Source organism: Cupriavidus sp. 2KB_3 (assembly GCF_052115685.1).
Taxonomy (GTDB): Bacteria; Pseudomonadota; Gammaproteobacteria; order Burkholderiales; family Burkholderiaceae; genus Cupriavidus; species Cupriavidus campinensis.
In genome coordinates, this window is the sequence record NZ_JBFRHD010000006.1 from 168,295 (window position 1) to 223,316 (window position 55,022).

General features: G+C 68.7%; 52 protein-coding genes and 1 pseudogene (2 of these 53 only partly in view). 20 read left to right on the forward strand and 33 right to left on the reverse strand.

Annotated elements, in window-relative coordinates:
• Window positions 1–746 carry the 5' portion of a LysR family transcriptional regulator gene (locus tag AB4120_RS08280; protein WP_149138730.1) on the reverse strand. 160 nt of this gene lie to the left of the window's left edge, so the window shows 746 of its 906 coding nt (coding positions 1–746); it begins with the start codon at window positions 744–746; its stop codon lies off the left edge, out of view.
• Window positions 747–861: 115 nt separating this feature from the next.
• Here AB4120_RS08280 and AB4120_RS08285 point away from each other — a divergent pair, with 115 nt between their 5' ends.
• Together AB4120_RS08285 and AB4120_RS08290 are read left to right on the forward strand one after the other, a co-directional pair.
• Complete coding sequence (locus tag AB4120_RS08285) at window positions 862–1,539, forward strand: hydrolase (RefSeq protein WP_149138731.1); 678 nt, start codon at window positions 862–864, stop codon at window positions 1,537–1,539.
• A 35-nt stretch (window positions 1,540–1,574) separates the two neighbouring features.
• Window positions 1,575–2,066, forward strand: coding sequence for a flavodoxin family protein (locus AB4120_RS08290; RefSeq protein ID WP_144199985.1), 492 nt, complete (start codon window positions 1,575–1,577; stop codon window positions 2,064–2,066).
• Window positions 2,067–2,116: 50 nt separating this feature from the next.
• Here the strand turns inward: AB4120_RS08290 and AB4120_RS08295 are convergent, their stop codons facing one another.
• Together AB4120_RS08295 and AB4120_RS08300 are read right to left on the reverse strand one after the other, a co-directional pair.
• Window positions 2,117–4,099 (reverse strand): phosphatase PAP2 family protein, encoded by a 1,983-nt coding sequence (locus AB4120_RS08295; RefSeq protein ID WP_149138732.1) that lies wholly within the window; start codon window positions 4,097–4,099, stop codon window positions 2,117–2,119.
• A 124-nt stretch (window positions 4,100–4,223) separates the two neighbouring features.
• On the reverse strand, window positions 4,224–5,141 hold the full coding sequence (locus AB4120_RS08300) for a LysR family transcriptional regulator (protein ID WP_149138733.1): 918 nt from the start codon (window positions 5,139–5,141) through the stop codon (window positions 4,224–4,226).
• A 105-nt stretch (window positions 5,142–5,246) separates the two neighbouring features.
• On the opposite strand from AB4120_RS08300, the gene AB4120_RS08305 reads away from it, so the two are divergent.
• Window positions 5,247–6,236: a zinc-dependent alcohol dehydrogenase family protein gene (locus AB4120_RS08305; RefSeq protein ID WP_149138734.1), complete on the forward strand. Its 990-nt coding sequence runs from the start codon at window positions 5,247–5,249 to the stop codon at window positions 6,234–6,236.
• On the opposite strand, the gene AB4120_RS08310 is transcribed toward AB4120_RS08305, so the two are convergent.
• Entirely contained in the window at window positions 6,233–7,126 is an 894-nt protein-coding gene (locus AB4120_RS08310; protein ID WP_149138735.1) for a LysR family transcriptional regulator, read from the reverse strand. The genes AB4120_RS08305 and AB4120_RS08310 overlap by 4 nt on opposite strands.
• Before the next feature lie 100 nt (window positions 7,127–7,226).
• Between AB4120_RS08310 and AB4120_RS08315 the strand changes: the two genes are divergently transcribed.
• The 3 genes from AB4120_RS08315 (at window position 7,227) to AB4120_RS08325 (ending at window position 9,664) form a co-directional block, all read left to right on the forward strand.
• On the forward strand, window positions 7,227–7,913 hold the full coding sequence (locus AB4120_RS08315) for an RraA family protein (protein WP_149138736.1): 687 nt from the start codon (window positions 7,227–7,229) through the stop codon (window positions 7,911–7,913).
• A gap of 62 nt (window positions 7,914–7,975) precedes the next feature.
• Window positions 7,976–8,998: a Bug family tripartite tricarboxylate transporter substrate binding protein gene (locus AB4120_RS08320; protein WP_149138737.1), complete on the forward strand. Its 1,023-nt coding sequence runs from the start codon at window positions 7,976–7,978 to the stop codon at window positions 8,996–8,998.
• Window positions 8,999–9,016: 18 nt separating this feature from the next.
• On the forward strand, window positions 9,017–9,664 hold the full coding sequence (locus AB4120_RS08325) for a 4-carboxy-4-hydroxy-2-oxoadipate aldolase/oxaloacetate decarboxylase (protein ID WP_149138738.1): 648 nt from the start codon (window positions 9,017–9,019) through the stop codon (window positions 9,662–9,664).
• Window positions 9,665–9,667: 3 nt separating this feature from the next.
• On the opposite strand, the gene AB4120_RS08330 is transcribed toward AB4120_RS08325, so the two are convergent.
• A complete protein-coding gene (locus tag AB4120_RS08330) occupies window positions 9,668–10,477 on the reverse strand; it encodes an SDR family NAD(P)-dependent oxidoreductase (RefSeq protein WP_441642137.1) in 810 nt (269 codons plus the stop codon).
• Between the two features lie 147 nt (window positions 10,478–10,624).
• Between AB4120_RS08330 and AB4120_RS08335 the strand changes: the two genes are divergently transcribed.
• Window positions 10,625–11,566, forward strand: coding sequence for a GlxA family transcriptional regulator (locus AB4120_RS08335; RefSeq protein WP_149138740.1), 942 nt, complete (start codon window positions 10,625–10,627; stop codon window positions 11,564–11,566).
• A gap of 42 nt (window positions 11,567–11,608) precedes the next feature.
• Here AB4120_RS08335 and AB4120_RS08340 read toward each other — a convergent pair.
• From AB4120_RS08340 to AB4120_RS08350, 3 genes and pseudogenes are all read right to left on the reverse strand, one after another.
• Window positions 11,609–12,406: pseudogene (locus AB4120_RS08340) on the reverse strand (YoaK family protein); the annotation flags it as partial.
• Between the two features lie 132 nt (window positions 12,407–12,538).
• Complete coding sequence (locus tag AB4120_RS08345) at window positions 12,539–12,976, reverse strand: nuclear transport factor 2 family protein (RefSeq protein WP_149138742.1); 438 nt, start codon at window positions 12,974–12,976, stop codon at window positions 12,539–12,541.
• Between the two features lie 104 nt (window positions 12,977–13,080).
• Entirely contained in the window at window positions 13,081–14,286 is a 1,206-nt protein-coding gene (locus AB4120_RS08350; protein ID WP_149138743.1) for an NnrS family protein, read from the reverse strand.
• A 396-nt stretch (window positions 14,287–14,682) separates the two neighbouring features.
• On the opposite strand from AB4120_RS08350, the gene AB4120_RS08355 reads away from it, so the two are divergent.
• Complete coding sequence (locus AB4120_RS08355) at window positions 14,683–16,269, forward strand: methyl-accepting chemotaxis protein (protein ID WP_149138744.1); 1,587 nt, start codon at window positions 14,683–14,685, stop codon at window positions 16,267–16,269.
• Between the two features lie 45 nt (window positions 16,270–16,314).
• On the opposite strand, the gene AB4120_RS08360 is transcribed toward AB4120_RS08355, so the two are convergent.
• Window positions 16,315–17,949: a hypothetical protein gene (locus AB4120_RS08360; RefSeq protein WP_149138745.1), complete on the reverse strand. Its 1,635-nt coding sequence runs from the start codon at window positions 17,947–17,949 to the stop codon at window positions 16,315–16,317.
• Window positions 17,950–18,140: 191 nt separating this feature from the next.
• Here AB4120_RS08360 and blaOXA point away from each other — a divergent pair, with 191 nt between their 5' ends.
• On the forward strand, window positions 18,141–19,028 hold the full coding sequence (gene blaOXA / locus AB4120_RS08365) for an OXA-1206 family carbapenem-hydrolyzing class D beta-lactamase (protein ID WP_149138746.1): 888 nt from the start codon (window positions 18,141–18,143) through the stop codon (window positions 19,026–19,028).
• Between the two features lie 26 nt (window positions 19,029–19,054).
• On the opposite strand, the gene fliR is transcribed toward blaOXA, so the two are convergent.
• The 7 genes from fliR to fliL form a co-directional block, all read right to left on the reverse strand.
• Entirely contained in the window at window positions 19,055–19,840 is a 786-nt protein-coding gene (fliR, locus tag AB4120_RS08370; RefSeq protein WP_144200009.1) for a flagellar biosynthetic protein FliR, read from the reverse strand.
• A 12-nt stretch (window positions 19,841–19,852) separates the two neighbouring features.
• Window positions 19,853–20,122 carry a flagellar biosynthesis protein FliQ gene (gene fliQ / locus AB4120_RS08375; RefSeq protein WP_149138747.1) on the reverse strand — a complete coding sequence of 90 codons (270 nt, stop codon included), beginning with the start codon at window positions 20,120–20,122 and terminating at the stop codon, window positions 19,853–19,855.
• Between the two features lie 13 nt (window positions 20,123–20,135).
• On the reverse strand, window positions 20,136–20,942 hold the full coding sequence (gene fliP / locus AB4120_RS08380) for a flagellar type III secretion system pore protein FliP (protein ID WP_144200011.1): 807 nt from the start codon (window positions 20,940–20,942) through the stop codon (window positions 20,136–20,138).
• The gene (gene fliO, locus AB4120_RS08385; RefSeq protein ID WP_149138748.1) at window positions 20,939–21,466 is read right to left on the reverse strand and encodes a flagellar biosynthetic protein FliO; all 528 of its coding nucleotides are present in this window, start codon (window positions 21,464–21,466) and stop codon (window positions 20,939–20,941) included. The genes fliP and fliO overlap by 4 nt, the downstream gene beginning before the upstream one ends.
• The gene (fliN, locus tag AB4120_RS08390; protein WP_149138749.1) at window positions 21,463–21,951 is read right to left on the reverse strand and encodes a flagellar motor switch protein FliN; all 489 of its coding nucleotides are present in this window, start codon (window positions 21,949–21,951) and stop codon (window positions 21,463–21,465) included. The genes fliO and fliN overlap by 4 nt, the downstream gene beginning before the upstream one ends.
• Window positions 21,944–22,957 (reverse strand): flagellar motor switch protein FliM, encoded by a 1,014-nt coding sequence (fliM, locus tag AB4120_RS08395; protein WP_149138750.1) that lies wholly within the window; start codon window positions 22,955–22,957, stop codon window positions 21,944–21,946. The genes fliN and fliM overlap by 8 nt, the downstream gene beginning before the upstream one ends.
• 147 nt (window positions 22,958–23,104) lie before the next feature.
• A complete protein-coding gene (fliL, locus tag AB4120_RS08400) occupies window positions 23,105–23,593 on the reverse strand; it encodes a flagellar basal body-associated protein FliL (protein ID WP_144200019.1) in 489 nt (162 codons plus the stop codon).
• Window positions 23,594–24,085: 492 nt separating this feature from the next.
• On the opposite strand from fliL, the gene acnB reads away from it, so the two are divergent.
• On the forward strand, window positions 24,086–26,677 hold the full coding sequence (gene acnB / locus AB4120_RS08405) for a bifunctional aconitate hydratase 2/2-methylisocitrate dehydratase (protein WP_149138751.1): 2,592 nt from the start codon (window positions 24,086–24,088) through the stop codon (window positions 26,675–26,677).
• Window positions 26,678–26,795: 118 nt separating this feature from the next.
• Here acnB and AB4120_RS08410 read toward each other — a convergent pair whose 3' ends face one another.
• Together AB4120_RS08410 and AB4120_RS08415 are read right to left on the reverse strand one after the other, a co-directional pair.
• Window positions 26,796–27,467, reverse strand: coding sequence for a GntR family transcriptional regulator (locus AB4120_RS08410; protein ID WP_149138752.1), 672 nt, complete (start codon window positions 27,465–27,467; stop codon window positions 26,796–26,798).
• Between the two features lie 152 nt (window positions 27,468–27,619).
• The gene (locus AB4120_RS08415; protein ID WP_262389741.1) at window positions 27,620–28,648 is read right to left on the reverse strand and encodes a Bug family tripartite tricarboxylate transporter substrate binding protein; all 1,029 of its coding nucleotides are present in this window, start codon (window positions 28,646–28,648) and stop codon (window positions 27,620–27,622) included.
• A 206-nt stretch (window positions 28,649–28,854) separates the two neighbouring features.
• On the opposite strand from AB4120_RS08415, the gene AB4120_RS08420 reads away from it, so the two are divergent.
• The 3 genes from AB4120_RS08420 to AB4120_RS08430 all read left to right on the forward strand — a co-directional run bounded on the left by AB4120_RS08420 (window position 28,855) and on the right by AB4120_RS08430 (window position 31,070).
• Complete coding sequence (locus AB4120_RS08420) at window positions 28,855–29,841, forward strand: NAD(P)-dependent oxidoreductase (protein ID WP_149138753.1); 987 nt, start codon at window positions 28,855–28,857, stop codon at window positions 29,839–29,841.
• Between the two features lie 7 nt (window positions 29,842–29,848).
• Complete coding sequence (locus AB4120_RS08425) at window positions 29,849–30,217, forward strand: RidA family protein (protein WP_149138754.1); 369 nt, start codon at window positions 29,849–29,851, stop codon at window positions 30,215–30,217.
• A 70-nt stretch (window positions 30,218–30,287) separates the two neighbouring features.
• Window positions 30,288–31,070, forward strand: a complete 783-nt coding sequence (locus tag AB4120_RS08430) for a class II aldolase/adducin family protein (protein WP_441642138.1) — start codon at window positions 30,288–30,290, stop codon at window positions 31,068–31,070.
• Window positions 31,071–31,091: 21 nt separating this feature from the next.
• Here the strand turns inward: AB4120_RS08430 and AB4120_RS08435 are convergent, their stop codons facing one another.
• From AB4120_RS08435 to pcaB, 3 genes are all read right to left on the reverse strand, one after another.
• The gene (locus AB4120_RS08435; RefSeq protein WP_149138755.1) at window positions 31,092–32,486 is read right to left on the reverse strand and encodes a class II fumarate hydratase; all 1,395 of its coding nucleotides are present in this window, start codon (window positions 32,484–32,486) and stop codon (window positions 31,092–31,094) included.
• 5 nt (window positions 32,487–32,491) lie between these two features.
• Window positions 32,492–33,478 (reverse strand): tripartite tricarboxylate transporter substrate binding protein BugD, encoded by a 987-nt coding sequence (locus AB4120_RS08440; RefSeq protein WP_149138756.1) that lies wholly within the window; start codon window positions 33,476–33,478, stop codon window positions 32,492–32,494.
• 72 nt (window positions 33,479–33,550) lie between these two features.
• Window positions 33,551–34,924: a 3-carboxy-cis,cis-muconate cycloisomerase gene (gene pcaB / locus AB4120_RS08445; protein ID WP_149138757.1), complete on the reverse strand. Its 1,374-nt coding sequence runs from the start codon at window positions 34,922–34,924 to the stop codon at window positions 33,551–33,553.
• Window positions 34,925–35,087: 163 nt separating this feature from the next.
• Here pcaB and AB4120_RS08450 point away from each other — a divergent pair, with 163 nt between their 5' ends.
• The 3 genes from AB4120_RS08450 (at window position 35,088) to AB4120_RS08460 (ending at window position 37,862) form a co-directional block, all read left to right on the forward strand.
• Window positions 35,088–35,822, forward strand: a complete 735-nt coding sequence (locus AB4120_RS08450; RefSeq protein ID WP_441642139.1) for a GntR family transcriptional regulator — start codon at window positions 35,088–35,090, stop codon at window positions 35,820–35,822.
• A gap of 76 nt (window positions 35,823–35,898) precedes the next feature.
• Window positions 35,899–36,276, forward strand: a complete 378-nt coding sequence (locus tag AB4120_RS08455; protein WP_149138759.1) for a potassium channel family protein — start codon at window positions 35,899–35,901, stop codon at window positions 36,274–36,276.
• A gap of 287 nt (window positions 36,277–36,563) precedes the next feature.
• Entirely contained in the window at window positions 36,564–37,862 is a 1,299-nt protein-coding gene (locus AB4120_RS08460) for a hypothetical protein (RefSeq protein WP_149138760.1), read from the forward strand.
• Here the strand turns inward: AB4120_RS08460 and AB4120_RS08465 are convergent.
• The 4 genes from AB4120_RS08465 to AB4120_RS08480 all read right to left on the reverse strand — a co-directional run bounded on the left by AB4120_RS08465 (window position 37,846) and on the right by AB4120_RS08480 (window position 43,381).
• Window positions 37,846–39,234 carry an ATP-binding protein gene (locus AB4120_RS08465; protein ID WP_187645217.1) on the reverse strand — a complete coding sequence of 463 codons (1,389 nt, stop codon included), beginning with the start codon at window positions 39,232–39,234 and terminating at the stop codon, window positions 37,846–37,848. The two genes, AB4120_RS08460 and AB4120_RS08465, sit on opposite strands and share 17 nt — an antisense overlap.
• Window positions 39,235–39,245: 11 nt before the next feature.
• The gene (locus AB4120_RS08470; protein WP_149138762.1) at window positions 39,246–42,176 is read right to left on the reverse strand and encodes an ATP-binding protein; all 2,931 of its coding nucleotides are present in this window, start codon (window positions 42,174–42,176) and stop codon (window positions 39,246–39,248) included.
• A 202-nt stretch (window positions 42,177–42,378) separates the two neighbouring features.
• Complete coding sequence (locus AB4120_RS08475; protein ID WP_149138763.1) at window positions 42,379–42,696, reverse strand: hypothetical protein; 318 nt, start codon at window positions 42,694–42,696, stop codon at window positions 42,379–42,381.
• Between the two features lie 229 nt (window positions 42,697–42,925).
• Window positions 42,926–43,381 carry a polyhydroxyalkanoate granule-associated phasin gene (locus AB4120_RS08480; protein WP_441642140.1) on the reverse strand — a complete coding sequence of 152 codons (456 nt, stop codon included), beginning with the start codon at window positions 43,379–43,381 and terminating at the stop codon, window positions 42,926–42,928.
• 202 nt (window positions 43,382–43,583) lie between these two features.
• On the opposite strand from AB4120_RS08480, the gene AB4120_RS08485 reads away from it, so the two are divergent.
• Both AB4120_RS08485 and AB4120_RS08490 read left to right on the forward strand, forming a co-directional pair.
• On the forward strand, window positions 43,584–44,519 hold the full coding sequence (locus tag AB4120_RS08485; protein WP_149138765.1) for a LysR family transcriptional regulator: 936 nt from the start codon (window positions 43,584–43,586) through the stop codon (window positions 44,517–44,519).
• Window positions 44,520–44,610: 91 nt separating this feature from the next.
• Window positions 44,611–45,606 carry a tripartite tricarboxylate transporter substrate binding protein gene (locus tag AB4120_RS08490; RefSeq protein ID WP_149138766.1) on the forward strand — a complete coding sequence of 332 codons (996 nt, stop codon included), beginning with the start codon at window positions 44,611–44,613 and terminating at the stop codon, window positions 45,604–45,606.
• Window positions 45,607–45,619: 13 nt separating this feature from the next.
• Here the strand turns inward: AB4120_RS08490 and AB4120_RS08495 are convergent, their stop codons facing one another.
• The 6 genes from AB4120_RS08495 to AB4120_RS08520 form a co-directional block, all read right to left on the reverse strand.
• Window positions 45,620–46,237: a LysE family translocator gene (locus AB4120_RS08495; RefSeq protein ID WP_149138767.1), complete on the reverse strand. Its 618-nt coding sequence runs from the start codon at window positions 46,235–46,237 to the stop codon at window positions 45,620–45,622.
• 49 nt (window positions 46,238–46,286) lie between these two features.
• Window positions 46,287–47,888: an EAL domain-containing protein gene (locus tag AB4120_RS08500; protein WP_149138768.1), complete on the reverse strand. Its 1,602-nt coding sequence runs from the start codon at window positions 47,886–47,888 to the stop codon at window positions 46,287–46,289.
• A gap of 232 nt (window positions 47,889–48,120) precedes the next feature.
• Entirely contained in the window at window positions 48,121–49,032 is a 912-nt protein-coding gene (locus tag AB4120_RS08505) for an intradiol ring-cleavage dioxygenase (protein ID WP_441642141.1), read from the reverse strand.
• 111 nt (window positions 49,033–49,143) lie between these two features.
• Window positions 49,144–50,082 (reverse strand): 2-hydroxyacid dehydrogenase, encoded by a 939-nt coding sequence (locus tag AB4120_RS08510; protein WP_149138769.1) that lies wholly within the window; start codon window positions 50,080–50,082, stop codon window positions 49,144–49,146.
• 98 nt (window positions 50,083–50,180) lie between these two features.
• A complete protein-coding gene (araD, locus tag AB4120_RS08515) occupies window positions 50,181–51,920 on the reverse strand; it encodes an L-arabinonate dehydratase (RefSeq protein WP_149138770.1) in 1,740 nt (579 codons plus the stop codon).
• A gap of 120 nt (window positions 51,921–52,040) precedes the next feature.
• Window positions 52,041–52,421, reverse strand: coding sequence for a VOC family protein (locus tag AB4120_RS08520; protein WP_149138771.1), 381 nt, complete (start codon window positions 52,419–52,421; stop codon window positions 52,041–52,043).
• 110 nt (window positions 52,422–52,531) lie between these two features.
• On the opposite strand from AB4120_RS08520, the gene AB4120_RS08525 reads away from it, so the two are divergent.
• Complete coding sequence (locus AB4120_RS08525; RefSeq protein ID WP_149139374.1) at window positions 52,532–53,473, forward strand: DMT family transporter; 942 nt, start codon at window positions 52,532–52,534, stop codon at window positions 53,471–53,473.
• Here the strand turns inward: AB4120_RS08525 and AB4120_RS08530 are convergent.
• The gene (locus AB4120_RS08530) at window positions 53,470–54,186 is read right to left on the reverse strand and encodes an SDR family NAD(P)-dependent oxidoreductase (RefSeq protein WP_149138772.1); all 717 of its coding nucleotides are present in this window, start codon (window positions 54,184–54,186) and stop codon (window positions 53,470–53,472) included. The genes AB4120_RS08525 and AB4120_RS08530 overlap by 4 nt on opposite strands.
• Window positions 54,187–54,464: 278 nt before the next feature.
• On the opposite strand from AB4120_RS08530, the gene AB4120_RS08535 reads away from it, so the two are divergent.
• On the forward strand, window positions 54,465–54,707 hold the full coding sequence (locus AB4120_RS08535) for a helix-turn-helix domain-containing protein (RefSeq protein WP_392388527.1): 243 nt from the start codon (window positions 54,465–54,467) through the stop codon (window positions 54,705–54,707).
• Between the two features lie 8 nt (window positions 54,708–54,715).
• On the opposite strand, the gene AB4120_RS08540 is transcribed toward AB4120_RS08535, so the two are convergent.
• Window positions 54,716–55,022: the 3' end of a glycosyltransferase gene (locus AB4120_RS08540; protein ID WP_149138773.1), read on the reverse strand. 383 nt of this gene lie beyond the right edge of the window; 307 of the gene's 690 nt are visible here — the last part of the coding sequence; the start codon falls outside the window, past its right edge; the stop codon is at window positions 54,716–54,718.

Sequence of the window (55,022 nt, forward strand, 5' to 3'; positions counted from 1 at the left end):
GCCGACACCATCATCACCGGCAGGTGTCCCACGCCCACCCCCGCCAGCGCGGCGGTGCGCAGCGCGATCATGTCGCCGGTCACGAAGCGTGGCCGATGGCGGATGTCCGCCGCCTCGCCATCGGGGCCGCATAGTCGCCAGACATGCTCGGCCTGTGGCGCGCCCAGGCTCAGGCTCGGCCAGTCGGCCAGGTCCGCCGGGCGTTGCGGCAGGCCACGCTGCCGCACGAGGTCGGCGCTGGCGAACAGGCATTGCGTGCGTTCGGCCAGCACGCGGATGACCAGGTCGCTGTCCTGCAGCGGCGGCGGCCGGACGCGAATGGCCACGTCCACCGCTTCCGCCACCGGGTCCACGCGCCGGTTGGTCGCTTCCAGATGAAGCGTCACATGCGGGTGGCGCACCATGAAGTCCGCCAGCATGGCGCCGACGTGAACCTGCAGCAGCGCCACCGGACACGTCACACGCACAATGCCGCGCGGCGCCGCGCGGGTCATGTCGATGGCGTCCTGCGCCGCCTCCGCCTCCACCAGCATCGCCTTGCAGTGCTCGTAGTAGGTGCGGCCGATCTCCGTCATGGCGAACTGGCGCGTGGAGCGGTGGATCAGCCGCACGCCGAGCCGCTCCTCCAGCAGGCTGATGCGCCGGCTGAGCTTGGACTTCGGCACCCCCAGCGCACGGCCGGCCGGCGCGAAGCCGCCATGTTCCACTGCCTCCACGTAGTAGTAGAGATCGTTCAGATCTTGCATGCGTGCCTGGGTTTGTCGTTCACGAAATAGGACGCTGAGAGCGTGAATCCGAGTCTACAGCCAAAGCCGCGGGCAGCCTATGCTGAGTCCGCACTCACCTCCAAGGAGAACCACCATGAGCAGCCCGGCAAACTTCAACGGCCAGCGTCCTGTTATCGACCCCTCCGATACCGCGATGCTCCTGATCGACCATCAGAGCGGCCTGTTTCAGACCATCGGCGACATGCCGATGCCCGAACTGCGCCAGCGCGCGGCGGCGCTGGCCCGGATGGCCACGCTCTGCAAGCTGCCGGTCATCACCACCGCGTCCGTGCCGCAGGGGCCCAACGGCCCGCTGATTCCCGAAATCCATGAGAATGCGCCGCACGCGCGCTATGTGGCGCGCAGGGGCGAGATCAACGCGTGGGACAACCCCGAGTTCGTCGCCGCCGTGAAGGAGACCGGGCGGAAGACGCTGATCATCGCCGGTACCATCACCAGCGTCTGCATGGCCTTTCCGTCGATCAGCGCGGTGGCCGACGGCTACAAGGTGTTCGCGGTGGTCGATGCGTCCGGCACCTACTCGAAAATGGCCCAGGAGATCACGCTGGCGCGCGTGGTGCAGGCCGGCGTGGTGCCGATGGACACCGCCGCCGTGGCCTCCGAACTCCAGCAGACCTGGCATCGCGACGATGCCCGGCAGTGGGCCGAGGTCTACACGAAGATCTTCCCGGCCTACCAGTTGCTGATCGAGAGCTACACCAAGGCCCAGGCCGTGCAGTCGGCAGGCGAGGTGCTCGACTCTGCGCGCTGAACACGCCCGGTCCCACATGGTAGAGTCGGCGCACCATGAAGACCTTGTTGATCGTCTATCACACGATGACCGGGGGCACGGCGCAGATGGCGGAGGCGGCGGCCCGGGCGGCGCGCGGGCAGGAGGGCGTGGCCGTCCGGCTGCTGCGCGCCACCGAGGCCGGCGCCGCCGATGTGCTCGCGGCCGACGGCTACCTGTTCGCCACGCCGGAGAACCTGGCGGCGATGTCCGGCCTGATGAAGGATTTTTTCGACCGCTGCTACTACCCGGTGCTGGACCGCGTGAACGGCCGCCCCTACGCGGCCATGATCTGCGCCGGCAGTGACGGCCAGAACGCGCAGCGCCAGCTTGAGCGCATCGCCACGGGCTGGCGCCTCAACCGCGTGGCGCCGACGCTGATTGTCTGCACCAGGGCGCAGACGCCGGAAGCCATCCTCGCCACGAAACAGATCGGCCAGGACGACCTGGACCATTGCGCCGAGCTTGGCGCCGGCCTGGCGGCCGGCCTCGCGCTCGGCGTGTTCTAGCCCTTCAGGCTCCCTCAGCTCCCTCAGCTCCCTCAGCTCCCTCAGCTCCCTCAGGCCGTGCCGTCGATGCGGATCGACAGGCCCGTCTCGGTGTAGACCGCCGTGGTCTTGTAGCCCGGCACCGAGATCGTCGTGAAGCGGCCACGCAGGCTGCCGCAGTTCAGCAGCGCGATGGTGTCGCCCACCGACGGACGGAAGCCGCTGCGGAAGTTCACCGCCAGCGTGCCGCCCGCCACCGTGGCGATGCCGCTGACCGCGAGGCGCCCCGCGCCGCCGCTGCCGATGTCGAGTTGCAGCGTGGTGTCGGCCAGTTGCGTGAACGCGCCGGCGATGACCAGTTGCGCGTCCGCGCTCGACGCCAGCGTACCGCCGCCCAGATAGACCTCTCCCTTGCCAAATGCCGTGGCCGAGACCGCCTGCAGCATGCCGGCCGTCACCTGCGTGCCGCCCGTGTAGGTGTTCTGGCCGCCCAGGCGCAGCGTGCCCGTGCCCTGCTTGGTCAGCTTGCCATCACCGCCGATGTCGTTGCGCCACGTGTCCAGCGCGTGGAAACCGCCACGGCTGGCATCCATGTTCACCACCACGTCGCCCCGGAACGCGCCGTAGCCATCGGCAGCGGCGAACAGGTTCAGGCGGCCCCAGCCTTCGGCATCGTCCATCACCGGGTAGCCCGACGCCACGGCCGTGGTCTTCAGCACCACGCGGCGCTGGGCGGCGTCCAGGTACGGCAGGCGCGTCTCCAGCAGCACCTCGGCCCCCTTCGGCACCACCGCCGGCTTCGTCGTATCGGCGATCGGCGCGAAGCCGAATGTCATGCGGCGCAGGTAGTTGGCCTTGTTGGTGGCGTAGTCGGCAAAGCGGTCGGTGGCGGTGCTGCCCGAATGCGCGAAGTCACGGAACGCCGCGTCGGTGGTGACGTTGGCCGCCGCCATCAGCGTGCTGCGGGCCTGGGCGTAGGCCGCGTCCTTGCGGGCGGCATTGTTGCCGGTGGCGATGCTGGCCGCCGCCGTGGCCTGGCCGAGCATGCGGCCGCTCACCACGTCCAGCGGCGAGTGCATGCCGGCGAGGATGCGGTTCTCGCCGAGTTCCAGGCCGCGCGCCACCATCTCCTGGAAGCGCTCGGGCACCACGTAGGCCATGGCGATGGCGTCGCGCACCGCTTCGGCGGTGTGGCCGCTGGTATAGCCGCCATCGGTGGCCGGCGTGGGGCTCTTGGCCGGTTCCAGCGCCGGCACCACCTGCACGCTGGCGCTCCAGCGCCACGGGCGCGCGTACTTGAAGAAGCGTTTGGCCGGTTCGGTGGAGCCGTTCTCGCCGATGTTGTTGACGAAGTCCACCACCGTGCCGAACGCCGTGTTGGCGCTGCCGGCCACGCCGGTGTTGTTGCCGCTGTCGTTGTAGAGCACGGTCGTGGCGTCGGCGGCGATGTCGGTGATCGTGGTGGTCTGCTGGGCGGCGGTGCGCCATGCGGGGGTCAGCGGGCCCATGCCGTCGGTGATGCTGTACGCCTTGCCCCGGCGGTCGTCGAGATAGGCGGCCAGCGTCTGGGCGGCGGTGCGCTGCGCGGTCACCCTGGCCACGTAGTCGATGTTGGCGGCGAGCACGGCGGCGTTGCGGATCGTGCCGTCGGTGGCGTCGCCGGGCAGGCCGGTCCAGTCCGAGGCCACCACGGCCGGGAAGCTGCCGTTGGCCGCTGCGGTGGTGCCGGCATCGACGATCAGCGAGCGGGGCTGCCACAGGTCGAGGAAGCCGCCCAGCACGCGCACGCCGGCGTTGGTGTCCTTCGTGGCGTAGCGCGCATCCCCGCGCTGGTTGGTGTAGGCGAAGTCGACGAACGGCAGCACCGCCGCCTGGTCGGCCACGGGCGCGCTATCGACGAAACCGAGGTCTTTCGGGGCCGCCGGCACGGCGAGCGGCGGGGTCGATGCGCCCGTGTTGTTGGTGTTGTTGTCGTCGCTGCCGCCGCAGGCGGCCAGCAGCATGGCCCCGATCAGGCTGGCGATCAGGGTACGGGAATGGCGGGGAGAGAGCATGGTGGGCAGGCGCGGCGGCCGGGGAGCGAACGGAAGCCCGCCATGCTAGGGAGGGAGCGTGAAGCTGTTATGACGATTGCTGCACTTGAACCTCTAATAAAGTCTGGCCGATGTCATCGTGGTTTCACGCCATCATGCGCGGCAGTTCGGCGGCCAGCGCATCCACGGCGACGCGCACCTTGCGCGGCAGATGGGGCGTGTGCGGCATGTGGGGCCACAGCGCGTAGGCATCGTAGGGAAAGCCGGGGCGCTGAGGCAGCAGGCGGACCAGCGTTCCCGCCTGAATCCGATCCCGCACCAGCCAGTACGGCAGCCACGCCAGGCCGAGGCCCATCGCGGCGGCGTCCGCGAGGGCGTCGAGATCGTCCATCCGCACCGTGTGGGCGGGCAGGACCGGCACCGGCGTGCCATCGTCGCCCGGCAACTGCCACGGGCGGATGCGCCCCGAGCGCCGGTAGACCACGGCGCGATGCTGCGCGAGGTCATCGATCCCGAGCGGCGTGCCGGCCTCCGCCAGATAGCCGGGCGACGCGCACACAATCATGATCTGCCGTGCCACGCGGCGGGCCACCACGCCGGCCTTGTCGTCCGGCTCTCCGGTGCGGATGGCCAGGTCGAAGCCATCTTCGATCAAGTCCGAGAAACGGTCGCTGAAGGACAGGTCGAGTTCGAGCCCGGGATATTGCCGCGTCAGCGCCAGCAGCACCGGCGCCACGCAGCGCCGGCCGAAGTGCACCGGCACGGCCACGCGCAGCCGGCCGCGCGGTGCGGCCTGCTGGTCGGCATGATCGGCGGCCAGGGCGTCAGCGGCCTCCGCCTCCGCCAACACCACGCGACAGCGGTCGTAATACTCGCGGCCGAACTCGGTCAGGCTCTGGCGCCGCGTGGTGCGGGTAATCAGCCGCACGCCCAGGCGTTCCTCAAGAAACCGTACATGCTTGCCGACCATCGGTCCCGATAGCTCGAGCGCATCGGCGGCCGCCGAGAAGGAGCCGAGATCCACCGCCTTCACAAACACGGCCATGCTCGTCAGTCGGTCCATATTGGAAACTCCTGGTTATCAGTGTTCTGGAAAACCGGCCATTTATCGCGGATAGGCGGCCTGTCATAGTGTATTCGTTCCCAATCAAGACGAATGAGGCGAGTGATGGCACGCGTAATCCGTTTCCATGAACGCGGCGGCCCGGAGGTGCTCCGGATCGAGGACATCGAGGTGCCCCCGCCCGCGCGCGGCGAGGTGCAGATCCGGGTCAAGGCGCTCGGGCTGAACCGGGCCGAGGCGCTGATGCGCGCCGGTACCTATATAGAGACGCCGCCGCTGCCGTCCGGGCTGGGGCTTGAGGCGGCGGGGATCATTGCGGCGGCGGGGGAGGGCGTGAGCGAGGTGGCAGTCGGGGACGCGGTCAGCGTGATCCCGCCAATCTCGATGGCGCGCTGGCCGACCTACGGGGAAATCATCACGATGCCGGCCGCAGCAGTGGTCCGCCATCCCGAGACACAGGGCTGGGCCCAAGCCGCCGCCCTGTGGATGCCATACCTCACCGCCTACGGCGCGCTGATCGACATCGCCGGGCTGGGCCGGGGGGACTTCGTCGTGGTGACGGCCGCCTCGAGCAGCGTGGGCCTGGCCGCCATCCAGATCGCCAACCGCGTCGGTGCCACGCCGATTGCCGTCACGCGCCGCGCCGCCAAGGGCGAGGCGCTGCGGGCGCAGGGCGCCGCCCACGTCGTGGCATCGGAGGAAGAGGATCTGGCCGCGCGCATCGACGCCATCACCGGGGGCCAGGGCGCGCGCGTGGTGTTCGATCCGATCGGCGGCCCGCTGTTCACGCCGCTCACCGCCGCCATGGCGCCGGGCGGCATCCTGATCGAATACGGCGGGCTGGACCCCGCGCCCACGCCGTTTCCCCTGCCCGCCGTCCTCGGCAAGCGGCTGACGCTGCGCGGCTACCTCGTTCACGAGGTGACCGGCGACCCCGCAAAGCTGGCGGCGGCCAAGACGTTCATCCTCGACGGCGTACGCGATGGGTCGCTGGCGCCGGTCATCGCGCGCACCTTCGCCTTCGACGACATCGTCGACGCGCACCGCTACCTGGAGTCCAACGCCCAGTTCGGCAAGATTGTCGTGATGGTCTAGGCGGGCCGGCTGGCGGCGAGCGCGGCCACGAAGGCGTCGATCACCGGGCTCGGTGTCCCGGCGCGGGTCACGGCCACCAGCGTGGCGCGCACGCGGAGATCGTCGATCGGCACGAAGGCGACGTCGGTGCGGTTCGGCGCCGCCACCGACGCCCCTACCAGCGTGAAGCCGAGCCCGGCTGCCACCAGCCCCAGCGCGGTATGGATCTCGATGGCCTCATGTCCTGGCGTGGGATGGGCGCCGGCGTCGCGCAGTGCCGTCACCATATGGCTGGCGAACCCGCTCTGCGGGTCTTTCGGGTACTGGATCAGCGGCAGCGCGTCCAGCTCGCGCGCGGCAATGGCGCGGCGCTGCGCCAGCGGGCTCTGCAACGGCACGGCGGCCACGAAGGGGTCTTCGAACAGCGTGGTGTAGTGCAGGTCGGCAGGCCGCTCGAATTCGCCCACATAGCGCGAGATGCCCACGTCGATACGCCCGCGCCGCAGTTGTGCCGGCTGATGCTCGGACAGCAGTTCGAGTGGATCCAAGTGCACATCCGGATGCTGTTCCCGAAAGCGCTGCACCGCTGCCGGCAGGATCGAGAAGATGGCCGAACGCGTAAAGCCGATGCCGAGCCAGCCCAGGTTGCCGGCGGCGATGGCGCGCGCCTCCTCGTCCAGCCGGCGCATCTGCGAGAGCAGGTCCTTGGCGCGCGGATAGAGAAACTGGCCGGTGGCGGTCAGCGTCATCGGGCGGCGGGAGCGGTCGAACACGGGCGCGCCGAGCAGGGATTCCAGCTGCCCCAGCTGCATGCTGATGGCCGTGGGCGCCACGAACAGCCGGTTGGCGGCTTCCGCCGCGCTGCCCGCATCGACCACCTCGCAAAAATAGCGCAGCTGCCGTAAGTTCATTTTTATTGAGGTCGAGTCCATTTTTCGATGTTTGATCTCGATAGGACTTTACTTGAAACTGCGTGCATCCGTAGAGAAAAGCAGCAGGAGACGCAGCACGATGAGCGACACCCCCGACACCTCCCAACCCGGCCAGGCCGACTGGCTGGCCCGTGCCCGCCAGCTCTCGACCGCCGAGATCTCGGATGCCCTCGACTATTTCCGCCTGCCCGGCAGCGCGCTGGGCATCCAGCACATCGCCGGCCAGCCGCAGGTGTTCGGCCCGGCCTTCACCGTGGCCTTCGTGCCGGTGGACCTGGCCACGCCCGGCACCGTGGGCGATTTCCTCGATGACATTCCGCAGGGCGCGGTGGCCGTGCTGGACAACGCGGGCCGCGTGGACTGCACGGTCTGGGGCGGCATCATGAGCCGGCTGGCGGCGCATCGCGGGGTGGGCGGCACGGTGATCCACGGCGTCTGCCGGGACACCTCCGAGGCCGACGCGGCCGGCTATCCGCTCTATGCGCGCGGCCGCTTCATGCGCACCGGCAAGGACCGCGTGCAGGTGCAGGCCGTGGAGCAGCCGGTCAGCCTGGGCGACGTGCGCGTGGCCAGCGGCGACTTCATCGTGGCGGACCCGGACGGCGTGGTGGTGGTGCCGCAGGCCCGCGCGCAGGAGGTGTTCGAACGCGCGCTGCGCACGCGTGACGTGGAGGACCAGATTCTCGGCGCCGCGCTGGAAGGCATGGCGCTGCGCGACGCCCGTCGCCAGTTCGGCTATCACACGCTGCAACGCGCCGGCCACTGAGCCCGGCGTGGCGAAGGGGCTGCCCGGCCCCTCGCTCACTATAAATAGAGATGGAGACAGACATGGCATTCCCCTCCCCGCAGACCAATGGGCGCCGGCGCGCGGCGTACGGATTCGCGCTGGCCGCGACCTTTGCTGCCGCCTTCGCCGGCGTGCAATCCACCGCCCTCGCCGCTGCCGATACCCCCGCCTACCCCTGCACCACGCTGCGCGTCGTCTCGCCCTACCCGCCGGGCGGCACCACGGACATCCTCGCGCGCATCGTCGCGCCCGGCTTGTCGAAGCGCCTTGGCGTGCCGGTGATCGTGGACAACCGGGGCGGCGCCAGCAGCAATATCGGCACCGAGTTCGTGGGCCGCGCCAAGGGCGATGGCTGCACGGCGCTGCTCGGCAACAACACCGGCATCGTCATCAATCGCAGCCTGTACAAGCTCAAGCTGGACCCCACCCGCGCGCTGGCCCCGGTGGGCGAGGTGGCGTCCGTGCCGCTGGTGCTCTACGTCAACACGGCGCTGCCGGCCAGCAACGTCGGGCAACTGGTGGATCTGGTCAAGGCGTCGCCGGGCAAGTACAGCTACGCCTCGGGCGGCAGCGGCAGCCCGCAGCATCTCGCGGGCGAACTGCTGAAGCTGGAGCGCCATCTGGACCTGATCCACGTGCCGTATCGCGGCCAGGGGCCGGCGCTGAGCGATGTGCTGGCGGGGCAGGTGCCGATTGCCTTCGAGACCACCACGGCGCTGGCGCCGCAGCTCAAGTCCGGCCGCGTGCGGCCACTGGCCACCACGGGCGCGAAGCGCGCCCGCGCGCTGCCTGACCTGCCGACCATGCAGGAGGCCGGCTTCCCGGGCTTCGTGATCGAGAACTGGTACGGCCTGTTTGTGCCCGCGGAGACGCCCGCGCCGCTGGTGCAGCGCCTGAGCGACGACCTCAACGCCGTGCTCGGCGAGCCGGACGTCGCCGCCAAGCTGGCCGAGATGGGCTCGGGCGATGTGCGCGGCACGCCGGCCCAGTTCCGCGCCTCTATCGGCAAGGAACTGCCGTACTGGGAATCCCTGGTCAAGCGCTCCGGCGCGACCGTTGACTGACATCCATCGCCGCTCACCATGACAATTTCGATCACCGCCGCCCAGCTGGACCAGCTCAAGCGCCTGGGCACCGCCACGATTCACGAGGCACAGGGCCAGCGGGGCGCCGTGGACCCGCGCATCGCGCCGCTGGACCCGTCCATGCGGCTGGCCGGCCCGGCGCTGACCGTGGACATCCGCCCCGGCGACAACCTGATGATTCACTACGCGCTGACCAAGGCGCGCCCGGGCGATGTGCTCGTCGTGGACGCCAAGGCGTTCGTCGATGCCGGCCCGTGGGGCGATGTGCTGACCTTCGCGGCGCAGCAGATCGGCATCGCCGGGCTGGTCATCGACGGGGCGGTGCGCGATGCCTCGCAAATCGTCGAGATGGGCTTCGCGGTGTTCTGCCGGGGCCTCAGCATTCGCGGCACCAACAAGCACCAGCCGGGCAAGCTGAACCTGCCGCTGGTCCTGGGCGGGGCGGTGGTGCGGCCCGGTGACATCGTGGTGGGAGACCGCGATGGCCTCGTCATCGTGGCAGCGGACGAGGTGCCCGAGGTCATCGCCGCCAGCGCGGCGCGCGAGCAGAAGGAGGCGCAGATGCGCGAGCGGCTGGCCCAGGGCGCGACCATGGTCGAGCTGCTGGGCCTGCGAGAGACGCTTGATTCGCTTGGGCTGCGCTAGCCGTTACCCCGCTGTGGCGTAACGCGGGGCCGGCTCGTTGCGGGACAGCTGGCCCATCATCGACTGGCGCGCGCTTTCATAGGCCTGCCACGTCTCGATGGCGTGCAGCGACGGGATCGTGACCAGCTCGCCCTGGTCGAAGCCGGCCAGCGCCGCATCCACCATGGCCGCCGCCGGCATCACGATGGCGGGGTCGAGGTGCTCTACCGGCAGGCCGCCAATCGCCCAGAAATCGGTCGCCGTGGCGCCCGGCAGCACCGCCTGCACGCGCACGCCCTGGTCCTTCAGCTCGTGATGGAGCGACTGGCTGAGCGCCAGCACGTACGCCTTGCTCGCCCCATAGACCCCGTTGAGGATCTCCGGCGCCACCGCCACGATCGACGCGATATTGATGATCGACCCCTGCCCGCGTGCCACGAAGCCCGGCACGGCGGCGTAGGTGAGGCGCGTCAGGGCGGTCACGTTCAGGTCAACCATCCGCGTCATGTTGGCCACATCGCTCTCCAGCAGCGGCGTGTGCGTGCCGACGCCGGCGTTGTTCACCAGCAGCGTGATGCTGGCGTCCTGGCGCAGCTTGTCTTCCACCGTCGCCAGCGAGGCGCGGTCGTTCAGGTCCGCCACCAGCACTTCCACTTCGCGGCGCGTCTCGTCCGTGATGCGCGCGGCCAGCGCGTTCAGCTTCTCGCGGTTGCGGGCCACCAGGATCAGGTTGTAGCCGCGCCGCGCCAGCCGCTCCGCGTAGAGCGCGCCAATGCCGGTGGAAGCGCCCGTGATCAGGGCCGTGCCGAGGGGAGGGGTCGGGATGATTGCCATGGTGATGCTCCTGTTGAATCGGTTCGTGTTGTCGGATCGGATTCGTCGAATCCATGGATGCCATCGTAGGGACGTTTGACGATGGCCGAAATGACGTTTATGGTACGGATTCAGGACATGACCCCACGGCGGGTAGCGGAGTGATCAATGCATCGCATCGGATTTCTGTTGCTGGATGGCTTCCAGGTGATGGCGCTGGCCACGCAGAGCGTGTTCGAGTACGCCAACATGGTGGCGGGCGAGCCGTTCTACGCCATCGACAACTACTCGGTGGAAGGCGGGCCGGTGGCCTCCTCGCTGGGCATGCATGTGGAGACGCGCGCCGCCGGCCCGCGCACGGCGGTGGATACGTGGATCATCGTCGGCGTGGGGGACCCGGTGGCCACGCCGACGCCGGCGGCGCATCTGGACTTCGTGCGCCGCGCGGCGCCGCGCGCACGGCGGGCGGCGTCGATATGCACCGGCGCCTTCGTGCTGGCCGAGGCGGGGCTGTTGGCAGGCCGGCGCGCCACCACGCACTGGGCGTACGCGCGGGCGATGCAGCAGCAGCACCCGGACATCCGCGTGGAGGACGACCGCATCTATATCGTCGATGGCCCGATCTGGACCTCGGCGGGCATGACGGCCGGATTTGACCTCGCGCTGGCGCTGGTCGAGAAGGATCTTGGCGCGGACGCGGCGCGGTCCCTCGCGCACAAGCTGGTGATGGTGCAGCGGCGCGCGGGCGGGCAGTCGCAGCACTCGGAGCTGCTGGACATGGCGCCGAAGTCAGACCGCATCCAGCGCGCCATCGACCACGCGCGCAAGCACCTGAACCAGCCGCTGACGGTGGAGGAACTCGCGCAGACGGTGCACCTGAGCCCGCGCCAGTTCAGCCGGATCTTTACGGCGGAGACCGGGCAATCGCCGGCCAAGGCGATCGAAAGCCTGCGGCTGGAAGCGGCGCGGCTGATGATCGAACAGAGCCGCCACCCGCTGGACGTGGTGGCGCGCGAAACCGGCTTCCGGGACCGCCGGCATATGCGTGAGGCCTTCGTGCGCGGTTTCGGCCTGCCGCCGCAGGCGGTGCGGCGCGCGGCGCGCGCTTAGGGTGGCTGACGGGCCTGCGGGCGGGTGGTTCGCCTAGCGCCGGCGGCCCCAGCGGCGGCTGCGCCGCGCCAGCCGCCGCGCGCGCATCAGGAGAAAGAGACGCGGCAGCACGTCGTCAAGCACCGGCACCAGCGCCACCAGCAGCAGCAACGCCGCCAGCGGAATCGTGGCCGCGTAGCCGATGCCGTTGAACGCCAGCGCCCCCACCACGCCACCGCCGAAGAACAGTCCCACCAGCAGGGAGAGCATGCGCAGCTTGGTGTGGTTGGCTGTGACGGGCCGCCGGTTGCCCAGCGGCGGCGCCCAGTTCCAGTAGCACAGCTTGCCCAGTTCGATGCCGATGTCCGTGACCATGCCGGTGACGTGCGTGGTGCGGATCTCGGCATTGGAAACCTTGGTGATCATCGCGTTCTGCAGGCCCATCATGAAGCACAGCAACATCACCGTGGCCGGCACGAACAGCCACTGTTTCAGGCCCAGTTGCGCGCCCATCAGCCCGAAGCAGAGCAGCAGGCCGGCTTCCAGCACCAGCGGCAGCGCGTATTCGCTGCGCAGGCTGTTGCGCCGGGCCCAGTTGATGGTGATGGCGGAGCAGGCCGCGCCAAGCAGGAAGGAGAGGAAGGCGCCCAGGCCCTGGAGCAGCAGGGCGATGTTGCCGAGTACAAGATCGTCGGCCATCGCCGAGACGATGCCGGACATATGCGAGGTGTACTGCTTGACCGCGAGGAACCCGCCCGCATTGGCCGCGCCCGCCACGAAGCACAGGAAACCGGCCAGTTGCCGGTTGGCGTGGGCAGTGCGCTGGCGTGCCGTGAGACTGCGCAGATAGGTGATAGGCATAGCCAACCTCGCGGGAACATCGACCGGAAAAGCCGTCATCATACGATGCGCTCCAATGAAAATGCCTCCCGAAGGAGGCATTCAAAACATAGGACGTCATATAACGTCCGGGAGGGGAGGCAGCGCTCGACCTCAGGCCTTGACCGCCTGCCGCGCCAGCAGCTTCCAGGCGCCGCCCTGCTTTTGCCAGACCTGGAGCACTTTCAGGTTCACCGTGCCGGGCTTGCCGCTGTCCAGCGTCTCGCCAGACAGCGTGTGGCGGATCACGGCCACGTCGCCCGAGACGGACACGGTCTGGTCGGTGATGGCGATCGACACGAAATCGGACTTCTTCTCGAGCAGGTCGCCGATGAAGCTGGCCTTGGTGTCGAGGCGGCCGCCCGAATGGCCATAGGTCAGCGACTCGGCAACCAGCGCGGAAAGCGCGGCCTGGTCGGGATCGACCATGGCGACGCGGAGCTTTTCGGCGGAGGTGGTGACGGACTGCACGTCCGCGGACTGGGCCATGGCAGGCACGCTGGCCGATGCAAACAACACGGCGGCGCCAAGGGCTGCGGCGAATTTGAACATCGATGTCTCCCGTTTTTTGTTGGAGGAACGGTGATGGATTGGCTGGGGCGTCGGGTGACATCCCAGTTGTCGGTCATCGTATCACGTCCGTCGGGAGCCTCAAATCAGCCGTCCCTGCCGTCGACGCGCACCCGCAACAGGTAGGGCGTGTATTTGACGAGGTAGCACAGGAACGCCGCCGCCCAGAGCGCGCCGGCCCCGGCCACCGCCTGCGCCTTGAGCGCGGGCAGCCAGACCGGCAGCGCCACCCGGACCAGCGCGGACAGCACGATGCAAGCGTACGCCAAGTGTTCCAGATGGCCGGTTTCCAGCCGCCGGCCGGTATGGCCGAGCGCGGTGCGGGTGATCATGGCCATGATGGCGCAGCCAATCACGCCCACGGTCAGCGCGTGGAGCGCGGTGGAGCGGTCCAGCCAGCCCAGCGCGGCGCCGGCTATCAGCAGGAAGCCAATCGGCAGGAAGGCATAGGCCAGGTGGAGGATGGCGACGATGGGCTTGCGCCAGGTGCGCAGGGGGTCCCAGCCGGCCAGCCGGATGCCATGCGCCGCCGCCGCGCCGAGCGCCAGCAGCGTGGTGGCCAGCGGCGACACCATCGAAGCATGAGCCGCGACGGCGAGCAGGGTCAGCGCGATGACGGCGCGCTCCACGGTCGCCACCCGGCGGATGCGCACGCCGGGCACGCCGTTGGCGGTGAACATCGGAATCACCCGGCCGCCGATCACCGTGACGAAGACGATGACCAGCCCGGTGGCCGCATCGGCCATCTGAAATGCCAGCCCGGGATGGCCGCTGGCCACGGCGAGGTCGAAGGCAAGGTTCAGCGCGCCCAGCGCCCCCAGTGCGATGGCGAGGCCCATGTTGCGCTGGTTCCTGGCCCGGCGCAGCAGGCGATAGAAGCTGAAGCTGCACAGCGGCAGGAACGCCACATCCACGGCGATGGCCGCCCAGGCCGGCCCGGCCCACATCAGGATGCGTGCCGCCAGCCACGTGCCGGCCAGCGTGGCCAGCCAGGTGCCCTGCGGGGTTTGCAGGCCCGTCCAGTTCTTGCCGGCGGTGAACAGGAAGCCCACCACCACCGCCGCCGCGAAGCCGAACACCATCTCGTGCGCGTGCCAGGCCATGGTGCCCATCCACGGCTGCGCGGCGGGCTGCCACCAGCCGAGGTAGAGCGCCACCCAGGCCGGCACGGCCAGCGCGCCAAAGGCCGCGGCAAGCAGATAGAAGGGGCGGAAGCCGAGTGCGAAGACGGGCAGTCCGCGATAGCCGGCGTCGGGACGGGAGGGGGAGGAGATCGGCAGCAGGACGGACATCGTTGCTCGCTTGAATACGCGGCCGAACGCCGCGATGGCTCGATTCTATAAAACATGCATAACAGATGCAACTTTAAAATGGACACTATCCGGAGGCGGCGTTGCACCGAAAACCGGCGGCCTCATCACTTCGCCCGGGTTAACCATTCCCTCCTTGCGGGTAGCCCTACTCCAGTAGGGGTAAAGCTTTCCACGGCCTGCCGTTAGCCCACGCACTAGACAGAGCACGGCGCGTACGCGCGCCAAATCGCGAGCGCGCCAGCAAGGGCAGAGTCAGTCATATCGCGATGTGCCAGCGAGTGGGGAACGGGCTCTCAGCGATTCGGCCGTCACGCGTGTGCGTGACGCGCAATCCGGCATGCCTGCGGGCAAGCCTTCGGGAAAAGGGGGATCACCGTGAGCTTTCGCAATCTTTCTATCAAGACCAAGCTCGTGGCCGGCTTTGGCATGCTGGCGCTGGTCGTGCTGCTGGTGTCGGGGCTGTCGCTGTACGCGCTGCACCGTGCCACCAGCGGCTTCAAGTCCTATGTCGATGGCCTCAACGCGCGTGCCGAGGTGGCCGCTCAAGTGCGCTCCGCCGTGGACCGCCGCGCGATTGCCGCGCGCAACCTGGTGCTGGTGACGACGCAGGCAGACCTCGATCTGGAGAAGGCCGAGGTGCTGCGCGCGCATGACGACTTGGCGGCGCGCATGACCAGGCTCAGGGAGATGGTGTCGCGCGAAGGCGTCAGCGAAACCGCGCGCGGCCTCGTCGCCGGCATGGCCGCCGTGGAGGCGCGCTACGGCCCGGTGGCGACAGCCATCGTCGGCCTTGCGCTGGACAAGAAGCAGGAAGCGGCCATCGCCAGGATGAATGCGGAGTGCCGTCCGCTGCTGGCCGAACTGGTCAAGGCCACCGACGCCTACGCCACCTTCACGCACGAGCGCCAGCAGGAGATGGTGGCCGCGCTGGAGGCCGACTACGGCACGCAGCGCAACCTGCTGATCGTGGTCTCGCTGGCCGCCGTGGTGTTCGGGCTGATGGGCGGCCTGCTGCTGACGCGCGCCATCACCGGCCCGATCCAGCGCGCCGTGAACGTGGCGCGCACCGTGGCGCGGGGCGAACTGGGCATGCACATCGAGGTGAATTCGGACGACGAGACCGGCCGCCTGCTGGGCGCGCTGCGCGACATGAACGACCGCCTGACCGAAACCGTGGCGCGCGTGCGGCAGGGCAGCGCCAGCATCGTCGATGCCACGGGCGAGATCGCCAACGGCAACGCGGACCTGTCCGCGCGCACCGAGGAGCAGGCGGCGTCACTGGAGCAGACCGCCGCCAGCATGGAGGAACTGACCGCCACGGTGCGCCACAACACCGAGAACGCCCGCCAGGCCAGCGAACTGGCCCGCAACGCTGCCACCGTGGCGCAAGAGGGCAGCGGCACGGTGGGCCGCGTGGTGGACACCATGAACGGCATCAGCGCCAGTTCGGCCAAGATTGCCGATATCACCGGCATCATCGAGGGCATCGCCTTCCAGACCAACATCCTGGCGCTCAACGCGGCCGTGGAAGCGGCGCGCGCCGGGGAGCAGGGGCGCGGCTTCGCGGTGGTGGCCAGCGAGGTGCGCGGGCTGGCGCAGCGTTCCTCGAGCGCGGCCAAGGAGATCAAGGAGCTGATCGAGGCCTCCGTGGCGCAGGTGAGCGAAGGTGCCTTGCTGGCTGGGGAAGCTGGCAAGACGATGGGCGAGGTGACCCAGGCGGTAGCCCGCGTGACGGGCATCGTCAACGAGATCGCGGCGGCGTCCGCCGAACAGAACCGGGGCATCGAGCAGGTCAACCAGGCCATCGTGCAGATCGACCAGGTTACCCAGCAGAACGCCACCCTCGTGCACGAGGCCGCCACGGCGTCCCGCTCGCTTGACGAACAGGGCCGCATGCTCAACGAGGCGGTGGCGTTCTTCCGCCTGCCGGGCCGGGCGGGGCCGGCGATGTGGCCGACATGACCAATGCGCCGCGCCGCCGTGCGCTGCCGGTGGGGGCGGTTCAGTTCAGCGGCTAAGGCGCGGGCGGCGCATGGCTTCCGCCGCCGCCGCCCGTAACTCCGGCGGAAACGCGCGCAGCCCGGCGCGGAAGAAGCCGCGCTCGGCGGGCCTGAGCGCGCCGATCTGCTGCGCCAGCCGCTCCATCGCGGTATAGGCGATGGCCGTGGCGCCCTGCTCGTGGGTGAGGTACCAGGCCGATTCCATCAGCAGGTTGGCGAGCTGGAGCGCGTTGTAGCGCACGTGGCCGGCGTCGTGCTCCTCCAGCGCGAAGGCGGCCACCGACGACCAGCGCACGAAGCCCTTGGCCGGCGCGAACGGGGCGTGGAAGGGGCGCAGGGCGTCGATGGCGGCGGCCACGGTGAGGGGCCGCTGGCTGCGGAACGCGGCAACGCTGTCGGGGGCCTCCCCATCGGCGGTGCCGCGTGCCACGCGCAGCAGGAAGATCGTGTTCCAGGCCGAGCCGCCGCCCACGCCAAAGCGGTCGCAGATCCATTCGGACAGGCCCAGCCAGCGCATGGCCTGCCGCTGCACGTCGCCGGCGGCCAGCGCGCGCCCTTCATCGACCAGCCCGTGCTGCCAGAACAGCCACAGCGACCAGCCGATATTGGCGGCGGCGTGCTGCACCGCATCGACCGAATCGGCCTCGTAGCCGGCCTGCAGCGCGCCGGAGAATGCCTGGAGGGCGTCGCGCGCGGCGGCGTGGCGATCCACCTTGCCGGGTTTGGCCTTGGGGTCGTCCGGCCGCAGCGCCAGACTCTTGCGCACCAGCGCCCCCAGGTTCAGCGTTTCGAAGCGCACGCGCGGGTTGTAGCGCACCACCGGGCGCAGCTCGGCATCGGCATTGAGCCGCGCCAGCTCGCCCTGTGCGGTGTCGAGGTCGCCGCGCGCGTAGTGTTCCCACGCGCGCACCACGTGGCCCATCGCCGCGAAGGTGGGCAGGGCCGCGCTGACGCCGCCCCGCGCCACCACGCGGTGGAAGCGGCGCAGCGCGGCGCGGCTCTGGTCGAGGCGGTCGCTGCGGCGCCACGCCAGGCTCTCCTTGAGCAGCGACAGCGCCTGCTGGAAGTCATCCGCCGCGCTGCGCTGGGCGGCGCGGAACAACTCGGCCACGCCGGCATCGAGCGTGCCCGGCACGCCGTCCTGCGCGCCGCGCATGGCCTGGGTGAGGTGGCTCCAGAACGCCATGTCGCGCATCACGTAGCCGAGGCCATCGTCGGCGGCAGGCGGCGCAGCATCAGCGCTATCGGCAGTGGGCTGCCCGAGCCAGCGCGCCACGGCGGCGGCGCCCAGCGCCTTGCCGCCGGCGGCGAAGCGCAGGCGGCGCGCGCTGGCGGGTGGCATCCAGAACGGGCCCCGGCTGCGCCGGGCCGGGCTGAGGTGGTCGATGGGCGCCGAGGGGTCGCCGCCCCAGCCCACCGGTACGCCCCAGCGCGTGAAATCGGCAAACGCGCGCGACACCATCATCCGCACATCGGCGGCCTCCGCAAAGCGGGCGCGCACAGCGGCGGCGGGCAGGTCTTCATGGTCGCGCGCGGTGGCCAGCCAGATGCGTGCCAGCAGCCAGACGGACTGGTAGCGCGCGGGCTGGCCGTTCACGCGGTATGGCGGGGACAGGTCGATATGGACGAGCGGGGCGGGCATGGGGGGCTGAGGGACGACCAGGGGCGCGATGGGGGGCGGAATCGGGGGGCGGAATCGTGCCCGCCATGTTACGCGTGTTACACCCGGCCGGGTTGGCGCCCCGGCGATCAGCGCCTATGCTCCGCACCACGATCCGGGCCTGGATTGTCATCCCATGACATTTCGATCTTCCCCTCAGAAAGGTGCAGAACATGCCAAACAGATTTCCCAGCCTTGCCCGCCGTCTTTGCCTTGGCGCGCTGTCCGCCGCCCTGATGCTTGCCGCCCCGGTCCACGCACAGGCGGCCAAGGCCGCGCAGCGTGACACGCAGCAGGAAACCCCGCTCGACCTCGACCTCAAGCCGCTTTTCGACGCGGCCGGCACGCAGGGCACGATGCTGATCTACGACGTGGGCGCCGCGCGCCTGTACGCCTACAACCCGGCGCGCGCCCGCGTGGCCTACTCGCCGGCCTCCACTTTCAAGATCTTCAATTCGCTGATCGGGCTGGAGACCGGCGCCGTGGCGGACGTGGACAACGACAAGATCCCCTGGGACGGCAAGGTCTGGACCCACCACGGCAAGCCGATCCTGCCGGCGGTGTGCAATGCCGATGTGTCGCTGCGGCTGGCACTGAAGAACTCGTGCGTGCCGGCCTACCAGGCGCTGGCGCGGCGTGTGGGGTCCGAGCAGTACCGCCGCTTCCTCGGCGCGGCCCACTTCGGCAATGCGGACGTGAGCGGCCCGGTGGACCAGTTCTGGCTCAACAACCACCTGAAGATCACCACCTACCAGCAGATCGACTTCATGCGGGCCGTGGTGGCGCGCACGCTGCCGGGCATCTCGGCGCGCAGCTACGACGCGTTGGATGACATCCTGACCATCGAGCAGACCCCGGCGTACACGCTGCGGGCCAAGACCGGCTGGTCCGCGCGGGAGGGTGTCGATGTGGGCTGGTGGGTTGGCTCGGTCACGCGCGGGGAGGACCGCTATGTCTTCGCCATGAACATGGACATGCCGAAGATGGAGCAGGGGCCGAAGCGGCTCGAGATCGGCCGCGCCGCGCTGCGGCAGGCTGGCGCGCTGCCGCAGGCGAACTAGCGGGAGGGCGGCGCCCCTTCAGGTACCTAGGGCGCCAGCTGGTCGAGGACGGCGCCCATGGTGGCCAGGCCGGCCTCGACCATGTGCTGCATGTAGGCGCCCATCTGCGGCATGACCAGGGTCAGCACCAGCATGCCGCCGAGCAGCGTCACCGGGAAGCCCACCGCGAAGATCGAGAGCTGCGGCGAGGCGCGGTTCAGGATACCCATCGCCAGGTTCAGCGTGAGCAGCGTGGCGATCATCGGCAGCGAGAGCAGGGTGCCGGCCGAGAACACCATCGACCCGGCCTTGGCCACCGCGCCCCAGCCGTGGCCGGAGAGCGGCGTGCCGGCGATGGGCAGCGCGGTGAAGCTTTCCACCAGCACGGCCAGCATCATCAGGTGGCCGTCCAGGACGATGAACAGCAGCATCGCCACAATGTTCAGGAAGCGCGACAGCACCATGGTCTGCCCGCCCGACGAGCGGTCGTAGAACGAGGCGAACGAGAGACCCATCTGCAGGCCGATCACCTCGCCGGCGGTCTGCACCGCCGCGAAGACCAGCCGCATGGTGAAGCCCATGGCCACGCCGATGCCCACCTCGTTGAGGATGATCAGGAAACCGTCGAACGAATAGACCGTGGCGCTCGGGATATTGCCGAGCGTGGGTGAGACGATGACCGACAGCGCGCCGGCCAGCAGCACCTTGGCGCGGCGCGGAATCGTCGATTCACTGAACAGCGGCGCGGTGGCGATCAGCCCAAGCAGGCGGAACATCGGCCACAGGAAGGCGGCGATCCAGCCGTAGAGCTGGGCCGTGGAGACGTCGATCACGGCAGGCGGGCGTCAGTGCGCCAGCGCGGGAATGCCCTGGAACACCTCGCGCATGTAGTCGACGAAGGTGTTGATCATCCACGGGCCAACCAGCACCATCGTCACGAACAGGGCGACCAGCTTCGGGATGAACGTCAGGGTCATTTCGTTGATCTGGGTGGCGGCCTGGAACAGGCTCACCACCAGACCGGCCGCCAGCGCCACCAGCAGCAGCGGGGCGGACAGCATCAGGGTCATCTTCATCGCCTGCGTGGCGATGGTCATGACTGTTTCGGGCGTCATGGCAGGCTCCTTGTCAGGTCATGAAGCTCTGCGCCAGGGAGCCCAGCAGCAGTTGCCAGCCATCCACGAGCACGAACAGCATCAGCTTGAATGGCAATGAAATCGTCGCCGGCGGCACCATCATCATGCCCATGGCCATCAGCACGCTGGCCACGACCAGGTCGATGATCAGGAACGGGATGAAGATGGTGAAGCCGATCTGGAACGCGGTCTTCAGCTCGCTGGTGACGAAGGCCGGCACCAGCACCGAGAACGGCACGTCTTCCGGGCCGTTCATCTCGGGCGTCTTGGCCATCTGGGCAAACATCGCCAGGTCCTTCTCGCGGGTCTGGCGCAGCATGAACTGGCGCATCGGCACGGCGGCGCGCGAGGCGGCGGTCTCCAGGCTGATCTTGTTCTCCGAGAGCGGCTTGTAGGCGTCGGTGTACACGCGGTCGAACACCGGGGACATGACGAAGAAGGTCAGGAACAGCGACAGGCCCACCAGCACCTGGTTTGGCGGCGAGGAGGCCGTGCCCAGCGCGCTGCGCAGCAGGCCCAGCACGATGACGATGCGGGTGAAGCCCGTCATCATCAGCATGGCGGCCGGCAGGAACGACAGCGAGGTCAGCAGGACCAGCGTCTGGATCGAGAGCGACCAGGTCTGGCCACCGCCGGCAGCCGGCTTGCTGGTCACGCCGGGCAGCGCCTGGGCCAGGGCCGATTCGGGCAGGGCCGACAGTGCCAGCCCGACGGCTACCGGCAGCAGCGCGAGCCAGATGGCAGGCGCGCGGGAGCCGCGGGCGGAATGCCGTCCGATGGCGGCACGCAACGTGTTCATTTCTTGAGGTTTTCCTGCATCGCGCGCATCAGGCGCTCGCCAAAGCCGCCCTGCAAGGGCTGCGGCGCGGTGGTGCCGGCCGGGACCATGGCATCCGGCTGGGCCGGGAGGGTGTGGAGCGGACGGATCTCGCCGGCGGAGACGCCCAGCACGAGCCAGGTATCGCCAACTTCGACCATGACCACCTTCTGGCGCGCACCCAGCATCAGGCTGCCCACCACCTTCATGGTGGCGCCGCCGCTGCCGTGGCGCACCAAGCCCACGCGGCGCGCGAGCCAGGCCATGCCGAGGATCAGCGCGATGACAGCAAACAGGCCGAGCCCGGCCTGCGCGAGGCTGGCCCCGCCGCTGATCACCGGGGCAGTCTGGGTGGCCGGGGCGGCGGGTGCGACCGACGCGCCTGCCGCCTGGGCGGTACTCAATACAACATCTGCAGCCTGCGCACCGGCCGTGGCCAGACCCGTGAGGATCAGGCCCGCGGCAAAGCGTCCGGCAGACCGCAGCCGGCGCGACACGGCTGTCATTTGTTCAGCTTCCGGATACGTTCGGACGGCGTGATGATGTCCGTCAGGCGAATGCCGAACTTGTCGTTCACGACCACCACCTCGCCCTGGGCGATCAGGTAGCCGTTCACCAGCACGTCCATCGGTTCGCCGGCCAGGCCGTCGAGTTCCACCACCGAGCCCTGCGCCAGTTGCAGCAGGTTCTTGATGGGTACCTTGGTGCGGCCCAGTTCCACGGTCAACTGCACCGGGATATCCAGAATCATCCCGATATCGTTGTGGAAGCCGGCCGGCGCTTCCTGCGCCAGCGGCGGGAACACCGTGGAGGCCGCCGGGGTGGCGGTGGCCATGGCTTGCGAAGGCGCCGCCGTGGCGGGCGCCGTAGCGGAAGTGGTCGTGGCGGCCGGGGCGGCGGCGGGTACCGGCTCCGCGCTGGTCTGCTCCGCCAGGGCGCTGGCCCAGTCGTCCATCGGATCGACCGGCTTGTCCTGAGTGCCGTCAGTCATGATCGGTTTCCTTGTTGGAATCGCTGTCTTGGTAATTGATCATTCGCTCCACGCGCAGCGCGTACTGGCCGTTCATGGTGCCGAAGCCGCATTGCATGACGGGCACGCCGTCCACCTTGCCGAAGAGCTTCTCGGGCAGGTCGATCGGCAGCACGTCGCCGGCACGCATGGCCAGTACCTCGGCCACGGTGCTCTGGAGGTGCGTGAATTCGGCCACCAGTTCCACTTCGGCGGCACGCAGCTGGGTGGAGAGCTGGCCGAGCCAGCGCTTGTCCACCTCGACCTCGTCCTGCAGCGGGTTCATCAGCAGATCCCGCAGCGGTTCGATCATCGAGAAGGGAATGCAGATATGCAGTTGCCCGCCCACGGCGCCCAGTTCAATATGGAACGCGGTGGTCACCACGGCGTCATTGGCGCCGGCGATGTTGGCGAACTTGGTGTGCATCTCCGAGCGGACATAGTCGAACTCGATGGGATGCACGGTGCGCCAGGCCTGGCCGTAGCTGTTCAGCGTCAGGTCCAGCATGCGGCGGATGATGCGCTGCTCGGTCTGCGTGAAATCGCGGCCTTCCACACGGGTGTGGAAGCGGCCGTCGCCGCCGAACAGGTTGTCCACCACCAGGAACACGAGGTTCGGGTCGTACACGAACAGCGCGGTGCCCCGCAGCGGCTTCATGTGGACCAGGTTCAGGTTGGTCGGCACCGGCAGGTTGCGCACGAAATCGCCGTACTTCTCGATCCTGACCGAGCCGACCGAGATGTCGGCGCCGCGGCGGATGAAGTTGAACAGCGCCGTGCGCAGCGCCCGCGCGAAGCGCTCGTTGATGATTTCGAGCGTGTGCAGGCGGCCACGGATGATCCGTTCCTGGGTAGCCAGGTTGTACGGCCGCACCCCGCCATCATCAATAGCGGGCGCGCTGCTGGCTGCGGGCGCATCGGATTCGCCCGATACGCCTTTCAGTAGCTCGTCTACCTCGTCCTGCGAGAGGAACTTGTCGTAGGCCATCTAGTGTCCTGCCCCGTGAACAGCTGTAAGGATGAAACGGTCCATGGCCGGCTTCAGTCGGCGCGCCAGGCGCGACGGCAGGAAGGAAGGTCGGCGGACAGTTTCATGTCGGTTATGCAGTGGGTTCGGGAGCAGGGCGCCAGCGGCTTACTGCACCACGAACGATGTAAACAAGACATCCAGGATCTTCTGCGGCGGCAGGCCGGGCGCGAACGGCTGGCTGATGGCAGCCTGCACGTCCTGGGCCAGCTTGCGCTTGCCCTCCACCGTGGCCAGGTCCGCCGGCTGGCGGGCCGACAGCAGCAGCAGGATGCGGCTGCGCGCTTCCGGCTGGTACTGGGCCAGACGGCCCTGGGTGTCGGCGTCCGCCACTTTCAGCGACAGGCCGGTGTGCAGGAAGCGGTCACCGTCCTCGCTCTTCAGGTTCACCGTGAATGCGTCGAGCGGCACGAAGATCGGCGGGGGGATTACGGGTGCTGCCGGCGCCGCCGCCTGGCGATTACCGCCGAGCACGCTGCCGAGCACGAAGCCGCCAACGCCCAGCACCACCACCAGCACGCCGCCGCCAATCAGCAGCAGTCGACCGCGCTTGCTTGAGTTGCCGCCAGTCTGGGAGGGGGAAAGCGTGTTCGCCATGAGATGCCTGTGTCGGAATGCCTGCCATTCTTCCCGAATCGCAGGCAAGCAAAGGGCCGATAAAAAGGGGGAAACCCACTCAGCTTGGCCGTTTGAGCTGGGCGGGCATCGGACGCGGAGGCGCATGGGCGCGCCATTAGCGCCTGCAACATGGTTAACGAATGGGCGGGCCGGAACTTAAGACGCACGTCTTGGATGACGTGAAAATATGCTTGATGAGGCGCTTTTGGGAGTGTGCTGCGATGCAGCCTGGCTCGCGGCGGGAACGGCAGGTGTCGATCGCCACACCATTCCATGTCAGTTCCGCAAGTCTTGTGTGCCGCCAGCCGTTGTGGAGTAACGGATGTTGCGATTTAAGTCTTATATAAGATATAAGACATTTGATCTGGGGCGGACTTCGGATTACAATCACGCGGCAACCAGCGGTGTGCTGCGCCGCCGGACCCACAGAGACAAAGCTGTACGTTATAACCCTATTACCAGCAGGTTCCCATGCTTGATACCTATCGCGCCCATGTTGCCGAACGCGCCGCGCTTGGCATTCCCCCTCTGCCGCTGACCGCCAAGCAGACCGCCGAGCTGATCGAACTGATCAAGAACCCGCCGGCGGGCGAGGAACAGACCCTGCTGGACCTGATCACCTACCGTGTGCCGGCCGGCGTGGACGATGCCGCCAAGGTCAAGGCCTCCTACCTGGCCGCCGTGGCCCTGGGTTCGGAAAAGACCGCGCTGATCTCGCGCGCCCGCGCCACCGAACTGCTGGGCACCATGCTCGGCGGCTATAACATCTCCCCGCTGATCGAGCTGCTCGATGACGCCGAAGTCGGCGCCGTGGCCGCCAACGCGCTGAAGACCACGCTGCTGATGTTCGACGCCTTCCACGATGTGAAGGAAAAGGCCGACAAGGGCAACGCCAACGCCAAGTCCGTGCTGCAAAGCTGGGCCGACGCCGAGTGGTTCACGAACCGTCCGGAAGTGCCGGCGTCGATGACCATCACCGTGTTCAAGGTGCCGGGCGAGACCAACACCGACGACCTGTCGCCGGCCCCCGACGCCACCACGCGCCCGGACATCCCGATGCACGCGCTGGCCATGCTGAAGAACAAGCGTGAAGGCACCGCGTTCCAGCCCGAGGAAGACGGCAAGCGCGGCCCGGTGAAGTTCATCGAGTCCCTGAAGGAAAAGGGCAACCTCGTGGCCTATGTGGGCGACGTGGTCGGCACCGGCTCCAGCCGCAAGTCGGCCACCAACTCGGTGCTGTGGTTCACCGGCGAAGACATCCCCTACGTGCCGAACAAGCGCTTCGGCGGCGTGTGCCTGGGCAGCAAGATCGCCCCGATCTTCTACAACACGATGGAAGACGCCGGCGCGCTGCCGATCGAACTCGACGTGTCGCAGATGGACACCGGCGACGTGGTCGAACTGCGCCCGTACGCAGGCAAGGCGCTCAAGAACGGCGCCGTGATCGCCGAATTCAAGGTCAAGTCGGACGTGCTGTTCGATGAAGTGCGCGCCGGCGGCCGGATTCCGCTGATCGTCGGCCGTGGCCTGACCGCCAAGGCCCGCGAGGCGCTGGGCCTGGCCCCGTCCACGCTGTTCCGCCTGCCGCAGAACCCGGCCGACACCGGCAAGGGTTACACGCTGGCCCAGAAGATGGTTGGCCGCGCCTGCGGCCTGACCGACGGCAAGGGCATCCGCCCGGGCACGTACTGCGAACCGAAGATGACCTCGGTGGGCTCGCAGGACACCACCGGCCCGATGACGCGCGACGAGCTGAAGGACCTGGCCTGCCTGGGCTTCTCGGCCGATCTGGTGATGCAGTCGTTCTGCCACACCGCCGCTTACCCGAAGCCCGTGGACGTGAAGACGCACCACACGCTGCCCCAGTTCATCAGCACGCGCGGCGGTATTTCGCTGCGTCCGGGTGATGGCGTGATCCACTCGTGGCTCAACCGCATGCTGCTGCCCGACACCGTGGGCACCGGCGGCGACTCGCACACCCGCTTCCCGATCGGCATCAGCTTCCCGGCCGGCTCCGGTCTGGTGGCGTTTGCCGCCGCCACCGGCGTGATGCCGCTGGACATGCCGGAATCGGTGCTGGTGCGCTTCAAGGGCAAGATGCAGCCCGGCGTCACGCTGCGTGACCTGGTCAACGCGATTCCGCTGTACGCGATCAAGTCGGGCCTGCTGACCGTGGCCAAGCAAGGCAAGAAGAACATCTTCTCGGGCCGTATCCTGGAAATCGAAGGTCTGCCCGACCTGAAGGTGGAACAGGCTTTCGAGCTGTCCGACGCCTCCGCCGAGCGTTCTGCCGCCGGTTGCACGGTGCGCCTGAACAAGGAACCGATCATCGAGTACATCAACAGCAACATCACGCTGCTGAAGTGGATGATCGCCGAGGGCTACCAGGACCCGCGCAGCCTGCAGCGCCGTATCAAGGGCATGGAAGCGTGGCTGGCCGATCCGAAGCTGCTGGAGCCGGATGCCGACGCCGAGTACGCCGCCGTGATCGAGATCGATCTGGCCGACGTGCACGAGCCGATCGTCGCCTGCCCGAACGACCCGGACGACGTGAAGACGCTGGCCGAAGTGGCCGGCGCCAAGATCGACGAAGTGTTCATCGGCTCGTGCATGACGAACATCGGTCACTTCCGCGCAGCCTCGAAGCTGCTGGAAGGCAAGCGCGACATCCCCGTGAAGCTGTGGGTGGCCCCGCCGACCAAGATGGACCAGAAGCAGCTGACCGAGGAAGGCCACTACGGCGTGTTCGGCACGGCCGGTGCGCGTACCGAAATGCCGGGCTGCTCGCTGTGCATGGGTAACCAGGCACAGGTGCGCGAAGGCGCCACGGTGATGTCCACCAGCACGCGTAACTTCCCGAACCGTCTGGGCAAGAACACCAACGTGTACCTGGGTTCGGCCGAACTGGCCGCCATCTGCTCGCGCCTTGGCCGCATTCCGAACAAGGAAGAGTACATGGCCGACATGGGCGTGCTGACCGCCAACAGCGACAAGATCTACCAGTACATGAACTTCGACCAGATCGAAGACTTCAAGGACGTGGCCGATACCGTGAACGTGTAAGCGTTTCCGGCACAGCCGGCCCTGCCGTTCGCGGCAGGGCATCTAACCCCGCGTTGCCGATGGCAGCGCGGGGTTTTTTTATGGCGGGAGGCAGGGGACGTGTGACGGGAGGCGGCCGTCAGCTCATGTAGATCTGCGCCAGCCCTTCCTTCAGGGCGGTTGCGATCTGGTCGTGGCGGCGGTCGATATGGCGGGTGAGGATGGGGATGCAGCGCTCGGGGTCGCGCGCCTTCAGGCCCAGCAGGATCTCGCGGTGGTCGTTCTGGCTGACGCGGCGGTCGCAGCGCTCCATGTCGATCCAGCGCACAAAGCGGATGCGCGCGTTGATGTTCTTCAGCACCCGCAGCATCTCCAGGTTGCCGGACATCGCCATCAGCCCTTCATGGAAGGTCTCGTCGAGCTTCACGAGTTCCTCCACCGTGCGGTCGCCCGGTTCCGGGCCGGTATTCTCGAGGAAGGAGAGCAGGGCGTCGATGTCCTCCTCTTTGGCGCGCACGATGGCCAGGCGCAGCGCCTCGGTCTCTACCACCTTGCGCAGCTCGTAGAGGGAAAACACTTCCTGGGCATCCAGATCGCGGCAGAAGAAGCCCTTGCCCGGCGAGAAGCGCAGCAGCCCTTCCGTCGTCAGGCGGGTCAGCGCCTCGCGCAGCGGGGTGCGGCTGACGCCCAGCGCACTGGCCAGCACGCCTTCGTTGAGCCGTTCGCCGGGTTTGAAGTCATAGCCCACGCTCATCTGCTTGAGCTTGTCATAAACCTGCTCGACGATGCTGTCACTTGCCACGGTTGCCACGGTATTGAGTCCTGTCTTCGGTCATCAGCCTTTCGCCGGTACTGGCGAAAGGCTGGAATATACCTGAATTCGATTCTGTGCACGGGGGTGTATACACCTCGCGGCAACCGGCGTCCGGCCGTGTGAATCGGTCCGCTTTGCTTCGCTTCGCGTTAATCGATATGCGCGCCAGAATCCTTGACGATTTTGGCCCAGGTTTTCATATCGGCAAGCTGCGTGCGCTTGAACGCCGCCGGGCCGCCATCGGCAATCGGCTGGATCGCCTGGCTCACCAGCCATTGGCGGAAGCTTTCCGTGCCGATGGCCTTGAGCACGGCCTGCGACATCCGGGACTGGATCTCGGCCGGCAACGCGGCCGGGCCGAACAGGCCATACCAGGTGGTGCTCTCGAAGCCGGGCAGGTTGCAGGCCTCGGCCACGGTCGGCACATTCGGCAGCACGCTCACGCGCTGCGACGAAGTGACCGCTAACGCACGCACCTTGCCAGACTGGATGGCGCCCAGGCTAGGCGAACTCTGGTTGAAGAAGAAATCGACCTCGCCCGAAAGCAGCGCGGTCATGGCCGGCCCCTGCCCCTTGTACGGGATATGCACGTAGCTGGTCTTCGAGGCCGTGGCGAACTGCGTGCCGGCCAGATGGCCGGAGGCGCCGTTGCCCGTCGAGGCGTAGTTCAATGTGCCGGGCGCCTTCTTCGCGGCGGCAATCAGGTCCTGGCAGGTCTTGATCTCCGGATGCTTCTCGGGATTCACGAGCAGGATATTCGGCAGCGTGCCCAATAATGCAATACGCGAGAAATCATTCACCACATCAAATGGCAGTTTCGAATATAGCGCCGGATTAATCGCGTGCGTGCCGGCCGTGCCGAGCAGGAAGGTATAACCGTCCGGCTTGGCCTGTGCGACGAGGCTCGATGCGATATTGCCGCCCGCACCGGGGCGATTATCGGAGATAAACGAGACGCCGAATTCCTTGTTCAGCTCCACGCCAAGCCGGCGTGCGTAGATGTCGGTGGCGGCGCCTCCGGGGAAGCCGCTGACGATGGCAATCGTGTTGTTGGGCCACGACTTGGTGTCCTGGGACGAAGCGGGGCTGGCCAGCCCCATCAACGTGACAGCAAGCAGGGAGGCGGAAAACGGGGAAAATCGCAAGGCAAATCGCGGGGCAAGTCGGCGCATCGTCATGGGAACGCTCCAAGGGCAGGGTGGTGGGGGCAACGTGCGGACCGGGTGGCTCCCGGTCCTGCACTCCGTCCTGTATACAGACTTTAATTATTGATCTGTATTCTGTAAAGCGTTATGCTGCGCTTCACCGTTGCGGCCTCATCGAGCCCCGTTTTGGTTCATCGGCACCGTAATGGTTCACCCCTATTTATTGCCGAGTAAAAACAATGACTTCTTCTGTTTCCGCCACGCCTGCCCGCCCCGCTACCCATAATCCGGCGTCCGATGCTGGTGCATGGCGCGCCGTCTTCGTCGATGCCAATCCCACACTGTCGGAAGTGGCTTCCCGCCTGCACCGGGCCGACGACCTGCCGCTGACCATCAACCGCCAGCCCGAGATCAAGCCCGAGCAACTGCCCGCCACGCTGGCCGGCGCGCCGATCGCAATCATCGACCACACCCATCTGCCCACCGAGATCGCCCGCCAGTGCGTGGGTCTCAAGCACGTGGTGTTCCTGGGCACCGGCCCGCGCAGCTATATGAATCCGGAGGAACTGGCCGAGATCGGCATCACGGTGCACACCATCAAGGGCTACGGGGATACCGCCGTGGCCGAGTGCGCCTTCGCGCTGATGTGGGCGGCCGCGCGCAACTTCGCGCGCATGGACCGCGAGATGCGCGCCGGCAACTGGCTGCGCTCGGACGCCGTGCAACTGACGGGCAAGACCCTCGGGCTGGTCGGGTTTGGCGGCATCGCCCAGGAACTGGCACGGCTGGCGCGGGGCATCGGCATGCGCGTGCTGGCCTGGAACCGCTCGCCCAAGACGCACGACGGCGTGGAATTCGTCGATCTGGACACGCTGCTGGCGCAGAGCGACGTGGTGTCCCTGCACCTGCTGCTGACCGACGAGACGCGCGGCCTGATCACGGCGCAACGCATCCAGTCGATGCGCGACGGCGCGATCCTGGTCAACACGGCGCGCGGCGCGCTGGTGGATGAAGACGCCATGATCGCGGCGCTGCGCAGCGGCAAGCTGGCGCACGCCGGGCTGGACGTGTTCACGGTGGAGCCGATGCCCGCCGGCCACGTGCTGACCACGCTGCCCAACGTCACGCTGTCCGCCCATTCGGCCTTCCGCACGCCGGAAGCCAACAACAACCTGATCGGCGCCGCGCTGGAGCACTGCCGCCGCATCGTCAAGACCCACGCCTGAGCCCGCCATGTCTACATCTTCCGCATCGCCCATCGTCCGTCTGGACCAGAACCACCGCCGCAGCCGGGCCGTCATCGCCAACGGCATGGTCTTCCTGGCCGGCCAGGTGGCCGACGACAAGTCCGGCGACATCGCCAGCCAGGCCCGCGAGGCGCTGGCCAAGGTGGACGCGCTGCTGGCCGAGGCCGGCACCGACCGCCGCCGCGCGCTGACCGCCCAGATCTGGCTGGCCGACATGGCCGACTTCGACGGCTTCAACGCGGTCTGGGACGCCTGGGTCGTCCCCGGTGAAACGCCCACGCGCTGCTGCGGCAAGGTCGAGCTGGCCGACCCGGCCTACCGCGTCGAGATCGTCGTCACCGCCTTGCTCGCCTGATTGCAGATTTCCGCCGACTTCCTGCCGACTTCCTGCCGACTTCCTGTCGACTTCCCAAGAGGACGCCACCATGATTTCCACCACGGACCCGCACCGCAACCGCAAGCCGCGCAATATCAGCGAGGAAGAATGGGCGGTGCGCGTGCAGCTGGCCGCCGCCTACCGGCTGGCGGCAAAGTTCCAGCTCACCGACCTGATCTACACCCATATCTCCGTGCGCGTGCCAGGCACGCAGGACCAGTTCCTGATCAATCCGCACGGCTGGTTCTTCGACGAGATCACGGCTTCGTGCCTCGTGAAGATCGATACCGAAGGCCGGCCGATCGGCGATAACCGCTTCGAGGTCAACGCCGCCGGCTTCACGATCCACAGCGCCCTGCACCAGAGCCGCCACGACGTGGAGTGCGTGGTCCACCTGCATACGGATGCCGGCATGGCCGTGGCGGCGCTGGAGTGCGGCCTGCTGCCGCTGAACCAGATCAGCATGCAGTTCTACAACCGCGTGAACTACCACGACTACGAAGGCATTTCGCTGGACCTGGACGAGCGCTCGCGCATCGTGCAATCGATGGGGGACGCGAACTACCTGATCCTGCGCAACCACGGCCTGCTGACCACCGGCCGCTCGGTGGCGGAGGCCTTCACGCGCATGTTCTACCTGAACCGCGCCTGCGAGATCCAGCTGCAGACGCTGTCGATGGGCCAGAAGGTCACGCTGCCGTCGCCCGAGGTCTGCGAGCACGCCGCCAAGCAGCACGACGACTACGCCTACCTCGACACGGTGCACCTGGACCGCGAGTGGACGGCGCTGCTGCGCCTGCTGGACCGCGATGGCGGGGACTATCGCTGCTGAGGCGGCGTCCCCCGTTTCCCGCTACGCCACGCCACGGGCCATGCGTTCGAGATCGACCAGCCGGTCGTATTCGTCGCCACGCAGGATGCCCAGGGCGATGGCGGCCTCGCGCGGCGCCACGCCGTGCGCCATGGCGTGGCGCACGATGCGCGCCGCCTGGTCGTAGCCGATCACCGGGTTCAGCGCGGTGGCCGCCAGCAGCGGGCTGTCGAGCTGGCGCGCCAGCCGCGCGCGGTCCGGCGCCAGCCCGGGGATGACCCGCTCGGCCACGGTGTTCGCGCTGTCGGCCAGCAGCCGGATGGACTGGAGCACGTTGTAGATCAGCACCGGCTTGGCCACGTTCAGCTCGAAGCTGCCCGAGGCGCCAGCCATGGTCACCGTCACATGGTTGCCGGCCACCTGCATGCCGGCCTGCACCATGACTTCGGCGATGGTCGGATTGCGCTTGCCCGGCATGATCGACGAGGTGAGCCCGTCCTCGGGCATCACCAGTTCGCCGAGGCCGCAGTTCGGCCCGGAGCTCATCCAGCGCAGGTCATTGGCGATCTTGATGCACGACGCCGCAATCACGTTCAGCACGCCGGACAGCTCCAGCAGGGCGTCGTGCGCGGCCATGCCCTCTACCTTGCACGGATTGGGCTGGAAGGGCAGGCCGGTCAGGCGGGCCACCTCCGCGCAGAACGCCTCCGCGAAGCCGGGCGGGGCGTTGAGCCCGGTGCCCGCCGCCGTGCCGCCCTGCGGCAGCATCAGCAGGCGCGGCAGGGTCGCCTCGATGCGCGCGATGCCGTGCCCGACCTGGGCGGCGAAGCCCTCGAAGGCCCGGCCCAGCGTGGTCGGCACGGCATCCATCAGATGAGTGCGGGCCAGTTTCAGGATGTTCGCGAAGTCCGTCGCGCGCGCCTGGAGGCTGTCGCGCAGGGCGGCCAGCGCCGGCAGCAGCCGGTCCTCGAGTTCCAGCACCGCGCTCAGGTGCATCACCGTGGGAAAGCTGTCGTTCGATGACTGCGAGCGGTTGACGTGGTCGTTCGGATGGACCGGTTGCCTGGTCCCCAGCGGCTGGCCCAGCCGCTGGTTGGCCCGGTTGGCGATCACCTCGTTCGCATTCATGTTGGTCTGGGTGCCGGAGCCGGTCTGCCAGACCGTGAGCGGGAAATGCGCATCGAACGCGCCGCTGCGCACCTCGGCCGCCGCGGCGACGATGGCCGCCGCCATGTCCGGCGCCAGCGCCCCGCAATGCTGGTTGGCAACCGCCGCCGCCATCTTGTGCAGGCCGAAGGCGTGGATCAGGCAGTCTGGAAAGCGTTCGCTGCCGATGCCGAACACGGCCAGCGCCCGCTGGGTCTGGGCACCCCAGTAGCGGTCGGCCGGGATCTCGACGGGGCCGAAGGCGTCATGCTCCACCCGGGGCGATGTCATGGCGCTCAGTCCAGCGAGATGTTGGCCTTGGCGGCGAGCACCTTCCAGCGCGCGACTTCGGCCTCGGTGTGCTTGCCCAGCGCGCTGGCCGTGTACTTGTCGGCCGGCAGCATCTGGATGGCCTGCGCGGACAGGCGGTCGGTGAACGCCTTGTCGTTCATCACCTTCAGGTAGGCGGCCTGCATCTTGTCGATGACCGGCTGCGGCGTGCCCTTCGGCGCGTAGATGCCGTACCAGGTAGCGGCCTCGAAGCCGGGTACCACGGTTTCAGCCAGCGTCGGCACGTCCTTGAGCTGGCCCACGCGCGATGCCGAGGTCACCGCCAGCGCACGGACCTTCGCCTCGGTAATCTGCGGCAGCGCCGTGTTGGTCTGGTCGAACATGCCGTCCACCTGGCCGCCAATCACATCGATCAGCGCCGGACCGGCGCCCTTGTAGGGCACCAGCGACACCTTGATCCCCGCCGCCGACGCAAACATCGCCGCAATCAGGTGGGAGGTGGAACCCATGCCGGCGTTGCTGATGAACAGCTTGCCCGGGTTCTGCTTGCCGTATTCGACGAATGCCTTTACGTCCTTGGCCGGATGGTCCTTGCGCACCATCAGCACCATCGGCGTGTCCGGGAAGCGGAACACCGGCGCGAAGTCCTTGACCGGGTCGTACGGCAGCTTCTTGTAGAGCGCCGGCGCCGCGCCCATGTAGCCCATGTGCCCCACCAGCATGGTGTAGCCGTCCGCCGGCGCGCGGGCCGCCTTCGCGGCACCGACCGTGCCGCCGGCACCGGGCGAGTTGTCGATGATGATCGACTGGCCGACCTCACGCCCCACGCGCTCGGCGATGTTGCGCGCCAGCGCGTCAGTGGGGCCGCCGGCCGCGAACGGCACGATCCACGTGATCGGCTTGGCTGGCCAGCCCTGGGCCTGGGCGGATACGGCGGTGAGCAGGGCGGCGGCGGCGAGCGCGCCGCGCACGAAGGCGGGGAAGGATTGCATGGTGGTCTCCTGAATCAGTCTTATCTTGATGAAAGCAATGCGTGGCGGCGGCGGGGGCGGCGGGGGAGGGGCTCAGGCCACTTCGCCGGACAGCGCGATGGCGCGGTCGACCATCTGCGGCGCCAGGCCGAGGTAGTTGGCGGGGTCCACCATGTGTTCGATGGCGGCCCGGTCGAAGTGCTGGGTCACGGCCGGCAGGGCCAGCAGGGCCTCGGCCAGCGTGCCGCCCTGTTCGTTGACGGTGCGGCAGGCGTCGTAGACCACGTCGTGCGCCTGCTGGCGGCCGATGTGGGGCGCCATGCGCATCATCACGGCCTCGGCGACGATCAGCCCCCTGGTGATGCCGAGGTTGTGGGCCATGCGCGGCGCGTCGACGATCAGCCCGCCCAGCGCGAACCTGGCCTGGTGCAGCGCGCCGGCCGTGAGGATGAAACTCTCGGGAATGGCGATCCACTCGGCGTGCCACGGGCCGGTGGCGCGTTCGAAGTCCTGCACCATCGCGTCCACCATCAGCCCGGCATGCTGGCGCACCGCCTTCGAAGCGGCGAGCATCAGTTCGCTCGAGATCGGGTTGCGCTTCTGCGGCATGGTGCTGCTGGCGCCCCGGCCCTTGACGAAGGGCTCGTAGACCTCGGCGAACTCGGTGGACGCCATGATCATGATGTCGAGCGCGATCTTGCCCAGCGAGCCGGTGACCAGCGCCAGCAGGTTCACCGCTTCGGCAAAGCCGTCGCGCGCCACGTGCCAGGTGGTGGCGGGCACGCCCAGGCCCAGTTCCTCGGCCAGTGCCTGCTGCACGGCGAAGCCCTTGTCGCCCAGCGACGCCAGCGTGCCGGCGGCCCCGGCGAACTCCACCACGGCCACGCGCGGGCGCAACTCGGCCAGGCGCTGCTGGTGGCGGTCGAACATCGCCAGCCAGATCGCCACCTTGTAGCCGAAGGTGACCGGCAGGGCCTGCTGCAGGTGGGTGCGGCCGGCCATCGGCGTGTCGCGGTGCCGGGCGGCCAGGTCGGCGAGAATGCCGCGCAGGGCGCGGATATCGGCGTCGATGCTGTCCAGCGCGTCGCGCACCTGCAGGGCCACGGCGGTGTCCATGATGTCCTGCGTGGTGGCGCCCCAGTGCACGTACCGGCCGGCATCGCCGCACATTTCCACGAGCTGGTGTACCAGCGGGAGGATCGGATAGCCGACAATGTCGGTTTCCTCGCGCATGTGGTCGAAGTCGATGCGGTCGAGGCGCGCGGCGCTGGCGATGGTCTCGGCGGCGTCGGCCGGAATCACGCCGACGCGGGCTTCGGCCCGGGCGAGGGCGATCTCGACGTCGATGTAGCGCTGGACCAGCGCGCCATCGGAGAAGATCTCGCGCATGGCCGCCGTGCCGAAGGCGTCGCGGAACAGCGCGGAGTCGACAACGGTACTGGCGGCGGGGATTGAATAGTTGGGCATGGTGCGACCTTGTGGCATGCTGACGGGATCTCGCATATGTTCGAACATATCGACTATTAAATATGTTCGAACATATTTCGGAAATGGGCGTAAACCCGGGGCGTAAACCCGTGGTCCGTCAGCCCTGCCGCGCCGCACCGATAAAGTGATGTAATGGGCATTTATGAGTAAAACAAACGCAGCGGAGATCACCCGCGAATTGCTGGATGGCATCACCACGGGCCAATTCCCCGTGGGCACGCTGCTGCCGACCGAGTTCGCGCTGTGCGAGCAGTTCCAGGCCAGCCGCTACACCATCCGTGCGGTGTTGCAGTCCTTGCAGGACATGGGGCTGGTGTCGCGCCGCAAGAACGTGGGCACCCGTGTGGAGGCCGCGCGGCCCCGGGCCGTGTTCAAGCCCACGCTGGCCTCGGTGGAAGACCTCATGCAGTTCGGCGAGGCGCACCGGCGCGTGGTGCAGTCGGTGGAGACCGTGACGGCGCCGCCGGAAGTGGCGGCCGACCTGGGCGGCACGCCGGACACCCGCTGGCTGCGCATCTCCAGCGTGCGGCTGGACGACGGCGCCCGCGCCGCGCCCATGGCCTGGACCGATATCTATATAGATAGCGCCTACGCGGACATCGGCCCGATCGTGCGCAACACGCCCGACGTGCTGGTCAGCGCCCTGATCGAATCGCGCCACGGGCGGCCGATTGCCGAGATCGAGCAGGACGTGCGCGCCACCACGCTGGCGGACCCGCGCATCGCCCGCGCGCTGGGGCTGGAGCCGGGCGCGGCGGTGCTGAAGATCGTGCGCCGCTACATCGACGAGGCGGGCGACACCTTCGAGGTGTCGGTGACGATCCATCCGGCGGAAACCTTTTCGGTCACCACGCGCCTGAAACGCACGGCGGGCTGATCCGGCACCTAACATGGACTAGCGCGGCCTTCGCCGCACCTTGTCTTTGAAGGGAAATCAAGGGAGTCCACCGCTTATGGCCACCATCCGCAACGATTCCGGGCAGCTACCCATCCGCCCGCGCCACGCCATTGCCGAATTCACCGCCGTGCTATGGCAATTGCGCGCCATCCTGATTTTCCTCAGCGGGCTGTTCGTCCTGCTGTCACTGGCGATGTACTACGTCGGCGGCCCGGTCGATGCGGGCAGCCGGTCGCCATCGTCGCTCGGCGGCACCTTGTATTTCTGTGCAATCACGTCGCTGACGATCGGCTTCGGCGACGTCGTCCCAACCACCGCCCTGGGCCGCGTCCTCGCGGTGGCGCTCGGCGCGCTGGGCGTATTGGCGATGGGCGTCATGACAGCCGCCGCCGTCCAGGCGATCCAGTCCGCAGCGAGGCGAACGTTGGGGTGACGGGGGCCATGCCCCGCCCATAGTCAGCGCTCACCTAGGCTGCTTAAGCAGGCGCAGCGTCCTGCGTTGGCGGGTCGCAACACACCCTCCTTCGCCATCCGCGACATGACGGGGCGTCGGTGCTACGGTCTCGCTCCAATTCGGCGTGACGCCGCACCTTCCCTCCCATCATGACGCTCACACGACGTGCCCTGCAGTTGCTGTTTGTTGCAGTCTGGACTTTCCTTGCAATGCACTCGGCAGGCGCGGCGGAAGGTGCCGCGACGCCCGGCGCTCGCAGCCACCCGATGACCGATATCGCGCTGAGCCGCGAAGGCGCGGATCGCCAGTTGGCGGGCAATCCGGCGGTGCGGAAATGGCTGCAGGCCGCAGAGGATGATGCGGAGATCCGCAAGGGGCTCACTGACGAGGAACTGCAACCGAGGTTGAACCGGGTTGGCAGCGAGGGATGCCGCCACTGCGAGATGACGCGGAACCTGACGCGCCTTGATAGTCAGACGCGGATGTCCTACTTGCGGAGCGGCATGCCATTGCTGTGCCGCCGCAATGCTCCAATTGGCGAGGCGACGTCCATCGATCTGGATGCAGCCTACCGTGTGTTCTATCTGGGCCTTCGGGCCGAAGCCAGGGGCGTTCCCCACACGCGATTGACGGCCGAGCGCACGGCGGCGCTGGAGCGCACGTTCGGTGCCAAGACACTCGAGGTTGCCGCCAAGATGCCTGGCGGCGTCCAGAAGCTGATTGATCTGGGTCAGAAGGACATTTCCGACGAGGACGCGGCGTGCTTTGTCGACGCCGTTGTGCGCGCCACGGTCGCCCAGATCGACGAGGCGGATCGCGACGATCTCGTGCTCTACCTGCTCGGCGGCCGGGCGCGCGCCGAACGCCCCAAGACTGCCGCGCTGCCCGCGCCTTTCAAGAGCAGCCGGGATGTCCTCGACGCCGACTTCACCCTCTCCGCCATGCCTCCCGCCCTCCGCAAGCAAATGACTTCGCTCGGCGGCAAGATGCCATTCAATCAGGTGGAGACGCATTCGCTTCTCTCGATCAAGGCCGGCGAGCGATCGGACTATATCGAGATGAAGTCGGTGTGCACGGTGGTCAAGGCGCCGATCCTCCAGTGCTTCCAGGAGGCAAGCACGATGGATGACATTCCCTATTTGGGCAGCTTCTACCTTGGGGACACCTTCCCATGGACCAAGAAGCAGCAGGATTACGTGCACGGCGCCAAGACCATGGACCCGCCGCAGTACTCCATGCTGAGCGAGCCGGCGCAGCGCCCGGTCACTGTGAAGCCGGATGCCCGGATGACGTTCTCGGTGTCGTCGTGGCGCGGGGAAGCGACCGGCGCGCCGAAGCAGGAAAAGGTGACCTGCCGGACCGGCGGGCGCTACGCCGCAAGCCGGATCCTGCCGACACTCACCGGCATGGCCATCGACATGGCTTGCACGGTGACCGAGGGTGGCGCCGAGACCAGCCGCTATACCTTGTCTTATGTCGAAGACATGCGCATCAGCCTCATTCGCTCCTGGGTCTACCCGGAAGTGACCTACTTGTCGACCTACGAGTCTATCGAGGTGAAGTGATCGCCTGCAGCCGCCCGCGCGCGTAGGCGCGCACCATGGGCGAGAGGCGGAAGCGTGGGTCATCGTCGGCAGCTTCCGGCGAGACCAGCGACTGCGCCACCAGCGCGTCCAGCAGATCCGCCGCTGCCACGTTTTCAATGCCGTCGGCGCCGATGGCTGCCGTGGCGGTTGCCAGCGTGAACGGGCCGTCGAGCACAGACAGCCGTTGCAGCGCGGTCTGTTCTGGCGCGGACAGCCGGACGTACGTCCAATCCAGCGAGGCCCGCAGTGAGCGCTGGCGTTCCTGCGGGCTCCGGCGTCGGGCTTCGAGCAGGTTGAAGTGGTTGTCGGCCTGATCGAGCAGGCCGAGCACGCCGAACGCGGCCACGCAGCCGGCGGCCAGTTCGATGGCCAGCGGCAGGCCGTCTAGCCGCCGGCAGAGCGCCGCGACGACCGGGGCGTCGCGGTCGGTCAGCGTGTAGCCGGCCCCGCTGGCCTGCGCGCGGGAGGCGAACAGCTGCACCGCGCCGAAGGTCCCGGCGCGGGCCGCATCGATCTCGCCCTCGCCCTCGGCGGGCAGTTCCAGCGGCGGCAGCCGCAGCAGGTATTCGGCAGCGGCGCCGAGCGGGTGGCGGCTGGTGGCCAGCACCGCCACGCCGGGTGCGCGCGCCAGTTGCGCGAGCAGGGCGGCCACCGCGTCGGGCGCGTAGTCGCAGCCGTCCAGCACCACCAGCAGACGATGGCCGGCCATGGCGTGGCCGAGCGCGTCCATCCGCGCCGTGCCGAACGCGGCGGCAAGACCCTGTACGGGGTCGGGCAGCGTGCCGAGATCCAGGTAGCAGATTCCATCGTCATAGGCCCCGGCCAGCCGTTCGGTGGCGGCCAGCGCCACGGTGGTCTTGCCGATGCCGCCGATGCCGACAACGGTGACGACCCGCCCCGGCTGCACCGACGCCTGCACGCGGGCCACCTCGGCATCGCGCCCGATGATGGCGGTGAGGCGGCGCGGCAGCACGCGCGCGGCCGGTATGACCTGCGCCGCCGGCGCCACGCCATCGTCCACGACCTGCACCACGCCGTCGAAGCGGTAGCCCTGACCCGGCACCGTGACGATGCCCGGCCCCTCCGGGCCCAGCACGCGCCGCAGATGGGCGATCTGCACCCGCAGGCTGCTCTCCTCCACCACCATGCGCGGCCACGCCACGGCGGTCAGCGCATCGCGGGAGACCACCTGCCCGGCGTGCTCGACCAGCGCGGCGAGGAGGTCGAAGGCGCGGCTGCCCAGCGTCACCGGCACGCCGTCCGCCACCAGCTCGCGCCGCGCCGGCCGCAGCAGGAAGGTGCCAAAGCGGTACGCGCGCCCGGCCGCGCCGTCAGGGTCGGTCTTTGCCATGGTTGTCTTCGTCATCCGCGCGCCTGCGTGGTGGCTGCGTCGTTTGCGGCGGCGATGGCCGGCGTGCTGGCGCAGTACGCCAGCACGGCCTGCGCGTCCCGATAGTCGCGCGTGCCGCGTCCTTCGGGCATGCGCGCGCAGGTCGCGGCGAGCAGGTCGGCCGCGCGCGCACCGTCACCACCCTGGTCCAGTTCATGACGCACCCGGGCCAGGCTGGTGGCGGCGCGCAGCGCCCAGGCCCTTGCGCCCTGCGCGTGCGCCACGTCCAGTGCGTCCTCGAAGGCCGCGGCGGCGGCCAGGCGGCCCGCGTGCGTGTGCCGATGCGGGTGCGCCTCGGCGGCCACGCGCCGCACTTCGGCCATGCACCAGCCGGACTTGCCTGCCACCGCGCGCGTGATGGCCAGCGGCGTGACGAAGCGCGCGCCGAAGGTGGCGTAGAGATCGGCCTGCTTGCCGCCGGTATGGGTGATCCGCGCTTGCAGGTGGTGGTGCGCGTCGGCCTCTGCGTATGTGGGGGCTGGCGTGCCGTCGCGCAGCGCGAGCGCGGCGTCGAGCATCTCCACCCAGCCGTGCCAGGCCACCAGCGCGTGGCGCAACGAGTGCTCGCGCAGCCGGTTGGCGTAATCGGCCAGCGCGGTTTCGTCGCCGCGCCATAGCGCGATCGGGCAGGCCGCGAAGGCCAGCGCCTGGGCCAGTGCCAGTGGCATGTCGGTGAGCGCGTCTTCCACGCACTGCGCGACCAGCGACGCGGCACTGTCCGCGTAGCCCTCGATCCACAGCGTGCGCGCCTCGACGATGCGCATGCAGACGCGGCGGTCCACCAGCGCGGTGAGGTTGTCCACGGGCCGCACCAGCGGGCTCGGATGCGTGCGCACGTGCCGCGCCAGATGCTGCGCCGTGCCGTGGTCGCCCAGGTAGTGGTGCGCCAGCGCCAGCGTGTGTTCGGCCCACAGTCGGGCTATCGCATCGCCATCCTGGTCCGCCAGTGCGCACATGGCCTCGGCGTGGCGGCGCCCGGCGGCGTAGTCGCCAGACGCCAGCGCGATCATGCCGATGCCGGTCAGCGCCTGCTGTTGCGGGCCCGATTGCGCCCCCGATTGCGCCCCCGATTGCGCCAGCGCGGCGGCGTCGCGCAGCGCGCGCTGGTAGGCGTCCTCGGCACCGGCGGCCACGCCGCGTGTGTGATAGATCAGCGTGCCCAGCGCCACGCGCAGCCGTGCGGTCAGCGTGGGGTCGAGCGGCGCAGCGCCCTCGTCGGCCAGCGCCAGCGCGCGCGCCGTGTAGCCGCAGAATTCGTCGAGTCGGGAGAGGAAGTAGCCCAGCGGCAGCGCGGCGATGATCAGCGTGGCGCCCAGGGCGGCGTCGCCGTCCGGGGAGAGCGCCCAGCCGATGGCGGCCCGCACGTCGTCGATGGCGTTGCCGTAGCGCGCGGCCCATTCGGCCTGCGTCAGCGCTGGCTCGTCGGTCCAGGTGGCGCGCAGCGCATCGCGCCAGTGCAGCGCGTGGCGGGCCTGCAGGTCGCGCAGCGCGCCGCCCCGGGCCAGCCGCTCCAGCGCATAGGCGCGCGTGGTGGCCAGCAGGCGGTAGCGCACCACGCCTTCGCTGGCATCCACGCTGACCAGCGATTTGGCGACCATCGCCGCGATGCCGGTTTCCACATCGCCACGGCTGATCTCGGCGTCCACCAGCACCGCGCGCGCCCAGGCCAGCGTGAATTCGCCGGTGAACACGGCCAGCCGCGTGAGCACCACGCGCTCGGTGGGCGGCAGCACGTCGTAGCTCCAGTCCAGCAGCGCGCGCAGGGTGCGGTGGCGCGGCTGCACGATGTCGCTGTTGTCCGCCGACATCTGGAAGCGGTCGTCCAGCAGCCGGCGCAGATGGGCCACGCCGAAGGTCTCCACGTGCGCGGCGGCCAGCTCGATGGCCAGCGGCATGCCGTCGAGGCTGGCGCAGAGCATGACCACGCCGGGCGCGTCGGCGTCCGGCAGCTGGAAGGTGTCGGCGCTGTGGATGGCGCGCTCCACGAACAGCTGCACCGCCGGGTAGTGCATCGCCTCCTCGGCGCTGATGTCGTTGCGCGGGGAGGGCAGGGCGAGCGGCGGCACGCGCTGGACCCATTCGCCCTCGCATTGCAGCGGCTCGCGGCTGGTGACGAGCAGGTGGACGTCCGGCGCCCCCTGCAGCAGTGCCAGCACCAGCAGGGCCACGGCGTCGATCAGGTGCTCGCAGCTGTCCAGCACAATCAGCATGCGCCGGTGCCGCAGTGCGTCCACCAGCGCCGCGCGCGTGGTGGGGCCGGCCGTCATGCCGAGCGTGGCGGCCAGCGCGGCATCGACGAGGCCCGGGTCGGCCACGCGGCCCAGGTCCACGAAGCGCACGCCGTCCGCATAGGCCGGCAGCAGCCGCTCGGCCATGGCCAGCGCGATGGTGGTCTTGCCCATGCCGCCCGCGCCGCACAGCGTAAGCAGGCGCCGCTGCGGCAGGCTCTGGGCGAGCGCGGCGATCAGGGTTTCCCGGCCGATCACGCGGGTCACGCGGGCCGGGAGGTAGGTGTCATGGGCGGGGGCTGCCGGGAGTGCGCCGGGGGCGCCTTCGCCGGTGGCGCGTGCCACCGGCGCGACGAAGCAGTAGCCGCGTCCGGCCACGCTGGCGATGTAGCGCGTGCCGCCCTGGCCGTCGCCCAGCACCTTGCGCAGCGCGCCCATGTGCACACGCAGCGTGGCTTCCTCGGCATCGCCGTCAGGCCAGGCATAGGCGATCAGCTCGGCCTTGCCCACCACTTCGCCGGCCCGCTCGACCAGGGCAGCCAGGATGCTGCGGGCACGCGCGCCCAACCGCACGGGGCGGCCGTTTTCCAGCAAAAGGCGCTGCGCGATATGCAGCGTAAACGGACCAAAGGCGACCGGTAGGTCGGCCTTGGCGGCAGGGGCGCGGCTAGTCAAGATGAGTTCCTCGCCGGCGGGGGCGAGCCGGACGAAGCGCTATTTTGAATGGCCTCGACGCGATGAGCAAATCCACCGCACGGTGGAGAGCCCAAAAAATATCGCCCGGCACGTCCTTGCGGGCGTGCCGGGCGGCGCTGGCGATGCGCGTGAGGCGCGTCACATCACGTGACGGCCGCACGCCCGCGCGAGCGCGGCGGTGTTACTTCTTGGCGCCGTCCGTGTACGGATCGGGCTTGCCGGTCTTGGCGCCGTCCAGGTACGGGTCAGGCTTGCCGCTCTTGGAGCCCGAGGTGTACGGGTCCGGCTTGCTCGGTGCCAGGTCGGACTTGGTCGACGACTTCGCGCCGTCGGTGTACGGATCAAACTTGCCGGACTTGGCACCGTCGGTGTACGGATCGGGCTTGCCGACCTTGGAACCTTGCGTGTACGGGTCCACGGGCTTTTGTTGGGCGTGGGCCAGCGGCATCGCGACAACGGCAGCGGCGGCGATCAGGCTGGAGATAAGGGTCTTGCTCATAAGGGCCTCGCGGGGTGGGGCGCAATTCAGGTACCTGCCTCGACTGCGCCCTCAACAGCTTCATAAGCCATCGGGCAGGCGGCGCTGTGTGTCTCGACCAGCATACTGACTAACTAGGTGACGCATCAACCGTGCCGATCGATATGTGCGTAAAACATCGCATCACGACCGTGCATTGCAGAAAATACCGTGTAAAGCCCGAGCGTCTTAACGCCCTGGGTGGCGGTTTTCAGACACTTTTACCCTTGCGCGGCGTCTCGCGCACGGCCACGGCCGGTACGTCTACGATGTCGCCCCCGGACGTCGCCACGGCGGCGATATCGGGCATCACGGGCATGGCCGGCAGCAGTGTCGGCAGGCCGAACATGCCGAACATGCGGCCCCAGTTGTCGATCCAGGCGCGCTGCATGGCTGCGCCCTGCTCCAGCATGGCGGTGGCGTAGTGCATCGGGATCGAGAGGAAGGGCATCTGGTTGGACCACTGCCGTGCGTACAGTTCCTCGGGGTCTTGCGGCATGAAGCAGGAGGCCCAGTCGAACTGGGCTTCATCCATCCAGGACTTCGCGAAATCGGAGTTCAGGCCCATCATCTTGCGCCAGTTCTCGATCATCTTGTCATCCAGCGCATAGGCGCCCTGGAACGAAAAAGCGGGGAAAGGCCACAGCGTCGGTGGAAAGCTGTTCATGGTGGAAAGCTCCGGTGGATACCTTGGGTGGAAGGTGAGTCCTGCGCAGGGGTTGCCTACATGCTCATCCAGTATCGTCGCGCGGTCAACCGGCGTATGGCTGACTTCCGTGAAGTTTGGTGATCCTGGCCCGCTTTGTCCGCCCAGGCGGCCCGGCACAGGCACAATACCGGCTCCGCGTGACAGATCTGGGATGAAGACGATGGAATTGCGCCAATTGCGCTACTTCGTGCATGTGGTGGAGTTGGGCAGCATGGGGCAGGCGGCCCAGCGGCTGGGCGTGGTCACGTCCGCGCTGAGCCAGCAGATCAGTCGGCTCGAGAGCGAGCTGTCCACGCGGCTGCTCCAGCGTACCTCCACCGGCGTGGTGCCGACCGACGCCGGGCTCGCCTTCTGGCGCCAGGCCCAGCTGGCGCTGCGCCACGCCGATGACGCCGCCCGCGCCGCCCGCACCGCGCGGCTCTCCGGCCATGTCAGCGTGGGCATGGCGCCGAGCACGCTCTCCGTCATGGGCCCGCCGTTCATGCTGGCCATGCGCGAGCGCTACCCCGATATCCGCCTGCATCTGGTGGAAAGCCTCTCCGGCAATCTCGCCACGATGATCGGCGCGCGCCAGCTCGACCTCGCCGTGCTGTTCCAGCTCGAACCCGGCCAGCGCTGGAGCGTGGTGCCGCTGCTGGAGGAACGCCTGTTCGTGATCGCCCGGCCGGACCATCCGGGCCTGCCGACCACCGATCCGGTGCATCTGGAGGCACTTGACGGCCTGCCGCTGATCCTGCCCAGCAACGCACATGGGCTGCGCGCGGTGCTGAACGCGGCCTTCGCGCGTAGCGAGCGCGCTCTCAACGTGGTGGCCGAGATCGACGGACTGGCGGTGCTGATGGATGCCGTGCGCGCCGGCCTTGGCGCGACCATCCAGCCCGGCGCGGCCGTGGCGCGGCATCTGGGCGAGCCGGGCGAGCCGCTGGTGCTGATCGAGATTGCCGATGCGGGCGTGCGCCGGCCCAACCTGCTGGTCAGCCTGTCCGACGACGAACTGTCTCCGGCGGGCCTGGCCGCCCGCAGCGTGCTGGACAGCGTGGCGCGCGGGCTGGTGACGGCGGGCCGCTGGCCCGGGGCGACCCTTCACAAATCCTGAAGACCTCCCGCCGGTGCGGGGCTGGTTGTGATGCGGACGTCTCAGTACAGTAGGGCGATTACATATCCAGAAAATCCCCCCGGAGACTCGCATGACCATCCGCATGCCGCGCCGTGCCGTGCTCAAGGCCTGCCTTGGCGCCGCCGCCACCCTTGCTGCCATCCCCGCCGTTCCCGCCATCGCCGCCGATAGCTGGCCGTCCAAGCCGATCACGCTGGTCGTGCCGTTCGCGTCGGGCGGCACCACCGACATCATCGGCCGGGCCGTGGGCCAGAAGCTGGGCGAGGCGCTGGGCCAGCCGATGGTGGTGGACAACCGCCCCGGCGCGGGCGGCACCATTGGCGGCTCCATCGTGGCGCGTGCCAATCCGGACGGCTACACCTTCCTGCTGGCCACCGTGGCCCACACCATGGCGCCCGGCATCTACAAGACCCTGCCGTACGACTTCCAGAAAGACCTGGAGCCCATCGGCATGGTGGCGCTGACGCCGAACGTGCTGCTGGTCAATCCGTCGATTCCGGCCAAGACCGTGCAGGAGCTGATCGCCTATATCAAGGCGAATCCGGGCAAGGTGAACTACGGCTCGGCGGGCATCGGCAGCACCGAGCACCTCTCGGGCGAGCTGTTCCGCGCGGCCACCGGCACCGACATCGCCCACGTGCCTTACAAGGGCGGCGCGCCGATGATGACGGACCTGATCGCCGGCCAGATCCAGATGGCCATCGAGACCAGCCCGTCGGCCAATCCGCATGTGAAGAGCGGCAAGGTCCGCGCGCTGGCGGTGACCACGGCCAAGCGCTCGGCGGCCTATCCGGGCGTGCCGACCGTGGCCGAGAGCGGCGTGCCGGGCTACGAGGTAACCACGTGGTACGCGCTGATGGCGCCGCACGGCACGCCCGAGGCCGTGCGCCAGCGCATGAGCACCGAACTGGCCAAGGTGCTGAAGCAGCCGGACGTGCAGAAGCGCTTCGAGGAACAGGGCGTGACCGCCGGCGACATGACGCCGCCGCAACTGGCCGGCTTCATCAAGACCGAGACCGTCAAGTGGACCAAGGTGGCCAAGGACTCGGGCGCCAAGGCGGAGTAATCATCCAACGCGCCTAGATCGACCGCCGGATCTCCGCCACGCCGAACGCGGCGAGCGCGAGGCCGGTGGCGCGGTCGATCCACTGCCGCACGCGCTGGCCCAGCGCGTGGCGGGCGCCGGTGACCATCGCCACCAGCACGCACCACCAGGCGATCGATCCGCAGAACACGCCCAGCACCGTGGTCAGCGCGATGGGGGTCGAGAACGGCCCGCGCGGCGCCAGCGTGGCGAACAGCGCGGCGAACATGATGATGGTCTGCGGGTTGGTCAGCGTCAGCAGCAGGGCGCTGGCGAAGGCCCGGCGGCGCGAGCCGTTGCCGCGCAGCGTGGCCACGGTTTCGGTCGGGGTGTGGAAGAACGTGCGCAGGCCCAGGTAGACCAGGAACAGCCCCGCGGCCAGATGCAGCGGCTTGTCATAGGCCAGCATGAACTGCGAGATGCCGACCAGCCCCAGCGCCGCCACCAGCCCGTAGACCGCGTCGCCGCAGGCAATGCCGAGCCCGATCGCCAGCCCGGCGCGGGGCCCTTCGGCGAGCGTGCGGCGAATACAGAGCATGCCCATCGGGCCGACCGGGGCGGCCACCGCCAGGCCAACGCCGGCGGCGGTCAGGAACAGGGTGGGCAGGGACATCGGACCTCCTTTTTTTATCGATGGGGTGAGTGGGTTTGCGATGCTTGCATCACGCCGGGGCCGAGGCCGGCGCCGGCGCGGCGTTCTTGGTCAGGAACTGGGCCAGTTCCGCGGCCGGCAGGGGCCGCCCGAACAGCCAGCCCTGGCCGTAGTCCACGCCCTGCTCGCGCAGGTAGTCGGCCTGGGCGCTGTCCTCGATGCCTTCGGCCACCACTGCCAGCCCGAGCGAGCGTGCCATGGCGATGATATGCGGCGCCACGGTGCTGGTGGCCGCTTCCTGCCCCATCGTATCCACGAACGACTTGTCGATCTTGAGCGCATCCACCTTGAAGCTCTCCAGGTAGGAGAGGCTCGAATACCCCGTGCCGAAGTCGTCGATATAGACCGGATGGCCGGCGTCCCGGAAGGCCTGGATGGTGTCGCGCGCCACGTCCGGCTCCAGGAAGCCGCGTTCAGTGGCCTCGATGCGGATCTGCGCCGGCGCGATGCCGGAGTCCCGCAGCCGCGCATTGAGTACGGTCAGGAAGCGCCGGCTCTTCAGGTCCTCCGCGCCCACGTTGATCGAGACATAGAACGACGGATGCCGCCGCAGCAGCGTACCCAGCTCAGTCAGCACGATCTCCAGCACCTGATCGGTGATCTGCTGGATCAGCCCGGCGTTCTCGGCCATCGGGATAAACAGGTTGGGACGCACCAGCCGGCCATTGCGGCGCCAGCGCACGAGCGCTTCCACGCCCACGCAGTGGTTGTCGGAGAGCGCGACGATGGGCTGGTAGTGCACCGCCATCTCGTGGCGCCGTACCGCGCCGCGCAACTCGCCCTCCAGGCTGAAGCGCCGCGTGGCGCGCCGCCAGACCAGGATGCCGAATGGCACCCCGGCGGCCAGCCCGACGATCAGCCCGCCCACCAGCAGCGCGCGCCAGTTGGTCAGCAGGGCCGCGCGCGGGGCCAGCACCACCACCGCGAAGGGCATCGTGCGTGACTTGCGCAGCACCACGGCGGCATCGTCCTCATGCTGGGCCGCGCCGCCGGGGCCATAGGCATGGTCGGCGTAGGCGCGCTGCAACCGGGCGAGATTGGCGCCCTGCGTGGTGGCGAAGATGCGGCCGGCATCGGTATGCACCACGGCCAGCATGCGCGTGTCGCGGTCCACCACATCGACGAATACCTGCGGATCAATCGACACGTGGTTGCCGTTGCGGCCCATCAGGATGGTCCGGCGCGGCGCGCTGAAGGGGTTGGCGAGGTCGAACCAGAAGTCGTAGCCATCGGGCGTGCGCCAGTCAGGCGGCGGCAGCGGCAGGGTACGCGCCTGCACCGGGCCCAGCAGCGCCGAGCACAGGCGGCGGCCACGGCCATAGACGCCGGCGTCCTGGAGAAAGCGATAGCTGTAGGTGATACGCCGGAGTTCGACGAGGTTTGACGGGGAGCAGGGCTCGTCGCGCAGCTGCTCCATGTCCTGGATGGCGCTGATGGCCTGCGTCATGACCGCCTCGCCGCGCCGCAGCGCCGCGTCGGCGAACACCGCGAGTTGGTCGGCCTCGCGCCGATTGGCCTCCAGCTGCGCCATGAACACGCCGATTCCCACCGGGAACAGCGTGGCCAGGGTGGCCAGGGCTATCGTCAACGCGAGAAACCAGCTGCGCTGCATCGGAGAACATCCCCTCTGGAGAACCGCGCCGAACGCGGCGCTCCCAAGGATGCGCCGCCCCCCATGACGTACCGGATCGTCAACGCCCGGCTGATCGGCAGGCCCGGCCCGCCCTTGGGGAGCATAACTAACAATTACGGGTCATGTCTGGCCATTGCCGTGGATTTTGCATTTTTTCCATGGCGGGCATTGATGGAGACCTTGGGCGCATGGCGGGTGGCCAGGGGGCGGCCTACAGCCGCACGCCCGGAATCAGCGCGGCGGCGCGGGCGCTGCCGGCAGCCGGGGCGGCCTGCTCGCCCTGGCCCGGGGGCGGCGGCGGGCGTTGGCCATTGCCGGAGAGCGGCGGGCGGTCCGGGGGCGGATGGTCGGGAAACCCCTCGCGCGGGGCGGTGCCGGCGGGGTTCACCACCAGCGTCAGCGTGGCCACGTAGCCGTGGCGCGCCTCGCGCACGGCGCCGAGCACGGTCTCGCCCGCCATCAGGGCGATGCCGTCGTTGCTGTTCAGCGTGCCGCGCACCTGCCTGCGCCGGTAGGCCGGCAGCTGGGTGTACAGATACTCGTTGAGCGCATCGGGCAGGAAACACTGCGTGGTCAGGTGTGCCCGGCCGGCCGGGTCGAGCACCTTCATATGCAGATGGGTAGCGCGCCCGGCGTACCAGCCGGGATAGATCGTGCGGAACATGGCCACGCCATCGGCGCCCACCGGCTGGCTGCCGCGCAGGAAGGTCTGGCCGCGCGTGCTAATGCGCTGGCCCCTATCGTCGCGCTGCCCGTCGTGCTGCCCGTCATAGCCCGAGTAAACGCCGGCCGCGTTGCAATGCCAGAGATCCACGCGCTGGCCGGCGAGGGGGCGGCCCTGTACGTCCACCACGGTGAAGCGCACCTCGAGCGGCACGCCGGGCTGGCCTTCGGTGATGTCCTGCCGGACCTTGCCGGCATCGAAGTAGTACGGACCCTCGGTGGTCTGGGCGGTCAGGGGGAGGGGGGTGGTGGCTGCAGCTGCGGCGGCCGGCGCGGGTTCGGCGGCTGGTGCCAAGCGGGCCAGCGCGGTCAGGCTGGCGCCGCCGAGGCCCAGCGCCAGCAGATGGCGCCGGCGCGTGGCGGAGGTTGGCGAGGGAGGCGAGGGAGGCGATTCGGGCATCGCACGCTCCGTTAAAGGCTGGAACGCCCAGTGTAGCCCCGGGGTGCCGCGCCAGTATTTCGCCTCTGTGTCGCCCCGGCTACACGGGGTAACGGGGCGATCCACGGCGGCTCAAAGCGCCGATTTCACCACCGCGCCGGAGGCGAAGAAGGCCTCCAGGTTCTCGAACACCAGGTTGGCCATGGCTGCACGGGTCTCGTGGGTGCCGCTGGCCACGTGGGGCAGGAGCACCACGTTGTCCAGCCCGAACAGCGCCTCGGGCACGTGCGGTTCGTTCTCGAAGACGTCCAGCCCGGCGCCGGCGACGCGCTTGTGGGTCAGGGCGTCGACCAGCGCGGCCTCGTCCACCACGGTGCCGCGCGCGATATTGATCAGGTAGCCCTGCGGCCCGAGCGCTTCCAGCACGCCGGCCGAGATCAGGTGGCGTGTTTCCGGCCCGCCCGAGGTGGCCACGACCAGGAAGTCCGCCCAGCGCGCCAGCGCCTCCACGGACGGCTCGAAGCCATAGGCCACGCCGTCCTGCGGCTTGCGGCCGAAGTAGCGCACTTCCATGTCGAAGCCCGACGAGCGCTTGGCGATCACGCGCCCGATCCGCCCCATGCCGACGATGCCCAGCCGCTTGCCGCTGACGCGCGTGGTGAGCGGATACGGGGCCTTGGGCCACGCGCCGCGCCGCACGTAGCGGTCCGCCGCGCTGACCTGGCGCGCCGCGTCCATCAGCAGGGCGAACGCCGTGTCGGCCACGCAGTCATTGAGCACGTCCGGCGTGTAGCCCACCGCGATGCCGCGCGCGCGGGCGGTGTCCAGGTCGAGCTTGTCCAGCCCCACGCCGAAGCTGGAGATCACGCGCAGGTTTGGCAGCGCGGCCAGCATCTTGGCGTCCACGCCGGTGGCGGCCCGGGCGGTCATCGCCACGAACTCGGCGCCGTGTGCGGCCAGGTAGCCGGCGGGGTCGGTCTCGGCCCAGAGCGGGTGCACATCGAAGGATTCGGCCAGGCGGGCTTCGGTGTGCTCGGGCAGGCGGCCGTGCTGCAGAAGGCGGGGTTTCATGCGGAATTGGTCCTGTCTGGGAGGGTAGCGGGGGTGGAGGGCGGCCGGGGGCGGCGCGCCCGCCATTATCGGGGACGATGCTTGCGGAAGGCTTGCGGTCAGTAGATGCTCGGCTCGCCCACCGGGTCGCCGAAATCGGTCTGGAGGAAGTCGAAGTCGCAGCCGTCGTTGGCCTGGCGGATGTGCCGGGAGAACATGAAGCCGTAGCCGCGCGCATAGCGGGGCGGCGGCGGGGTCCAGGCGGCGCGGCGGCGCGCCAGTTCCTCGTCGGACACCTCCAGGTGGATGCTGCGCCGGTCGATGTCCACCGAGATCAGGTCGCCCGTGCGCACCAGCGCGAACGGCCCGCCGATGTACGCCTCGGGCGATACATGGAGGATGCAGGCGCCATAGCTGGTGCCGCTCATGCGCGCGTCGGACATGCGCAGCATGTCGCGCACGCCCTGCTTCACCAGCTTCTTCGGGATCGGCAGCATGCCCCATTCCGGCATGCCGGGGCCGCCCTGCGGGCCGGCGTTGCGCAGGATCAGGATGTGGTCGGCGGTCACGTCGAGGCTCTCGTCCTCCACGGCGGCCTTCATCGACGGGTAATCGTCGAACACCAGCGCCGGGCCGGTGTGGCGGAAGTAGCGCGGGTCGCAGGCGCTGGGCTTGATCACGCAGCCGTCCGGCGCGATATTGCCGCGCAGCACCGCCAGCGCGCCTTCCCGGTACAGGGCGTTTTCGGGCGTGCGGATCACATCGTCGTTGTGCACTTCGGCCCCGGCGATGTTCTCGCCCAGCGTGCGGCCGGTCACGGTCAGCGTGGTCAGGTCGAGCTTGTCCCGGATGCGGCTCATCAGCGCCGGCAGGCCGCCCGCGTAATAGAAGTCTTCCATCAGGTACTTGTCGCCGCTGGGCCGGATGTTGGCGATGACCGGCACATGCCGGCTGGCGGCGTCGAAGTCGTCCAGCCCGATGTCATGGCCGGCGCGGCGCGCCATCGCAATCACGTGGATGATGGCGTTGGTGGAGCAGCCCATCGCCATGGCCACGACGATGGCGTTCAGGAATGCCGCCCGGGTCTGGATGCGCGCCGGCGTGAGGTCTTCCCAGACCATCTCGACGATGCGCCGGCCCGACTCGGAGGCCATGCGGATATGGTTGGCATCCGCCGCCGGGATCGACGACGCGCCGGGCAGGCTCATGCCCAGCGTCTCGGCGATGGCGGTCATGGTGCTGGCGGTGCCCATCGTCATGCAGGTGCCGTGGCTGCGCGCGATGCCGCCCTCGATGCCGATCCACTCGGCCTGGCTCAGGTTGCCGGCGCGGCGCTCGTCCCAATACTTCCAGGCGTCCGAGCCGGAGCCAAGCACGTTGCCCTTGTAGTTGCCGCGCAGCATCGGCCCGGCCGGCACGTAGATGGCGGGCACGCCGGCGCTGGTGGCGCCCAGCAGCAGGCCCGGCGTGGTCTTGTCGCAGCCGCCCATCAGCACCGCCCCATCCACCGGATGCGAGCGGATCAGCTCCTCCGCCTCGATGGCGAGCAGGTTGCGGTAGAGCATGGTGGTCGGCTTGACCGAGCTTTCCGAGAGCGAGATGGCGGGCAGCTCCACCGGGAAGCCGCCGGCCTGCAGGATGCCGCGCTTGACGTCTTCCACGCGCTGGCGGAAGTGGGCGTGGCAGGGGTTGATGTCCGACCAGGTGTTCAGGATGGCGATGAGCGGCTTGCCCATCCATTCGTCGGGCGCGTAGCCCATCTGCATGATGCGCGAGCGATGGCCCGAGGAGCGCAGGTCATCGGGGGCAAACCAGCGCGCGCTGCGCAGCGCGTCGGGCGTCTTTCTTCGAACTGTCATGTGTCTCCACCGTTGCTGTCGTCACGGCGCCTGCCAGGCAGCACGCCGTTGGGGTGTGGGTTGGAGGCACTAGTGTATTGGCACGCACACCGATCCCGCAACGCCGGAGACCTGTGCAGGCTACTGCGCCTCCAGTATCGAGAGGATGTTGCCGGCCGGGTCTCGGAACCACGCGATGGTAGGGCCGCCTTCGCCCCGGCAGATGCCGCGCGCGTCGGTCTTCAGGTCGGGTTCGTCATACATTTCGAAGCGCACGCCGTGGTGCGAGAGGCTGTCCACGGCCTTCTCGACGCTCTCCACCGGGAAGTTCAGCACCGTGAACGTGGCTGGCGCGTGGTTGGGCTTGGGATAGAGCAGCACGTGGTTGCCGCCCGCCAGGTTGAGCGCGAGCATGCCGTGCTCCTCCGTGACCACAAGGCCGAGCGTGTTGGCGTAGAAGTCCTTGGCCATGGCGAGGTCGTTGACCGAGAATCCGCTGAAAGCATGGCTGTCCCTGAGCATGGTGATCTCCTGGATCTGGCTGGTGGGGGCGCCGACAGGGACACCTGTATGGGCGCATCATGGCCCCAGTATGGTTCATCGGCCCCCTTCCCCCAAATGACAAATCGATGATGGCCCGGCCCCCGTCCACCCCTCCTTCCAGGCCGCCGACCGCCCATCCGGGGCCTCCCGCCACGGCGGCTACCACGGCGGCTACCACGGCGGCCCTGACCGCGCTGGCGATGGTCGCCTTCGCGGCCAATTCGCTGCTGGCGCGGGCGGCGCTGAAGGGCACCGGCATCGACGCGGCCACGTTCACGCTGGTGCGAGTAGCCTCGGCCGCCCTGGTGCTGGGGGTAATCCTGCACCTGCGCGCCCTGCGCGGCGCGCCGGGCCGGGGGCATGGGCAGATGGGGGGCGACTGGATCGGTGCGGTGGCGCTGCTGGTCTACGCATGCGGTTTTTCGTTCGCCTACCTGCGGCTGGCCGCCGGCACCGGGGCGCTGGTGCTGTTTGCCTGCGTGCAGGCGACCATGATCGGTGACGGCCTGCGGCGCGGCGACCGCCTGCGCGCGGTGCAATGGCTCGGCATTGTGCTGGCGCTGGCGGGGCTGGTCTGGCTGGTGCTGCCGGGTTTGCAGGCCCCGCCGCCCGGGGCGACGCTGCTGATGGCCGTCGCCGGCATCGGCTGGGGCGTCTATTCGTTGCGGGGCCGGGGCGCGCCCGACGCGCTGGCCGCCACCACTGGCAACTTCGTGCGCGGGGTGCCACTGGCGCTGGCGGTGAGCGTGGTGAGCGTGGGGACGGTCTCCCAGCTTTCGGTCGACTGGCACGGGGTGGCGCTGGCGGCGGCCTCGGGCGCCGTGACGTCCGGCATCGGCTATGTGATCTGGTACGCCGCGCTGCGCGGGCTTGCGTCCACCACGGCGGCCACGGTGCAGTTGAGTGTGCCGGTGCTGGCCGCGCTGGGCGGCATCGCCTGGCTGGGCGAGCCGATGACCGCGCGGCTGGCGGTCAGCGCGGTGGCCATCCTCGGCGGGATCGCGCTGGTCATCGCCGCGCGGCGACGCTAGTCCCGCATACCGATTTCTCTTCCACTGCGCGGCTCGTTCTCCACGCTGGGCACCGCTGCGTCGCCGCTCATCGGCTCGGCCATCTTGCGGTGCTGTTCCGCCAGCACGTCGGACGGCGTGACCATGGCGATGGCCGCGCGCAGCTTGTTCTGCCAGCCGGTAATCACGTCCCCATCGCCGCGCATCATGGCCTCGAAGCCGATGCGTGCCACCTCGGCCGGATCGTCCTTCTTCTCCTGGGCGATGCGGGTGTCGAGCATGTCGGCGCGGTCGAAGAATTCGGTTTCCGTGGCGCCCGGCATCAGGCAGGTCACGGTGACGCGGGTATCGCGCAGTTCGTGGCGCAAGGCGTACGAAAACGAGTCCAGGAAGGCGCGGCCCAGCCCGCGCCCGGCGTTGGCGCACAGCACGTCCACCTGACGGCCGCGCGTGGCGGCCAGCAGATGGTCCACGCCGGCGGGGGTGGAGAGGTCGGCCTGGATGGCCTCGATGGTGGTGCCTTCGGTACGCAGCGTCTGCGCCGCCGCCTCGATCTGTGGCTCGTCCGCCGCGATGATCAGGTCCATGCCGTGGTCCGCGCAGCACTGCGCCAGGTGATAGCCAATGCCCGTGGAGGCACCGGTGACCACCGCCAGCCGGCGCTTGCCGGTGAGGGTGGCGGGCGCGCGTTCGGCGTCGTCCAGGCGGTCGATGGGGGTCTCGATCGGGTCCATGGGTGTCTCCGTCTTCGAACAGGAATTCCCACATCGCCGCAAGCTTCGTTCCACGCCGCGGCCGCCTGCCGGGCGGGAGGCGCCTCCCTCCGTTTGTAGGGATTGCCACCGCGCCGCGGCGGGGCGAGCGTTTTATTTTGACAACATTACATTCGGCGAAGCGGGCACTTACCTATGGCATGCGTAGCCGCTTGATGTTGCGCTAGGAGTTTTTGTCAATCAATGGTCAGAATTGATAGATTTTTAACTTTTCCTGGATGACCGCGATGCTGAGAGTCATGATTTCCACCCCTGATCAGCTTGGACAGGTGTTGCAAGGCGCACGCAAGGTTGCCGGCCTGACCCAGGCGGAAGCGGCCGCCCGGCTCGACATCAGTCAAAGCCGCATTTCGCATATGGAGCTGAACCCCGAGACCATCAGCGCGGGGCAGTTGCTGGCGCTGCTCGGGGCGTATGACCTCGATCTCGTCGTGCAGGACCGCGCGATCGGGGAAGCGGAAATCCAGAAGTTCGAGTGGTAAGGCACGACTCACTCAGGGCAACGCGTTTCGCCCTCGTGCAGCGTGGCCAGCATCGAGAGGTGATCGGCAAAGCCGCCGGCCAGCCTGCCACGCGCCCGCGCACTGGTAGTCACCTGCGGCAGCGTGCTCCAGGCAATATGGGCGTTGATGGCCTGCAGCGCCTCGATCAACGCCACGTCTTCGCTGACCGGATGCGGCAGAAATCCGCCCGCGCGCCGATAGGCATGCGAGCACACCCCCAGGTTGGCGCCGTGGACATGCCGGTGCCCCTCCTCGCGCCGGTAGCGCGCGGCAAACCGCGTGGCCACGTGCGGC

What these genes read in the sequence shown, in the direction of transcription:
- AB4120_RS08285 (WP_149138731.1), top strand. Translation starts at nt 862, where the DNA reads ATGAGCAGCCCGGCAAACTTCAACGGCCAGCGTCCTGTTATCGACCCC.
- AB4120_RS08290 (WP_144199985.1), top strand. Translation starts at nt 1,575, where the DNA reads ATGAAGACCTTGTTGATCGTCTATCACACGATGACCGGGGGCACGGCG.
- AB4120_RS08295 (WP_149138732.1), bottom strand. Translation starts at nt 4,099, where the DNA reads ATGCTCTCTCCCCGCCATTCCCGTACCCTGATCGCCAGCCTGATCGGG.
- AB4120_RS08300 (WP_149138733.1), bottom strand. Translation starts at nt 5,141, where the DNA reads ATGGACCGACTGACGAGCATGGCCGTGTTTGTGAAGGCGGTGGATCTC.
- AB4120_RS08305 (WP_149138734.1), top strand. Translation starts at nt 5,247, where the DNA reads ATGGCACGCGTAATCCGTTTCCATGAACGCGGCGGCCCGGAGGTGCTC.
- AB4120_RS08310 (WP_149138735.1), bottom strand. Translation starts at nt 7,126, where the DNA reads ATGAACTTACGGCAGCTGCGCTATTTTTGCGAGGTGGTCGATGCGGGC.
- AB4120_RS08315 (WP_149138736.1), top strand. Translation starts at nt 7,227, where the DNA reads ATGAGCGACACCCCCGACACCTCCCAACCCGGCCAGGCCGACTGGCTG.
- AB4120_RS08320 (WP_149138737.1), top strand. Translation starts at nt 7,976, where the DNA reads ATGGCATTCCCCTCCCCGCAGACCAATGGGCGCCGGCGCGCGGCGTAC.
- AB4120_RS08325 (WP_149138738.1), top strand. Translation starts at nt 9,017, where the DNA reads ATGACAATTTCGATCACCGCCGCCCAGCTGGACCAGCTCAAGCGCCTG.
- AB4120_RS08330 (WP_441642137.1), bottom strand. Translation starts at nt 10,477, where the DNA reads ATGGCAATCATCCCGACCCCTCCCCTCGGCACGGCCCTGATCACGGGC.
- AB4120_RS08335 (WP_149138740.1), top strand. Translation starts at nt 10,625, where the DNA reads ATGCATCGCATCGGATTTCTGTTGCTGGATGGCTTCCAGGTGATGGCG.
- AB4120_RS08345 (WP_149138742.1), bottom strand. Translation starts at nt 12,976, where the DNA reads ATGTTCAAATTCGCCGCAGCCCTTGGCGCCGCCGTGTTGTTTGCATCG.
- AB4120_RS08350 (WP_149138743.1), bottom strand. Translation starts at nt 14,286, where the DNA reads ATGTCCGTCCTGCTGCCGATCTCCTCCCCCTCCCGTCCCGACGCCGGC.
- AB4120_RS08360 (WP_149138745.1), bottom strand. Translation starts at nt 17,949, where the DNA reads ATGCCCGCCCCGCTCGTCCATATCGACCTGTCCCCGCCATACCGCGTG.
- blaOXA (WP_149138746.1), top strand. Translation starts at nt 18,141, where the DNA reads ATGCCAAACAGATTTCCCAGCCTTGCCCGCCGTCTTTGCCTTGGCGCG.
- fliQ (WP_149138747.1), bottom strand. Translation starts at nt 20,122, where the DNA reads ATGACGCCCGAAACAGTCATGACCATCGCCACGCAGGCGATGAAGATG.
- fliP (WP_144200011.1), bottom strand. Translation starts at nt 20,942, where the DNA reads ATGAACACGTTGCGTGCCGCCATCGGACGGCATTCCGCCCGCGGCTCC.
- fliO (WP_149138748.1), bottom strand. Translation starts at nt 21,466, where the DNA reads ATGACAGCCGTGTCGCGCCGGCTGCGGTCTGCCGGACGCTTTGCCGCG.
- fliN (WP_149138749.1), bottom strand. Translation starts at nt 21,951, where the DNA reads ATGACTGACGGCACTCAGGACAAGCCGGTCGATCCGATGGACGACTGG.
- fliM (WP_149138750.1), bottom strand. Translation starts at nt 22,957, where the DNA reads ATGGCCTACGACAAGTTCCTCTCGCAGGACGAGGTAGACGAGCTACTG.
- fliL (WP_144200019.1), bottom strand. Translation starts at nt 23,593, where the DNA reads ATGGCGAACACGCTTTCCCCCTCCCAGACTGGCGGCAACTCAAGCAAG.
- acnB (WP_149138751.1), top strand. Translation starts at nt 24,086, where the DNA reads ATGCTTGATACCTATCGCGCCCATGTTGCCGAACGCGCCGCGCTTGGC.
- AB4120_RS08415 (WP_262389741.1), bottom strand. Translation starts at nt 28,648, where the DNA reads ATGACGATGCGCCGACTTGCCCCGCGATTTGCCTTGCGATTTTCCCCG.
- AB4120_RS08420 (WP_149138753.1), top strand. Translation starts at nt 28,855, where the DNA reads ATGACTTCTTCTGTTTCCGCCACGCCTGCCCGCCCCGCTACCCATAAT.
- AB4120_RS08425 (WP_149138754.1), top strand. Translation starts at nt 29,849, where the DNA reads ATGTCTACATCTTCCGCATCGCCCATCGTCCGTCTGGACCAGAACCAC.
- AB4120_RS08430 (WP_441642138.1), top strand. Translation starts at nt 30,288, where the DNA reads ATGATTTCCACCACGGACCCGCACCGCAACCGCAAGCCGCGCAATATC.
- AB4120_RS08435 (WP_149138755.1), bottom strand. Translation starts at nt 32,486, where the DNA reads ATGACATCGCCCCGGGTGGAGCATGACGCCTTCGGCCCCGTCGAGATC.
- AB4120_RS08440 (WP_149138756.1), bottom strand. Translation starts at nt 33,478, where the DNA reads ATGCAATCCTTCCCCGCCTTCGTGCGCGGCGCGCTCGCCGCCGCCGCC.
- pcaB (WP_149138757.1), bottom strand. Translation starts at nt 34,924, where the DNA reads ATGCCCAACTATTCAATCCCCGCCGCCAGTACCGTTGTCGACTCCGCG.
- AB4120_RS08450 (WP_441642139.1), top strand. Translation starts at nt 35,088, where the DNA reads ATGAGTAAAACAAACGCAGCGGAGATCACCCGCGAATTGCTGGATGGC.
- AB4120_RS08455 (WP_149138759.1), top strand. Translation starts at nt 35,899, where the DNA reads ATGGCCACCATCCGCAACGATTCCGGGCAGCTACCCATCCGCCCGCGC.
- AB4120_RS08460 (WP_149138760.1), top strand. Translation starts at nt 36,564, where the DNA reads ATGACCGATATCGCGCTGAGCCGCGAAGGCGCGGATCGCCAGTTGGCG.
- AB4120_RS08465 (WP_187645217.1), bottom strand. Translation starts at nt 39,234, where the DNA reads ATGGCAAAGACCGACCCTGACGGCGCGGCCGGGCGCGCGTACCGCTTT.
- AB4120_RS08475 (WP_149138763.1), bottom strand. Translation starts at nt 42,696, where the DNA reads ATGAGCAAGACCCTTATCTCCAGCCTGATCGCCGCCGCTGCCGTTGTC.
- AB4120_RS08480 (WP_441642140.1), bottom strand. Translation starts at nt 43,381, where the DNA reads ATGAACAGCTTTCCACCGACGCTGTGGCCTTTCCCCGCTTTTTCGTTC.
- AB4120_RS08485 (WP_149138765.1), top strand. Translation starts at nt 43,584, where the DNA reads ATGGAATTGCGCCAATTGCGCTACTTCGTGCATGTGGTGGAGTTGGGC.
- AB4120_RS08490 (WP_149138766.1), top strand. Translation starts at nt 44,611, where the DNA reads ATGACCATCCGCATGCCGCGCCGTGCCGTGCTCAAGGCCTGCCTTGGC.
- AB4120_RS08495 (WP_149138767.1), bottom strand. Translation starts at nt 46,237, where the DNA reads ATGTCCCTGCCCACCCTGTTCCTGACCGCCGCCGGCGTTGGCCTGGCG.
- AB4120_RS08500 (WP_149138768.1), bottom strand. Translation starts at nt 47,888, where the DNA reads ATGCAGCGCAGCTGGTTTCTCGCGTTGACGATAGCCCTGGCCACCCTG.
- AB4120_RS08505 (WP_441642141.1), bottom strand. Translation starts at nt 49,032, where the DNA reads ATGCCCGAATCGCCTCCCTCGCCTCCCTCGCCAACCTCCGCCACGCGC.
- AB4120_RS08510 (WP_149138769.1), bottom strand. Translation starts at nt 50,082, where the DNA reads ATGAAACCCCGCCTTCTGCAGCACGGCCGCCTGCCCGAGCACACCGAA.
- araD (WP_149138770.1), bottom strand. Translation starts at nt 51,920, where the DNA reads ATGACAGTTCGAAGAAAGACGCCCGACGCGCTGCGCAGCGCGCGCTGG.
- AB4120_RS08520 (WP_149138771.1), bottom strand. Translation starts at nt 52,421, where the DNA reads ATGCTCAGGGACAGCCATGCTTTCAGCGGATTCTCGGTCAACGACCTC.
- AB4120_RS08525 (WP_149139374.1), top strand. Translation starts at nt 52,532, where the DNA reads ATGGCCCGGCCCCCGTCCACCCCTCCTTCCAGGCCGCCGACCGCCCAT.
- AB4120_RS08530 (WP_149138772.1), bottom strand. Translation starts at nt 54,186, where the DNA reads ATGGACCCGATCGAGACCCCCATCGACCGCCTGGACGACGCCGAACGC.
- AB4120_RS08535 (WP_392388527.1), top strand. Translation starts at nt 54,465, where the DNA reads ATGATTTCCACCCCTGATCAGCTTGGACAGGTGTTGCAAGGCGCACGC.